Consider the following 54,688-nt stretch of genomic DNA (forward strand, 5'->3'; position numbering starts at 1 on the left):
CTATTGAAATATAGTAAAGAATACGAAGTTCCAATCACAACTGCACAAGCTGATAAAATCGTTTTACTTATGAAAGGGAAAAACATTAACATTTACGATAATACCGAGCGACTAGATTTGTTAAAACAAATCGCTAAAGTAACTACTCCTGCCACTGCCCAACAAGTAAATATTTTATTTCAGCAGCTATTAAAATAAGGAGGGGAAAATCCCCTCCTTATTGTGCTTTAATTTTTTCAAGAATTCCTTCATCAAAAGTACCATTTTTCAGCATTTCGATTTCTAATTTATATGGTGGCTTCTTATCTTTTTTATCTTCACCTACATACGGCGTTTCAAGAATTTTTGGTACGTGCGTAAGTTGTGGGTGATGCACAATGTGATGCAATGCCTTATAGCCAATATGACCAAAACCAATATTTTCATGACGGTCTTTTCCAGCTCCGCGTACATTTTTGCTATCGTTAATATGAAGTACTTGTAAACGATTTATCCCAACAATTTTATCAAATTCGTTTAACACACCGTCAAAATCATTTACAAGGTCATAACCTGCATCATGCGTATGACACGTATCAAAACATACAGATAGTTTTTCATTATATTTCACACCATCAATAATTTTCGCAATTTCTTCAAAGCTACGACCGCATTCCGTTCCCTTTCCTGCCATCGTTTCTAACGCAATGTTAACCGTCTGCTCTGGCGTTAATACTTCATTAAGCCCTTTAATAATTTGTTGAATACCAGCATCCGCTCCTGCACCAACGTGCGCACCTGGGTGAAGAACGATTTGTTTCGCTACACCTAATGCCGATGTTCTTTCAATTTCCATGCGAAGGAAGTCTACACCTAATTGGAATGTTTCTGGCTTCGTCGTATTCCCAAGATTAATAATGTATGGCGCATGTACGATAATTTCTTCAATACCGTTTAGTTCCATATGTTTTCTTCCTGCTTCTATGTTCAATTCTTCAATTGGTTTTCTTCGTGTATTTTGCGGTGCACCTGTATAAATCATAAACGTCGTTGCACCGTATGAAACAGCCTCTTCACTTGCTGCTAATAACATTTTCTTACCACTCATAGAAACATGAGATCCAATCTTTAACATACAATCACCTCTTCAATATACAATAGATATAATGATAGCATAATTTGTAGAAATATGTAGCGAATTGTTTGTTCACACAAAAGGCACTACATAAATTAAACAGACTATTCAAACAATCTGAACTCTATACTTAAATTAACCCAATAAAGCGAAACTTTAGTCAACGTTTTTTCTACCCCTCACTAATTATTAGTCTACATTAATCGACTTTCTCTCAAGCAATGAGATAAAAAAAAAATAAGGGAAATCCCTTATCTTTTTTTATTGCTATATTTTTTCTTCACTTTGTCACGTTCTGTTGCAAGTTTTCGTTTATAGTTTGGTTTTACTTTTTTCGGCTTCTTAACAACTTTTGTTGCCATAACATCTAGTCCATCACTTGGTTTTTTACGGCTCTTACGACGACGACGGTCACCTAAATCCGCCCATTCATCTCCGCGTAAATCTACATGTTTAAACTCGATATGACGTTGTTTTTCCAAACTATCTAACGCTTCTTCATTTGCTGGATCATAAATCGTCACTGCAATACCTGAATGACCCGCACGTGCAGTTCTTCCAACACGGTGAACGAAGAAATCTAAATCTGGTGGAAGTTCATAGTTAATAACATGGCTAATTCCTTCAATATCAATACCGCGTGCCGCCAAATCTGTTGCGACAATGTATTGGAACTCTAAATCACGAACTTGTTTCATCATTTTTCTACGATCACGTGGTGATAAATCACCGTGTATACGCCCTACTTTTAATCCACGTTCTGCTAATCCATCGGCTACTTCGTCAGCCTTCTTCTTTGTGTTTGTAAAGACAATTGCTAAATATGGTTTAAATTGAAGTAGCATATTTTTCACTAATTCAGTTTTATTACGGTGTCTTGAAGGCACAAGGTAATGATCAATATTTCCTGCTGCAACTTGCTTCGGATTAATATGAATATGTTCTGGATTCTCCATATATTTCTTCAAAAATGGTTTTAATTTTTGAGGAATTGTTGCAGAGAAAACTAACATTTGCAGATTTTTAGGCATACGTGCCGCAATTTTATCTACATCTTGAATGAATCCCATATCAAGCATTAAGTCCGCTTCATCGACAATAATAGTATCCGCTTTATAGACAAATAGCGCCTTTTCTTCTACTAAATCTTTAATACGTCCTGGCGTTCCAACTACAATATGAGGTTGTTTTTTCAACTTTTCAATTGATCGTTGTTTATCAGTTCCACCAATTAAACAGCGTGCTGTAATCATTTGATCTTCTGCACAGAACTTTGTTAGTTTCACAATTTCTTCGTAAATTTGTTGTGCTAACTCACGAGTAGGCGCTGTAATAACAAGTTGTACCTCTTCACGACTTGCATCAATTCTGTTTAATGTAGGAAGTAAGTATGCATGTGTTTTCCCAGAACCAGTTTGGGATTGTCCAATTATACTCACACCTTTTTTCACGACCGGGAAAATTTTCTTTTGAATTCCTGTTGGCTCTGTAAAGCGTAGTTCACGAACTGCATCTATTAAAAATGGTTTAAAATCATACTGTGTAAAAGTTTGTAGTGTCATAAGTTACACCTTCTTTCTAAAATTTCTACTGCGCACAAATCAGTCAAGTCTACATTATATCGAAATCTACAAGTAAAATCCATCTTTAGTTTAGGTTTTTATCTCAAAAACTAACCTTCTTTCCTTCCATTGCATATTGTATGTGTATATACCTAACTGAAGAAAGGAGGATTTCCCACATGTTTCCGAAATCCCCTATAAGACAAATGTATCCGAATCGAGGACAACAATCTTACACACCATATCCGATTCCACAACTACCACCGATGGCTCAAAAAAAGAAAGGTTTCCTTGCTAAACTCTTTAAAAAACACGATCCAACCGAACCTTTCATGCAAATGGTCCCTCCTTATCGACAAATGGAAGGGCCACCGATGATGCACCAACAACCGCCGCCCCAATATCAACAGCAACAGCCATACCAACAACAATATACACAACAATATCAGCCATACATGCAGCAATATCCTCAACAGATGATACCACCTCAAATGTATGAATCAAATGATACACGTGGTGCTGCGTCAGCTACAACTGCAGCGGCATCTAGCAGCGGCATCGGTAGTTTTTTTTCAAATTTAATTTCGAACCCAACTAATATGATAAATAATATCGAAAAAGTATCTCAAGTCGTGCAATCTGTCGGTCCTGTTGTCGAACAGTACGGTCCCATTATGCGTAGTCTACCAAGCATTGTTAAAATCCTCACCTCTGGAAAAAGTACGGAAGAAAATCAAACTGAAGATGCAACAGAACAGGTTGAGGTAGCAACTCCACCTCCTCCACCTCCAAAAAGGAAACGAAAAAAAATAGTGCTTGAACCGGTAATAGAAAAAGAGGTTCCGAAAGAACCCGTTCAACAATCAGCAACAAAACCAAAACTATATGTGTAACAATCCTTTGTTTTCTATCCACTCCTCCTTTATAATGTAATGGACTATGCACAAAAGTATCCCTTGTTTAGAAGGAGAGGATTACTCACATGAAGATTGTTAAAATTTCCCCTCGTGGTTATTGCTACGGTGTTGTTGACGCAATGGTTATTGCACGTAACGCCGCATTAGATAAATCATTACCGAGACCCATTTATATTTTAGGTATGATTGTTCACAATAAGCATGTCACAGATGCTTTCGAAGAGGATGGCATCATTACATTAGACGGTCCAAGTCGATTAGAAATTTTAGATAAAATCGATTCTGGTACTGTTATTTTCACTGCACACGGTGTTTCTCCAGAAGTTAAACAACGTGCAAAAGAAAAAGGTTTAACGACAATTGATGCAACTTGTCCAGATGTTACAAAAACACATGACCTTATCGAAGCAAAGAAAGCTGAAGGATACCATGTCATTTATATCGGCAAAAAAAATCATCCAGAACCAGAAGGCGCAGTTGGTATCGCACCTGATATCGTTCATCTTATCGAAAAAGCTGATGATTTAAAAACACTAGAAATTCCAACGGATAAAATTTTAGTTACGAATCAAACAACAATGAGTCAATGGGATGTTCAACATTTAATGGAGGACATTCAGAAAAAATTCCCAACAGCAGAATTCCACAAGGAAATTTGTTTAGCAACTCAAGTTCGCCAAGAAGCTGTCGCTAAACAAGCTGATGTTGCAGATTTAACAATTGTTGTCGGTGATCCGAAAAGTAACAACTCAAACCGTTTAGCACAAGTATCACAAGAAATCGCTGGTACGACAGCATACCGCGTTGCAGACGTAAGTGAAATCCAATTAGAATGGCTACAAGGTGTAGAAAACGTAGCTGTTACAGCAGGTGCTTCTACTCCAACGCCAATTACAAAAGAAGTTATTGCTTTCTTAGATCAATATGACCCAATGAATCCAGCTACATGGGACAGAATTCGAAAAGTACCACTTCAAAAGATACTACCTCGTGTAAAAGTAAAAAAAGAACAATAATAAAAACCGTTGCCTACATGAGCAACGGTTTTTATTTTTCTTATACAAATGTGAATGGATCTGTATGTAACTGCGAAGCGTGAATGTGTACATTGAATTTCTTCACATCTACTTTTTCTTGCAATTGTTTTTGTACACCTTGCTTCATTACTTTTTCAACGTTATGTCCTGGATCGACTATATTTAAACCATTCATCATCGCATCGTGAGCAACATGATAATACATATCACCTGTTACATATACATCTGCTCCTTTAAATTTCGCTTGGTTTATATATTTATTACCGTCACCACCAAGTACAGCTACTTTACGCACCTTATCATCTAACTTTCCAACAACTCTTGCACCCTTTACATGTAATGATTGTTTCACATGTAAAGCAAACTGCTCAAGCGTCATTTCTTCTTGTAAATACCCTATTTTACCAAGTCCTAATGTTTCACCTTTATTATCAAGCGGATATACATCATATGCCACTTCTTCATATGGATGGGCTGCCAACATCGCTTTAATAACTTTTCTTTGTAATGAAGCTGGAATAATCGTTTCGACACGTATCTCTTCCACACGTTCTAACTGCCCAGTTTCTCCGATATAAGGATTTGTACCTTCTTGAGGGATAAACGTACCTACCCCTTCGCTACCGAACGTACAGTGGCTGTAATTACCGATATGACCTGCATCCGCATCTCCAAGAGCTTTGCGCACTTCTTCTGCATGGGTTACTGGAACAAATACAACAATTTTTTTCATTTCTTCTGCATATGTAGGAGCTAATACTTCTGTATTTTGTAACCCTAACGCATCAGCAAGTAAATCATTTACCCCGCCCTTAGCAATATCTACATTTGTATGTGCGGCATAAACCGCAATATCATTTTTAATACACGTTTCAATAATTCTTCCGTACGCCTTATCTGTATGAATCGCTTTTAATGGATTAAAGATTAAAGGATGGTGCGCTATAATGATATTCGCTCCTAATTGGATCGCCTCGTCCACAACTTCCTCAGTTACATCTAACGCGATTAATACGTGCTGGACAGGTTTATTAAGCGCTCCAATCTGTAAGCCAATCTTATCCCCTTCCATCGCTAAATGCTTCGGATACATACCTTCAAACAAAGAAATAATTTCATGACCATTCGGAATTTTACTCATGATAAAACCTCTCCTATCATTTTCATTTTCGCTTCTACTTCTGCACGCTTCGCTTTTGTCTCTTCAGACTCTGCTGCACGTTCTAACTGTTTTAAAATATTTTGGAAGTTTTTCAATTCCCCTTCCCACTTTTCAATAAAAGCTTCACTTTTTTCTTTTATTAAAAATGGACCCATAAACAATTCAGCTTGTTTATTTTCAGAGTAAGGTACTGCTGTATCTCCTCGCTCTCCGACTAAAATCTCGTAAATCTTTCCGTCTTCTATTACAATTTTCTCACGGATAAGCTCCCATCCATTTTCAATAAACCATTCACGGATATGGTGTGCTGCAATATTCGGCTGTAAGATTAAACGTGTTACACCTTCTAATTTTTCTTTACCACTTTCTAAAATGTCACGAATTAACGCTCCACCCATACCAGCAATCGTAATAACATCTACTTCTCCTGGCACTATAACAGCTAATCCATTCCCTTTACGAACGTCTACTTTATCTTGTAAGCCACTTTCAGCTACAGTTGCTTGTGCAGAGCGAAACGGTCCATCTACAACCTCTCCTGCAACTGCTTTTGTAGCAATATTATTTATAATTGTATAACACGGTAAATACGCATGATCCGATCCAATATCAGCTACTGTAGAGCCTACCGGAATCTCCCTCACAACTTCTTCTAATCGTTTCGAAAGCTTTACTTCATTCATGTATTTCCATTACTCCTTCTCTTCTCAGTCTGTCTCCATGATAATGAATTTATAGTAGTTGTTGCAAGTCCATAACAATACTTCAATTCTCTATTACTAATCGTATTTTAGATAGTATAGAAAAACAAGCCTTTTGCAAAAAGCAAAAGACTTGTTTTTCTATACTTTATTTTTTCTTCGATAACCAATCAGCTACTTTTGCCGCTTGATCAGCTGGAACTATATTTGGCGGCATATTTCCTTTTCCTTTTGAAATAACTTCTTTAATTTCATCTTTTGAAAGTTTCCCACCAATTTTTTGTAAATTAGGGCCTACCGCTCCTTGTAACTGATCACCATGACAGCTCGTACAGCTTTGCTTTACAATATCCTCTGGCTTTGATGCTGTTTGTGCTGGTTTCCCACCATTTTTTGCATCAGCTAACTCTTTAGATTTATTTAGCCCCTGAAATGAAAATACAAACATAACGATAATACCTAATGCTGCAATAAGAGCGAACGGAATCAACGGATTACGTTTCATATCTCTTCTCCCCCCTCTATACCGCTAAATAGTTAGATGATTCAGTCATTTATATTGTACTTGAAAACGCCCTATCAGAAAAGAGCAAACTACTACTTGTTAAAAATATTCCGTAAATTCATTTTATTGATTTTCACTATTATATCGCATATTATTTCGATAATTACTAACGTTTCTCATCATATTTTTTACTTTTCTACATATTATTTTGTATATAATAAACAAAATAAATCGAAAAATCGAAAAATGAGCATTTGCAAATCAAAAGACAATTCTGTAAAATAAATTACAAGAAATTGTAATCGTTGCCGATAGCTAAATTTTAACAAAAATTAACAAAATAAAAAAGTTTACTTCACAAAAGTGAAGTAAACTTAAAGGTAGCCTATTCTAAGAAATCCTTAAGACGCTTACTACGGCTTGGATGTCTTAATTTGCGAAGTGCTTTCGCTTCAATTTGACGAATACGTTCTCTCGTTACGCCGAATACTTTCCCAACTTCTTCAAGCGTACGAGTTCGTCCATCATCTAAACCAAAACGAAGACGCAGAACATTTTCTTCACGATCTGTTAGTGTATCTAACACATCTTCTAATTGTTCTTTTAGCAATTCATACGCTGCATGGTCCGCAGGCGATGTTGCTTCTTGGTCTTCGATAAAGTCACCTAAATGGGAGTCGTCTTCTTCACCAATTGGTGTTTCAAGAGAAACTGGCTCCTGTGCAATCTTTAAGATTTCGCGTACTTTTTCTGGAGCAAGATCCATTTCTTCACCAATCTCTTCAGGAGATGGTTCGCGTCCCAAATCTTGTAATAATTGACGTTGTACACGGATTAACTTATTAATTGTTTCAACCATATGAACTGGAATACGAATTGTTCGCGCTTGGTCTGCAATCGCACGTGTAATAGCTTGGCGAATCCACCAAGTTGCATACGTACTAAATTTAAAACCTTTACGGTAGTCGAACTTTTCAACTGCCTTAATTAGACCCATATTTCCTTCTTGGATTAAGTCTAAGAAAAGCATACCACGGCCCACGTAGCGCTTTGCAATACTTACTACAAGACGTAAGTTTGCTTCCGCAAGACGGCGTTTTGCTTCTTCATCGCCTTCTTCAATACGTGTCGCAAGTCGAATTTCTTCTTCAGCAGATAGTAAGTCTACACGACCAATTTCTTTTAAGTACATACGAACAGGGTCATTGATTTTCACACCTGGCGGCACACTTAAATCATTAAGGTCAAATTCTTCTTCCGTTTTTGTAATTTGACGATTATTAGGACCTTCGTCGTTGTCATTGTCACCAACTAAGTCAATCCCTTGTTCACCTAAATATTCATAGTATTCATCCATTTGATCGGATTCAATTTCAAATCCATTCATGCGTTCTGCAATCTCTTCATATGTAAGAACACCACGTTTTTTTCCGAGCTCAGTGAGTTGTTCTTTCACTTGCTCAAGGGTCATTTCAGTTTCAATTTGTTTAGAACGAGCTGGTTTATCAGCCATCTGTTCCCCTCCTTACGCGAGATACAAACATTCATTATACTAAAACTTTATCGAAAAAGCTATTTTCTTGCTTTTTGACTTTGTAAATATGCCACATAATATTTAGCAGCCTCTACAGGATCTGTTTTTTCCATTTGTTTTACTTTAAAGATAATTTCCATCTTTTCAAGTTTTTCTTTATGGCGTCTTAGCGCCTCCAAATGACCTTGTAACGCTTCTTCTGTGTACTCTGGATTAATAAATTCATCCGTCGAAATATCAGTAATAATATTTTTCAACTTTTCATCAGAGAGCCAACTTAAAAATGTTCCGACTGAAGGTTCATTTCCCTTTTCATAATATGCGTATAGTTCATATAAAATCCCTTTATGTTCTTCTGTATAAAAATCTTCTATATGAGGTTCCATACGTACTGTCACTTCTGCACTTTGCAACATATGGTAAATAATTTCTCTTTCTGCCCTTTCAAAACCTGTTAATTTCGGTTTCGTTTGAACAATTTGAGATGGCTTAGAAACCTGCTTTATTTGTTTTTGCTGTACCTTTTGTTCTTTGCGATATTGGTGCAATTGATTCAAAAGTGTTTCCATTGAATACGAAAATTCTTGCGATAATGATTTTAAATATGATTCCGCCTGCATCGCATCCTGTAGCAATGATAACTCTTTTAAAACACTTTTTACATATTCTTCTTTGCCAGACTCATCTTGCAAATTTTTCCCTAAACGCAAATAATTTATTTTGAAACCAACAAAACTTATACTTGATTTCACAAGATTTTCAAAAGCGGTTGTCCCATATTGTTGCACATATTCATCAGGGTCAAGCTTATCTGGCAAGGATGTAACTTTCACTTGGCAACCAACTTGCAATAGTAATTGCCCTGCTTTCATCGTCGCTTCTCGCCCTGCTTTATCACCATCATAGCAAAGAACAACAGTTTCAACGTTACGTCGCAGAAGTTTCGCTTGTTCTTCAGTTAAAGCTGTTCCCATTGTCGCAACAGCTTCTTCCACACCACTTTTCACCGCGGCTAGTACATCGGCATAACCTTCAAAAAGGACAACCTGCCCACGTTTTCTAATAAACGGCCTTGCTTGGTGGAAATTATACAACAGCTTACTTTTGTAAAAAATCGGTGTTTCAGGACTATTCAAATATTTCGGAGTGTCATCTCCTAATGCCCTTCCACTAAACGCTATCACCTTACCTTGTAAAGTATAAATCGGAAACATAACTCTTCCGCGGAAGCGGTCATAATGACTGCCATCCTTCTCACTTCTTACAAGAAGGCCAGCCTGTTCCATACTAGATAGCGACAAACCTCTTTTTTGTAAAATTTTCGTTGCTGCATCCCAAGCTTGTGATGCATAACCAATTTCAAATTTCTCAATCATCTCTTTTGTAATACCACGTTTTAATAAATATGAAAGTGCTTCATTTCCTTCTTCTGTATTTACTAATAAATGATGATAATACTTTTTCAAAAGTTCATGAGCCTGTTGCATGATGACAGTGTCATCAGATATGTCTTCTTGTTGTTGTTGTCCTTGCCCTGATGTATATTCTGCAACTGCAATTCCATTTCTTTCGCCAAGCTTTTGAACAGCCTCTGTGAAAGCAAGTCCTTCCATTTTCATAAGAAAAGAAAATACATTTCCACCTTCTCCACATCCGAAACAATGAAAAATTTGCTTATCAGATGAAACAGAGAATGAAGGAGAATTCTCACCATGAAATGGACAAAGGCCGAAATAGTTACGCCCCTGCTTTCTAAGTTGAACATACTCACCAATCACTTCTACAATATCGGATGATGTCCGAATCTGTTCAACAACTTCTTCAGGAATTCTGTTCCCCATAACTCCATCTCCGTGTCGTATTTTGTATTCGATATAAATTAAAAGATTCCTTTATAATTCGACAATATTTTTCTAAATTTGTTAGAAAGTACTGTCGATCACATTGTGTAAACGATTTTGGACCTTTCGTATAAGTCCCCAGTCTGCGTAAATTCGCAGATACATACTACTATATAAAATTGTATACATTTGCTCATCTGTTACAAATGTATCTCTTGGAGACAATACATATACTCCTTTTTCACAAGAAGACTAGCAAGAAGCACTATAGCCTGTATGATCATGAGATCTGTAGCTTTTGCATGTTAATAAATATAACAGTCAACTTCATCTTGCTCAGAATCTACATAGACCCAATTACCTTGCTGTTTTCTTGAACGATGAGCATAGGATACGACAAACAAAATTCCGACATAAAATTTTGTTCCAACTTGCACAATTGCATTCTTCACGGGATACGCATCTGCATCAAATAATATCTTATCTGATGTTTTGCATATTTCTGTATTCTACATCCCTTCTGTGAATCCTTCCATAATGTGCGTTTTCTTGTCTAGATTTTGTCGATTTAACGTAAATACATGTCTTTTTCGAAAATCCTATCCCTAGTTTATTCTGAAAAATTAAAGTCTAAACGTAAAATATAGGTTTTTATCACAATTTTTTATTATAATATATTTTCTTCAACTACGCTACATATCCCTTTAATTTTCATCTTACACTTAAAGATAACGAAATCGTTCCTTTAGCATAATTAAAAAACAGAAGAATATAAGTATAACCATTCCGCTATATTCTATTACTAAGCCGAAAGTTCATGCTCTACTTCGCATCTTCCTCTAACGCCTTCTCACGAGCGAAAAAAGCACATTCACCTTTGGTAAATGTGCTAAAACATTTTTTGGTTTTGCACTGCATTCACAATAATATTTGCTGTTTCTTCAATTGCCTTATTTGATACATCAATCACTTGACAATTTATTTTACTAATTACTTCCTCAAAATGATCAATTTCTTCTTGAATACGATTAATATTTGCATATGTTGCTCCATCACTTAATCCAAGTGATTTCAATCGTTCTTTTCGAATATGATTTAACTTATCTGGTATAATTTTCAAACCGAAACATTTCTCTTTTGCCACTTGATATAATTCCTCAGGCGGATCCACTTCCGGTACAAGTGGTACATTAGCAACTTTCAAACGTTTGTTATGCGCTAAATATTGTGAAAGTGGTGTTTTTGATGTACGTGAAATTCCAATCAACACGATATCAGCTTTTAAAATACCACGTGCATCTCTACCATCATCATACTTAACTGCAAATTCAATCGCTTCAATTTTTTTAAAGTACTCTTCATCTAATCTTCGAACGACACCTGGCTCATACCTTGGTACTTGCCCTGTAATTTCTTCAATTTGATCGATAAGAGGTCCGATAATATCGTATGCCTCTACTCCTTCTTTTGCCGCTTCTGTCAATAAATATTGACGCATATCAGGCTTTACTAACGTAAAACAAATAAGCGCTTGATTGCTCTTGGCAATCGAGATTACTTCTTTTAATGTCCCTGTATCTTCTACATACGGTACACGCCTAATATCAGGAGCGAATGGGAACTGTCCCATTGCCGCTCTAACAACCAAATCAGCCGTTTCTCCTACAGAGTCAGATACGACATATACGATTTTATTATCCATTACATTACCTCACTTTAAACAAATTACACTTATTCGTTATTTACTAAATTTACAAACGCACGTGTAATATTTGTTTTTGTAATTCGTCCAATCACTTCTAAACCTTGTTTCGTATCCTTCACAACCGGCATCGCATCAATCTGTCTTTCTATTAATTCCATCGCAATATCATATAAAGAATCCTCCCTGCGACACATCGCAATGTTTGGCATCCTTGTCATGATAATATTAACCGGAAGAGAGGTTAAATCCTGCTTTCCTAAGCTAGCTCGTAATAAATCTTTACGAGATACAACGCCAACTAATAAAGTAGCTTGATCTACAACAAATAATGTACCAACGTCCTCTAGAAACATAGTACAGATTGCATCGTATACTGATACATTTTTATCAATTACAGCCGGTCTAGATTGATAATCTTGCACTTTAATTTTCTTAACAGCTTCAGATAATAGCTGTCCCCCGGTTTTACCCGTATAAAAATAACCTACACGTGGACGCGCTTCTAAATAACCAGCCATCGTTAAAATTGCTAAGTCTGGTCTTAGCGTTGCACGTGTTAAACCCAATTGCCCAGCAATTGACTCCCCTGTAATAGGACCGTGATCTTTTACAATCTGAATGATATGCTCTTGCCGTTTATTCAGCTCTATGATAATCACCACCTTTAATGCACAACGAAAAAAGTTATACTATCTCTTAAATATTATATACTAAATATGCTATCCGAAAAAGAAAGTATGTAAAAAGGACCGTATACGGCCCTTTTTATATTTGAAACTTATCAAGTTGTTCCAAGAAACGCCTTGTTTTCAAATAAATCCCACAATATTCGTCATAATATGTATTCAATACTGTGCGCATTTGTTTTTTTGTACTATCCTTCACCGATACATTACCGAGCCGGTGTAAATCAAAGTGAAAAAAGAGACGTAATAATTTATGAACAGCCTCTCCCACCGGAATACGATACGGATCTTGCTCCGCATGACGCGAGCACAGAAAACCGCCTTCCCGGACAGAGAAGGCGACAAAATCTGTTTCTTGATGACAAATAGCACATGTATCAAAGTACGGGCGCATCCCTAATACCGGAAGCATTTTCGTTTGATAAATTAATGATAATACTTCTGGATCAACACCCTCACACATATAATGCAACGTTTGATATAACATTTCAAATAAATACGGATTATGCTTCTTATCTTCTGTTGCTTTATCGGTTAATTCAATAATAAATGATGCATAAGCAGTTAAAAATATATCCTCGCGAATTTCTTTCATAGATGAAATAATCTCGCCTTGTTGCAAAGTTCCAAGTCCAGATCCCATTTGAATAAGAAAATGACCATGTGTCATAAGTTGCGAAATAGCTGCTAACCGACTCTTCGGCTTTTTCGCCCCTCTTGCCATTGCACTTACCTTACCAAATTCCCGTGAGTATATTGTAACAATTTTATTTGTTTCTCCGTAATCTGTCGTACGGATAACAATGCCCTCAACTTTTTGAAACATGTTCGTCACCATCCAAGGTTTGAACAAAACGGGTCAAGAAATTGGAGAGTCTAGATGCGCTAACTCCTCTTCATGTTGATCCATCTCATCGTTTACGTCTTTTTCCATTTCTTTCAAAAGCAAATACGTTTCAATGCTTCCTGTTTTGGAGAAAAACTTCCAGGTAAAATCTAGCATAAGAATCCACCTTTCTCAATAAGCGTAGCCTATAAACCAATTTCTTTTGTTGTTATTAAGTTGACCCATTTTGTTCATTTTCATGTGAGAAAAATTTTTCCTAATTTATCAAGGTTCATAAAAACCAATAATCAGCGGATGAACAAACCATCCACTGATCACAACTTTACTTCATATTAATACTCGTCTTCACGGAAACCAAGGTCACGAAGCTGTGACATCTTATTACGCCAATCTTTTTGCACTTTCACCCATACTTCTAAAAATACTTTAGAACCAAGAAGTGCTTCAATGTCAAAACGAGCTCTCTTACCGACTTCTTTTAACATCTTCCCTTGCTTACCTATAATAATTCCTTTTTGTGATGCACGTTCAACAACAATCGTTGCGTTTATATAAACCGCTCCGCCCTCACGCTTTTGAATTGCATCAATAACAACCGCTACAGAATGCGGTACTTCTTCACGTGTTAAATGTAATACTTTTTCACGAATAAGCTCTGAAATAATAAATCGCTCTGGATGATCCGTTACTTGATTATCCGGGTAATATTGCGGTCCTTCTGGTAAATACTTTTTAATTGCTCCGATTAACGCTTCAACGTTATTACCGTCCAATGCAGAAATTGGCACAATCTCCGCGAACTCATATAATTTACGATATTGATCAATCAACTCCAGCAATTGCTCTGGATGAAGTTGGTCAATTTTATTAATTACCAAAAATACCGGTTGTTTCGTTTCTTGTAATTTCTCAATAATAAATTCCTCACCACGACCATATCCTTCAGTTGCATTGACCATAAACAAAACAATATCAACTTCTTTTAATGTCGTTTGAGCCATCTTCACCATGAAATCGCCTAGTTTATGTTTAGGTTTATGTATTCCTGGTGTATCAATGAAAACTACTTGTGAATCATTTTCTGTATATACACCTTGAATTTTATTACGAGTTGTTTGTGGCTTATCGCTCATAATGGCAATTTTTTGGCCAATAATACGATTTAAAAATGTAGATTTCCCAACATTCGGTCTGCCAATAATAGAGACAAAACCTGATTTATAACCTTTTCTATTCATGTAAATCCTCCGCTAAAAATGCTCCTGGTAACAATTCTCCGACTGTTGTCTCTTGAACATCACCATGTAAGTTTGATAGGTATACTTTCGTATCCTGTTTACATAATTCTATCATAACTTGTCGACATGCTCCACAAGGAGGTACTGAACGCTTTGTATCCGCTACGACTGCAATAGCTACAAACTCGTTATCCCCTTCAGAAATTGCCTTAAATAAAGCTGTTCGTTCTGCACAGTTACATAAACCATATGATGCATTTTCAACATTACATCCACGATATATTTTTCCATCCTGAGTTAGTAAAGCTGCACCTACTTGAAATTTAGAATATGGTACGTACGCTCGTTTACGCGCTTCGGTTGCTTCTTGAATTAATTGTTTGCTATTCATATTCCCGCATCCTTTCCATTCATAGATGTGAATAGATACACTCTTTCATTAAAGGCCTTCACGGCGCTCCCAAAGCTTAATAAAAGCTTCGGAATGCAACTATACCATATACGGTAAAAAGATAATAGCACCAATTACAGCAGCTATAATTGCAAATAATAAAACTGCCCCTGCTGCAACATCCTTTGCAATTTTTGCAACCGGATGAATATCGACGGTTGCTAAGTCTACTGTTTTTTCAATAGCCGTATTCACCATCTCTAAACTCATTACAATCCCTATCACAATAAGTACGACAATCCATTCCATTGTTGTAATATGGAAATAAAAGCCGCAGCATATAACGATGACTGCGGCTAAATAATGAATTTTCATATTTCGTTCATGACGAAGACAAAAGTATATACCAGCTATAGCATATCCAAAACTATCTAAAAGTTTTCCTGTTTTCATCGTCCTAATCCAAAGGCCTCTAAAATTTCTTTTTGTCTTCCAAACATTTCTTTCTCATCTTCTTCTGTCATATGATCATAACCAAGCAAATGCAAAAAGCCATGTAGTGCTAAAAACCCAAGTTCTCGATCAAAAGAATGTCCATATTCTTCAGCTTGTTCTTTTGCTCTTGGAATAGAAATAATAAGATCTCCTAACATACGCGGCATCTCTGCACCGACAATTTCCATTTCGCCTTCTCCCATTTCTTCCATAGCAAAAGAAATAACGTCCGTAGGCTGATCCTTATCTCGGTAATCACGGTTTATTTCACGAATACGTTCATTATCTACAAATGTAACCGATAATTCTGCGCCTTCTTCTATGTTCTCCATTTGGGCTGCTTTCTCTACTAAACCTCGAATCAAACTTATATATTCGTCTTTCACTTCTTCTGTTTCATCAATAAAATCAATTAATAAACTCATTCTTTCTCCTTTTCTTCCGGCGGTTCCGGATATGTAATACGGGAATGGAAAATACCATTTAACGTTTCACATAACGTTTTTCCAACGATTTGTAGTTCCTTAAATGTCAAATCACATTCACTAAATTGACCATCTTGCAGGCGATCTTTAATAATACTTTGCACTAAATTATTAATCTGATCTGGTGTTGGATGGTTCATCGAACGTACCGCCGCTTCCACACTATCAGCAATACCAACGATCGCCGACTCTTTAGAAGTTGCTTTTGATCCTGGATAGCGGAACATTCCCTCCGTATATTTCTCTTTATCTTCTTTAATCGCATTATAATAAAAATATTTAAGTAACGTTGTACCATGATGCTGTCCAGCAATATCGATAATTTCTTGAGGTATATGGTGTTCTTCTAACATTCTCACCCCATCGGTTACATGAGCAATTATAATATCTTTGCTCGTTACAGGATCTAATCTATCATGCGGGTTTTCAATACCCATTTGGTTTTCAATAAAAAACTGTGGTTGTACAGTTTTCCCTACATCATGATAATACGCCCCTACACGCGCTAATACTCCATTTGCTCCAACTGCTTCACAAGCAGCTTCTGAGAGATTAGCTACCATTACACTATGATGATATGTACCTGGTGCTTCTAATAAAATTTTACGCAAAAGCGGGTGATTCGGACTTGAAAGTTCCATCAATTTCATACTCGATACAATCCCAAGACCACTTTCTAAATACGGTAAAATCCCCATAGCTAGAACAGAAGAGATAATACCCGAAACAGCAGCCATTAATAATTGCACCCCAATTTCAAGAGGCGAAAAGTTCCCGTTACGTAATAATAGCAAAGCCGCTAATACGACTACATTTAATACAGAAACGAGTATACCAGCTTGTAAAATCATCGTACGACGATTTTTTTCTCTCAAGAAAATACTAACTGATAATGAACTTAATAAAACATAAATCCCCACACTATAATTCAGTGTACTCGTTACACCTTCATTAAACATAATACTTCCGCATACAGAAAAGATCATACTCGTTAAAAATACAAATCGATCACCAATCATTAATTTTACAAGTATTGTTCCCATGGCAACTGGAACAACATACGCGATTCCTGCATACTCAAGTTTTTGAAACAAACTAATGATTTTCATTAAAACAATCGTGATAGACAAAATTGTAATATACGCTAAGACATACGGCCTATCTTCTCTTTTCCGCTGTAAAAACACTTCAAACTGCTTATGCATAAAGTACAATAGCACACCAATGAGTACCGCTAACCCAACATAGGGTTGAAAACTGTTCCCTTTTTCTAACAGGCCAACTAATTTCAACTGATTGTACATATCACTTGAAATCGTTTCACCTTCTCTAACAAGGACTTGCCCTTGAAGAATATAAACAGGTGGAACTAAATCTTCTTCCGCTTTTCTCTTCTCTTTTGTTAAGGTCGGATCATAAAAATAGTTTGCAGAAATCGCATATTTCCCTAACGCCTTAATAGATTCCTTTAAACCATTATCAACATTAACACTATTCATCTCACTTACATATCGTTCCTTCGCATCCTTCAATTCGTCCATTTTAACATGCTCAGTCATGATACTATTAATAGCTGTAACTGTTGCATCTTTCGCTAATACTAATTGGTTCGAATCTGCATTAATTAAGTTTAGTAAGTTTGAATCAGATAATTCTTTCGTTAAATCAGTAGGCAATTTTTTTTTCAACTTGTCCACTTTTTCAGCATCAGTAATCTTTTTTTGCTCATCCGGTCCAACCGCTTTAATCTCTTGTATCACTTCATCTACTTTAGCAAAGACGTCATTCACAATATCCACTTTATTTTGTTTATACTCACTTTTATATGTATATTGATCTTCAACTTTTGTAGCGGCTTCTTTTTTCTTTTTGTCCGTTGTAACTTTATCTTCAATTTTAATAGGAGAATGGATTGTTTTTTTCGCAATAGAATATGTTGTAACATCTAATTGCTCTGGTTTTACATTATTCATAAGTGCAAAAAACAGTACTGCTCCTAATAAAACGTAAGAAATCCAACTTAGTTTTTTCGAATGTTGTAAATTACGAAACCACTTAGAAATTTCTTGAGATCTTGACATGATTTCAATACCTTCTCCTCTCCAGAAATAAAGTAAAACTATTTATAGCTTTCATTTCTTCCAGCCAACGATGCTTTTTAGGACCATATTTTTATAGACCATCACCTATAGTTTATTTCCCTCGTCTTTAATGATAGTAAAAAATATGTCATTCGCCAACCTTATCATACAAAAAGAAATGATCCTGACAAATAGGATCATTCCATTTTATCATATGCCTCAATAATACGTTGCACTAACGGGTGTCTCACAACGTCCGTTTGTTCCAATGTAATGAACGAAAGACCTGATACACCAGATAAAATATTAGCAGCAATAGAAAGACCTGACTTTACCCCTTTTGGCAAGTCTACCTGTGAGGGATCCCCCGTAATAACCATTTTAGAACTAAAACCTAATCGTGTTAAAAACATTTTTATTTGAACACCAGTTGTATTTTGCGCCTCATCTAATATAACAAATGAATCATCAAGAGTACGCCCTCTCATATAAGCAAGAGGTGCAATTTCAATTACACCACGTTCCATCATACGTTGTGTATATTCTTGTCCAAGAATATCATGTAACGCATCATATAGTGGACGTAAATACGGATCTACTTTTTCTTTCAAATCACCTGGTAAAAACCCTAAGCTCTCTCCAGCTTCTACAGCAGGTCTTGTTAAAATAATTTTCTTTACATACCCTTGCTTTAAAGCTCTCACAGCCATTACTACGGCTAAGTATGTTTTTCCTGTCCCAGCAGGTCCTATCCCAAATACAATATCATTCTTTTTCATTGCATGAATATATCGTCTTTGCCCCATCGTTTTCACACGAATGGATTTACCTTTTGCCGTTTTAAAAATTTCCTCTTCATATAATTCTTCGAATTGAGCAATTTTCCCTTGTTGCCCAAGCTGAATCGCATACGCAACATCTCTTTCCGAAATTGATACACCTTTACGGATAACAACAAGTAACTGTTGTAAGATTTTTTCTACGAGCACCACAGTTTCATCTGCCCCAGATACACGAACAGATTCTCCTCTAGTCACAATCGATACACTAAGTTCTCGTTCAATTACTTTTAAATGAGCATCATTTACCCCAAAAAGAGCGATTGCTTCGTTGGGATTTTCCAATTGTTGGTTCATTTCTACTAATTGTTCTGCCATTACTCAGTCTCCTTGAATATCGGATTCAGATATTGGTTGTGGCTCTGCAATATTTTCAATCACTGTATAATGTAATGTGACCTTTAGGTGATCCGCCTCAACCTCTTTACTCAAAATGTTATCACTTACAATCATAGCATGTTCATCCAATTTTTTCTTCAGTTCTTTTTCTGCCATCTCTTTCGCTACTTTCATTGCTTGTTTTTCGGTATATTCTCGGTTCGCTTCTTCCTCTTCTCGTACAATATCTTTCTCGTATGCAATTGGTAATGTAAATCCAAATAATTTCACATCATGTTTTACACTTTCAGTACGAGAGCGCTTATACTTATCCTGTAGAAATCCCCATATTTTTATTTTAGTACTCCCAAATTTAAGGAAATATTCATTGTATGAATTACCAGTATACACTTGAAATTGTGTCTTTAACGGAACATCCACCTCAGATTTATACCACGTTTCTCCATATACAATCCCTTTAGCCGAAACAACTGTCGGATTCTCCTCATTACCATACATCCCGGATACGAGAAGTTGCCCCTTTTCTACATGGTCATTTTTCATGACAACCGGCTTCCCAACTTCCACAAATGTTTTTGTAATAATCCCTTCTTTTTTTGCTACTAAGTTTTGTGGCTGTTGTTCACTTTCTTTTTTCGGCTCATTTTTTTCAACAATCTTAAAATGATATGTTGTCCCTCTTATTTCTAATCCCGCCCAAGTAATCGCATTAATATTGTCTGTCAAATGACGTTGAACATCTTCTACACTCGGCATTTGGAATTGTAATTTACCTTTTTTTATACCCATTTTGTCCAATTCTTTCATCAATATATATTCTGTTTCAGGTTTTGCTCCTGTAATTTCAATTTTCCACACCATATTTGACAATGCGATCATTCCGAAAAAAAATATTAAAAACCCAATTAAAAATCCACTATTTTTAATTATACGCTTATTCCAAAAAGGAAAACCGTAACGTCCAATAAAATATAATTTACATTCATTTTTTCTATAAATTGGTTTTATCTTTTTCACATCTCGTAATAACATACAAAAAACTAACGTTTCATCAGCTATCTTCTTTACATCCCAAACGAGTAATTTCTTCCGCACACACTCGTTAACAAAGCGTTCCGCTCCTCTACCTTCAATTCGCACCTTTACATACCCAAGCCATTTTATAAACCATTTATTTTTCATCGACTATCTCCACTACCTTTCTAAAAGTAGATACACTACTTTTCAATTCGATTATCAAACTAGCTCGTACTAAAATTTTAATTAGCAGATTCCTTGATCCTCACTAATTATTAACCTTCACGAGCCAGTTTTTTACGTGGAACTCAATTCCCACCTATCCTCTTTGTACGAACCGAATATTGAGGCCAGAACGTTACCGCCTGTTAATACAAGGTAACGAAGAAAAACTTCACAAACGGAAGTTTCTCCTCACTCCTCTTTCTTTTCATTTTCTAAAAACGTCACTTGTTCAATAATCCCTTCAAGCAACAGTTCTTCTGGAAGGATTGTTTTAATAACAAAGGATTGACCTTTAATTAATAATTGACCATGTTTCAATAGCAATCTTACCTCTTTATCTGAAAACACTAATAATCCTCGATGATTTTCTATATAGATATGTACTTGCCCAACAAGCGTGATCCGAGGTAGATCCATTAACACATCCACTGGCAGGTCTATTTGCTTCGTTAACCAATTCTTCATTTGTTCTATTTTTTTCATCTCAAAAGACCCCCTCTCATCCCATATGTATGAAAAAAGAGCTTGTAATATCACGTCCAAACTGAAAAAAGCATAAAAAAACGTCTCATACGAAATGAGACGCTTTTTTATGCTAATAGCTGGATAACCAGCTTATTCACAAGTGATCCGTCTGTTTTACCTTTTACTTTCGGCATAACAGCAGTCATCACTTTACCCATATCTGCTTTAGATGTAGCACCAACTTCAGAAATAACTTGCTTAATTATATCCGCTAGTTCTTCTTCTGTTAATTGCTCCGGCAAATATGCGCTTAAAATCTGAATTTCACTTTGCAGTTTATCAACAAGGTCTTCACGACCAGCTTTTTTAAATTCAAGGAGGGAGTCCTTATACTGTTTTACTTCACGAGCTAAAACTGTTAATTCCTCTTCTTCAGTAAGAGTATGTTGCAGTTTAATACCTTCATTTTGTAAAGCAGCCTTAACCATACGAATAACGGTTAATTTTTCTTTTTGTTTATTCTTCATCGCTTGTTTCATATCATCGTTTAAACGACCGAGAAGACTCATAACTTACACCCTCTCTTAGAACTTACGCTTTCTTGCCGCTTCAGATTTCTTCTTACGTTTTACACTTGGCTTTTCATAAAACTCGCGCTTTCTTGCTTCAGCAAGTGTACCAGTTTTAGAAACCGATCTTTTAAAACGGCGAAGTGCATCCTCCAAAGACTCGTTTTTACGAACGACTGTTTTTGACATTCTCTTTCCCTCCCTCCGAAACATCACACTTACATACTAATTTCAGCATGCAAAAAGAAACCCTTCTTCAGCATGTCTTTTACGATTATAATACATTTTATCACTTCAGGTCAACTATTTGGCAGAATAAAAGAAGAATAGATGCCCTTACCTGTTCAAAAGCTATGTAGATAGCTATTATCCTTTTCTCCTGAAGACAACTATATTTTTTATCATTACACCTTTTTTAATACAAGAAAGCATTAAATAACTACTCATTCAACGTACCTGCCTTTTCAGTACTTAACTTCTCCACAAAAAAAAAGAAAGCATGCAAATCGTTTCCGTTTGCATGCTTTTTTATCCCGCTATTTGCCAGGACAGTAAGACCCCCACCTCAAAATTCAGCGAAAGCAAAGAACTTAGGCGGGGGTCAGGCTGATGATCAGCGGGGATGAACAAACCCCCCCACTGATTAAAGTTTCATTTTATGCACTTGCTGATTCTTTTTTTACATCATCTTCAAGAACACGAACAAACTGCGCTTCGTTATATGGATAACCAGCTTTTGTAATTTTCACTTTTACTAGCTTACCAATCAATTCTTCAGATCCTTCAATCACAATTTTTAAGTAGTTATCTGTATAACCTACATATAAACCTTCACGGTCACCATCTTTAAATGTCTCTTCCGGAATGATTTCAAGTACTTCACCTTCAAATCTAGAAGCATACTCTTTCGCTAATTGATTTGATAGCTCAATTAGACGGTGAACACGATCGTTCTTCACGTCTTCAGGAACTTGATCTTCCATACGTGCTGCTGGAGTACCTGTACGTTTCGAATAAGGGAAAACGTGTAATTCAGAGAAACGATTCTCTTTAATGAAATTGTACGTTTCCATGAATTCCTCTTCTGTTTCGCCTGGGAATCCAACAATTACGTCTGATGTAATCGCAAGACCTGGTAACGCTTCTTTCAAACGATCTAAACGCTCTTGGAAAAATTCCATCGTATACTTACGGCGCATACGTTTCAATACAGTATTAGATCCTGACTGTAATGGAATATGCAAGTGACGTACAACTACTTCTGATTTATCTAACACTTCAATTACTTCATCAGAAATTTGACTCGCCTCAATAGAAGAAATACGAAGGCGTTTCAATCCGCCTACTTCCGCTTCCATATCGCGCAGTAATCCAGCTAAGTTATACTCTTTTATATCTTCGCCGTACCCACCTGTATGAATACCTGTTAATACGATTTCTTTATAGCCAGCATCTACTAATTGCTGCGCTTGTTTAATAACTTCTTTTCCATCACGAGAACGCATTAAACCACGCGCCCAAGGAATGATGCAAAATGTACAGAAGTTATTACAACCTTCTTGTATTTTTAAAGATGCACGTGTACGGTCCGTGAAATATGGTACATCGAGCTCTTCATATACACGTGTTTTCATAATATTACGGACAGCATTAATTGGTTGACGCTCTTTACGGAATTCTTCGATGTATCCTAACATCTTCTCACGATCTTGCGTACCAACAACAATATCTACACCTGGAATTGCCATAATTTCCGCTGGAGATGTTTGTGCATAACATCCAGTTACACAAATTACCGCATCTGGATTTTGGCGTACAGCACGTCTAATTACTTGACGGCTTTTTTTATCTCCAGTATTCGTTACTGTACATGTGTTAATAACGTATACATCAGATTTTTTTTCATATTCAGTTCTTTCATAACCACCTTGTTTAAACAATTGCCAAATCGCTTCTGTTTCATAGTGGTTTACTTTACAACCTAACGTGTGGAACGCAACAGTTGCCATTGATTATCACCCCATCAATTCAAAATGATAAGAAGCGGCACTTAACGCATAAAGCGGAGCCGTTTCTGTTCTTAAAATTCTTGGTCCTAAACTACATGGTACAAATTTATGTTCACGAAGTGCGGTTATCTCTTCCTCCGCTAAACCGCCTTCTGGTCCAAATACAATCAGCAGTTTTTGGCCTGGTTTAATCGTCGCTAAAGCTTTCGCAAAATTAGATTTCTCACCTTGTTTCGCTTCTTCTTCATACGCAACAAGGCAAACATCATACTCGCTACTCATCGACAGCAGTTGTTTAAATGATGAGGGAACGTGTACTTCTGGAATTTCACTTCTATGCGATTGTTCCGCAGCTTCTTTTACAATTTTTTTCAAACGCTCAACTTTTTTATCTGCTTTTTTCGCATCCCACTTTACAATAGATCGAGATGCTTGAAATGGTAAAAATGCAGCTGCCCCAAGCTCAGTTCCTTTTTGAAAAATTAACTCTAGCTTGTCTCCTTTCGGCAGTCCACTTGCAATCGTCACGAACACAGGAAGTTCGCTTGACGCCTCTACCCATTCTACAATAGTGGTATCCACAAATTCACTGGTAATTTCAGCAATTGAACACTCTGCTGTTTTACCATTTACACAGCAATAAATGTGGTCACCAGCTGACATACGCATCACTCTTGCGATGTGATGGACATCATCACCCATTATGCGAATACTTGTCTCATTTACATATTTCTCTTCTACAAAATAACGTTGCATATAATCACCTTAGTAGAGTTTCGTTCCTTTCGTAAGTCAACACTTACGAAAAGAACGAAACGTTATCATTTTCATATAACAAACGGCAAGTCCCTCACCTTATACGGTGAGAGACTCCCCTGTTCTTTATAGACTAAAATCTATATTACGCATTTCGTGCAATAATTGCTACCCAATCTTCCATTCGAAGTACTTCTTCAATTGAAAATCCAGCTGTTTCTAACGCTTCAGAAATTACTTTTTCTTTCGCCCCAATAATACCAGATGTAATAAATAATCCACCTGACTTCACAACTCTCGCTGCATCTTCAGGGAATAGAAGAATAATTTCCGCTAGTAAATTTGCTACGATTAAATCAACTGGACCTTCAATACCTTCTAATAGACTATTCTGTCCAACATTGACAATGTCATCTGTTTTATTTAAGCGCACATTCATTTCTGCACTTTCAACTGCAACTGGGTCTAAATCATACGCTTGAACAGAAGCCGCACCTAATTTTGCCGCAGCAATACTAAGTACCCCCGAACCTGTCCCCACATCAATCACAGTATCACCTGGCTGAACCGTTTTTTCTAACGCACGAATACACATCGTCGTTGTTGGATGTGTCCCTGTACCAAACGCCATACCTGGATCTAATTCAATAATTTTTTCATCTGGAGAAGACGGTGTATACTCTTCCCACGTCGGCACAATTGTGAATGTATCAGAAATTTGAACTGGATGATAATACTTCTTCCAAGCAGTAGCCCAATCTTCCTCATCGACTTCATTAATTGTAATAGTTCCTTTACCAATCTCGATGTCGAAAGATGGTAGTGCATCAATAGATGATTTTACACCTGCAACCGTTTCGTGTAAAGAATCCGTTTGTGGGAAATATGCTTTTACCAAAACACCCTCACTTGGATATTCATCTGGGTTAAGTGCATAAATCTCACCGTATTGTTGCTTGCGCTCTTTCGTCAACTCCGCTGGGTCCTCAATCGCAACCCCGCTAGCGCCTGCTTCATGCAAAATATGAGAGACAGCTTCTACTGCTTCTTCTGTTGTATGAATACTAATTTCTGACCATTTCACAATTTACCAACTCCATTTTTTATTTCCATTATTCCCCTTTGAAAGCACGTTTAAGCTTTCTGAATAAGCTATCATCCTGCTCTTCTTGCCCTGCAAATTCACGCAATAAATCTTTTTGATGTGAAGTTAATTTCGTCGGCACAACAACACGAACGACTACATATTGATCTCCTTGACCATATCCACGTACGTTCGGAGCACCTTTTCCTTTTAAGCGGAATTCTGTTCCTGTTTGTGTTCCTGCTGGAATTTTCAGCTTCACTTTGCCATGAACGGTAGGAACTTCTACTTCCGCACCAAGTGCCATTTGCGCAAATGTTATTGGCATTTCGCAAATAATGTGATCCCCTTCGCGTTCAAAGAATTCATGATTTCTCACATGAACAACAACATATAAGTCACCTGCCGGTCCGCCATTTACGCCTGCTTCACCTTTTCCAGATACACGAATTTGTTGACCATTATCGATACCCGCTGGAATTTTAACATTGATTTTTTTACGTTTACGAACTTTACCAGAACCATGGCATGTCGTACATTTCTCTTTAATCATTTGACCTGTTCCTGAACAATGTCCACAAGCTTGACGGTTTACAATACGTCCAAATGGTGTATTTTGTTCTACACTTACTTGCCCTGATCCTGAACAGTGTTTACATGTTTCTTTTGAAGTCCCTGGTTTTGCTCCACTACCCTTACAAGTATCACATGGATCCTCCACTGGAATCTCAACGTTTAATTCTTTACCAAAAATAGCTTCTTCAAACTCTAAAGTAACTTGATATTGTAAATCAGCACCTTGACGTGGAGCATTTGGATCACGACGTCTGCCGCCACCGCCAAAGAATGAACTAAAGATATCTTCGAAACCGAAGCCACCGCCGAAGTCTCCTCCGCCACCGAAACCTTGATTCGGACCAGCGTGACCAAATTGATCATACTGCGCACGCTTTTGATCATCGCTCAATACTTCGTATGCCTCTTGTACTTCTTTAAACTTTTCAATTGCATTTTCTTCTTTACTTACGTCTGGATGATATTTTTTAGCCAAACGACGATACGCTTTTTTAATTTCATCTTTTGAAGCGCCCTGGCTAAGTCCAAGGACCTCATAATAGTCTCGTTTATTCATAAATTTGCAACCCCCGAATCTTTCACATAAACGTAATTTTAACACCGAAAGAAAGTGCTTTGCAACAAAGTTTCCTCACTTACAGTATGCAAAATAAAAAACTTAAGATCCTCACACATTTCTTCTTATTCGTGAAAAAAGCCAAAGCCAAGGCACGCTTGACTTTGACTTTTTGTCATCTTACTTATTTTATTTCACTGTATTACTTGTCTTCTTTTACTTCTTCAAACTCAGCGTCTACTACATTATCTTTTTTCGCGCCAGCGTCTTGTGCTCCTTGTGCACCTTCTGCTTGCCCTGCAGCCGCTTGAGCTTGCTCGTATAATTTAACAGTTAATTGTTGTACGATTTCTTGAAGAGCATCTTTTTTCACACGGATTTCTTCAAGTTCGTTTTTCTCGATTGCCGCTTGTAATGCTTCTTTCGCTTCCGTTGCTTTCGCTACTTCAGCTGCATCTACTTTACCTTCTAAATCTTTTACAACTTTGTCTGTTTGGAATACAAGTTGGTCAGCTTCGTTACGAAGTTCAACTTCTTCCTTACGTTTTTGGTCAGCATCAGCATTTGATTCAGCTTCTTGTACCATACGATCTACTTCTTCATCAGAAAGACCTGAAGAAGATTGGATTGTAATAGTTTGCTCTTTGCTTGTTCCTAAGTCTTTTGCACGTACGTTAACGATACCGTTCGCATCAATATCGAATGTTACTTCGATTTGTGGAATTCCACGTGGTGCTGGCGGAAGGTCTGTTAATTGGAAACGACCTAACGTTTTGTTGTCAGCTGACATTGGACGCTCACCTTGTAGTACGTGAATGTCTACCGCTGGTTGGTTATCAGCAGCTGTTGAGAATACTTGTGACTTACTTGTCGGAATTGTAGTGTTACGCTCGATTAGTTTCGTGAACACACCGCCCATAGTTTCGATACCTAAAGAAAGTGGAGTTACGTCTAATAATAGAACGCCCTCTACATCACCAGTAAGTACGCCACCTTGAACTGCAGCACCTAATGCTACAACTTCATCTGGGTTTACACCTTTGTATGGCTCTTTACCAGTTTCACGTTTAATTGCTTCTTGTACAGCTGGGATACGAGTAGATCCACCAACAAGGATAACTTTATCTAATTCGCTTGGAGCAAAACCAGCGTCTTTTAATGCACGACGAGTTGGCTCTAATGTTCTTTCAACAAGACCAGCTGAAATTTCTTCGAATTTAGCTCTTGTTAACGTTAATTCTAAGTGTAATGGGCCAGCAGCTCCAGCACTAATGAATGGTAATGAAATTTGTGTTTGTGTTACACCAGAAAGATCTTTCTTCGCTTTTTCAGCTGCATCTTTCAGACGTTGAAGTGCCATTTTATCTTGGCTTAAATCAATGCTATTTTCTTTTTTGAATTCAGCTACTAAATGATCGATGATAACTTGGTCAAAGTCATCTCCACCAAGACGGTTGTCACCAGCAGTTGAAATAACTTCGAATGTGCCGTCTGCTAACTCAAGGATAGATACATCAAATGTACCGCCACCTAAGTCATATACTAAGATTTTTTGCTCTTCATCTTGTTTTTCTAAACCGTAAGCAAGTGCTGCGGCTGTTGGTTCGTTAATGATACGCTCAACTTCTAAACCAGCGATACGACCAGCATCTTTCGTTGCTTGACGCTCTGCATCGTTGAAGTATGCAGGTACTGTAATAACAGCTTTCGTTACTGTTTCACCTAAGTATGCTTCAGCAGAAGCTTTTAAGTTTTGTAAAATGATTGCAGAAATTTCTTGAGGTGTAAAATCTTTACCTTCAACTTCTACTTTGTAGTCTGTACCCATATGACGTTTAACAGACATGATTGTATTTGGGTTTGTAATTGCTTGACGCTTCGCAACTTCCCCAACTTGACGCTCTTCATTTTTGAAAGCTACAACAGAAGGTGTTGTACGGTTTCCTTCTGGATTTGGGATAACCTTTGGTTCTCCACCTTCCATAACAGCTACACAAGAGTTTGTTGTACCTAAGTCAATACCGATAATTTTACTCATGGCGAATCCTCCTACTTTTATGTAAATTATTGATTTACTTTTACCATTGATGGGCGAATCACACGGTCTTTTAGTTTATAACCTTTTTGGAATTCTTCAACTACCGCGTTTGATTCAAATTCACTGTCTTCCACTTGCATAATAGCTTGGTGTTCATTCGGATCAAACTGTTTACCAACAGCTTCAATCGCTTCAACACCTTCCTTAGTCAACGCTTCTAGCAATTGACGATGCACCATTTCCATACCTTGTAACAAGGATTTCGTTTGCTCGTCAGTCGCTTCCACTTGCATCGCTCTTTCAAAATTATCAAGAGCTGGCAAAATATCTGAAACTAGACTTTGTGCTCTATATTTATCAGCAGCCTGTTTATCCATTTGGACACGGCGCTTATAATTTTCAAAATCAGCTTGTAGACGTAATGTGCGACCTTCCGTTTCCGTTAGTTTCGCTTGTAACTCATCTACTTTTTCTTGTAAAAGAGCAGCCTCACTTTTTTCTTCTACAGTTTTTTCACTGTTTTCTGGCGTGACAGCTTCTTCAACTTGCGCTTCTTTCACTTCTTCTACCACTTGTTCGTTACGCTCTTCCACAATTTTCACCTCCTTAAAAGGTATTAGGTATCATGCTTAGCATGATTACCTAAGCATTATATATTACACACAGCAATGAAAATTTCATCACTTGAGCGAATGTATTACTCTCATTTACTTTTTAAGTCCGTCTGTAAATTGTCTTGTAAATAACTGCAGTAAACTAATTACACGAGAGTATTGCATTCTCGTCGGACCTAAAATTGCAATTGTTCCAAGTTGCTCTTCTCCAATCGAATACGTTGCAGAAATCAAACTGCAATCCTCCATTGCCGTAGAAGAATTTTCTCTACCAATTTTCACTTGAATTCCGACTTGTTTATGACGCAAAATGTCATAAAACGCAGCCTCATTATCAATCATCGTCAGCAAAGATCTTACTTTGTGAATGTCATGGAACTCTGGTTGCGAAAGCATATTTGCTTTTCCTCCAAAGTATATCTTTTCCGATAAAGGGACTTGAAATGTACCATCTAACATTTTTATTGCACTATCGTAATTATGAACATACCCACGCAAGACTGTAACAATCTCTTTAAAGATTTTATTATGAAGTTCTGCCATAGGTATACCAGATAGCTTTTCATTTAAAATATTAACCATTTTTTCTAAATCTGATAAATCAACAGATTCCGGAACGGTAATCGTTTTACTTTGCACATGCCCTGTATCTGTTACAATAATAGCGACTGCTGTTTGACGATCAAGCGGTACAATTTGTACATTTTTAAGTTTATTTGTGCTCAATTTGGGACCAAGAACAATGGCCGTATAATTCGTAAGCTCTGATAAAATTTGAGCTGATTGTTGTGCAATTTTTTCTGCTTCAAAAATTCTTTCAGCAAATAAATCTTTAATTTGTACAATTTCATCGGTCGGTAAGTTTTGCGGCGCTAAAAGATGGTCTACATAAAATCGGTATCCTTTTTCAGAAGGAACACGCCCAGAAGAACTATGCGTTTTTTCAATAAATCCTAGTTCTTCTAAATCAGCCATTTCATTTCGAATAGTAGCTGAACTAAACGTAATTTCATCTTTCTTAGCCAACGTCCTCGAACCAACTGGTTGCGCTGATCCAATAAAGTCATCAACAATTGTTTGTAAAATTAAGAGCTGACGTTCCGTAAGCATCTCATCATCACCTCTGTTAGCACTCTTTGTCTTCGAGTGCTAAATCTATTAATAACTTACCAAAATTGACATTCAATTGTCAACGGAAACGTCACGAAATAACAAAATTTTTTCACGCTTATGGCACATTTAATTAATCAATCAAAAATGACTGGAATACTTCATTCCCTAATAGTTTCCCTTTCCTCGTTAAACAAACATGTCCATCTCTGTTTTCAAGTAATCCTTGTTCTTGATTACTTTGTAACTGCTTTGCAAAAACATGGTCCATCTCCACATTAAATTTCTTTTGGAATTCTAACTTAGAAACACCTTTTGTTTTTCTAAGTCCTAAGAACAACTCTTCTTCCATTTTTTCTTTCTCTGTCACTGTGTGAACATCTAGATATGGAAATCCTGTCTCATCAATTTTAGTGAAATATTGCTTGAGCGGACCTACATTTTGAATTCGTTCCCCGTTCACATAGCTATGCGCTCCAGCTCCAAATCCATAATACTCTTCATTATTCCAGTATGTGAGATTATGTCTACTTTCATTATCACCTTTTGAGAAGTTACTAATCTCATACTGGTTATAACCATGTTTCTCCATTTCATCCATTACCATTTCGTACATTTTCGCTTCATGATCTTCACCTGGTAGTCTTAATTTCCCTTTATTCATTAAGTTATAAAATACAGTTTTCGGTTCCACAATTAATGAATATGCCGAGAAATGTTGTACACCAAGCGTAAAGGCAATGTCTAATGTTTCCTTTACATCTTCTATCGTTTGTCCTGGCAGAGCATAAATTAAATCTACATTAATATTTGTAAAACCGACTTCCTGCGCTTCTCGAATTGCTACGAATGCATCTTCTCTCGTATGCCTGCGTCCAATCTTCTCAAGTAGCTCATCACGAAACGTTTGCACACCAAAACTAATTCGGTTTACTCCACCTTCTAGCAATACGTTCAACTTCTCTTTCGGTAAATCACCTGGATTCGCTTCAAATGTTAATTCACAATTCGGCGCAAATGGGCGCAAACGACGGTTAATGATGTCGAGTAGTTTTTTTGTTTGCTCCATATTTAAAGCTGTCGGAGTTCCTCCGCCAACAAAAATCGTTTTCATACTTTCAAACGGTACTTTTTGAACCGTATTTATTATTTCTTTCTCTAAATATTGTAAGTATTGATCAACCGGTTGGCGTTCAATAAATACTTTATTAAAATCACAATAGTGACAAATATGCTGACAAAATGGAATATGAATATATGCAGCTTGTACCAAATATAACTCCTACCTTTCTAAAAAGAAAACCTCCGCACTCCGGAGGATTCTTTACTTCTCTACTGTATTACGGATTTGTTCCATTCGCATTTTTCCCCAATCATACATCATTTCAACGATCGGTAAAAGCGACATACCTAATTCCGTCATATAGTACTCAACACGCGGAGGAATTTCCGGGTATACCGTTCGATCAACAATCCCGTCCTCCATTAACTCTTTCAATTGATTTGACAACACTTTATGAGAAATGCTCGGGAACAGACGTTGCAATTCACTAAAACGATGCGGACCTTCCACACCTAAGTGCCACAATATCACAACTTTCCACTTCCCACTAATTATAGAAAGCGTCAGTTCCTTTTCGCAATTAAAATTACCTTTTTGTATTTTCTCTCGAATATCTTTTCGAATATTTTCGGACATTAATAGTCTCCTAACTCTATATCAATCACTAAAAAGCTCTCTCACTATTGTAAATGAGAGATGATAAGATGTCTAAAAAGTAGCATATAAAAAAGAAGCCGAACGAACGGCTTCTACTTTTATCACGATTGGTGCGGGCTAATAATTAGCGAAGAATAGAAAAATCTCCACTAATTATAGTTCACTCCATTAGTTATCATCCATTTTCAGTACAGCCATGAATGCTTCTTGCGGCACTTCTACAGAACCAACAGACTTCATACGTTTTTTACCTTCTTTTTGCTTATCAAGAAGTTTACGCTTACGAGAAATGTCACCACCGTAACATTTTGCAAGTACGTTTTTACGCATCGCCTTAATTGTAGAACGAGATACAACTTTATTTCCGATAGTCGCCTGAATTGGCACTTCAAACTGTTGTCTTGGAATTAATTTCTTTAATTTCTCTACAATTACTTTACCACGGTCATACGCTGAATCACGATGTACAATAAATGATAAAGCATCCACTTGTTCATTATTTAAAAGAATATCCATTTTCACAAGTTTAGATGGTTTATAACCAATTAACTCGTAGTCAAATGATGCATATCCTTTCGTATTTGATTTCAATTGATCGAAGAAATCATATACGATTTCTGATAACGGGATTTCATATGTCAATGTAACACGTGTTTCATCTAAATATTGCATATCAATAAACGTTCCACGTTTCCCTTGGCAAATTTCCATTACAGCTCCAACATAGTCATTCGGAACCATAATTGCAGCCTTCACAAACGGCTCTTCTACACGATCGATAGTCTGTGGATCTGGCATATTAGATGGATTATCAACAATAAAATCTTCACCGTTTGTTAAATACACTTTATAAATAACACTTGGCGCTGTTGTAATTAAGTCAATCTTGAATTCACGTTCAATACGTTCTTGAATAATCTCCATGTGAAGAAGCCCTAAGAAACCACAACGGAAACCAAAACCTAAAGCTTGAGATGTTTCAGGCTCAAATTCAAGAGCAGAATCATTCAATTCTAGTTTTTCTAACGCATCACGTAAGTCGTTATAACGTGCAGAATCGATTGGATATAAACCACAGAATACCATTGGGTTTAATTTTCGATACCCTTTTAACGGCTCTGCAGCCGGACGTTTCGCATGTGTGATCGTATCACCTACGCGTGTATCACCTACGTTTTTAATAGATGCCGCTAAGAAACCTACATCACCTACTGTTAACTCGTCACGTTGCGTCGTTTTCGGTGTAAACACACCTACTTCTGTTACTTCAAATTCTTTTCCAGTTGCCATCATACGTACTTTATCGCCAACTTTTACCGTTCCATTTACAACACGGATATATGCAATTACACCACGGTACGGATCATATAAAGAATCGAAAATCATACATTGTAACGGCTCTTCTGAATCACCTGTTGGAGCTGGTACCTTTTCAACGATTTGTTCTAAAATATCTTCAATACCAATGCCAGCTTTCGCTGAAGCAAGTACAGCTTCCGATGCATCTAAACCAATTACATCTTCTACCTCTTGACGTACGCGTTCTGGGTCTGCACTTGGTAAGTCGATTTTATTAATAACTGGTAAGATTTCTAAATTATTATCAAGCGCTAAATATACGTTCGCTAATGTTTGCGCCTCAATTCCTTGCGCTGCATCCACTACAAGAATTGCACCTTCACAAGCCGCTAAACTACGAGATACTTCGTACGTAAAATCGACGTGTCCTGGAGTATCGATTAAGTGAAGAATATACTCTTCACCGTCTTTCGCTTTATACGTTAGTTGTACTGCATTTAATTTAATTGTAATACCACGCTCACGCTCCAACTCCATAGAGTCAAGCAATTGCGCCTTCATTTCGCGCTGTGCCAACGCGTTTGTTTTCTCCAAAATACGGTCTGCCAACGTTGATTTCCCGTGGTCAATGTGAGCAATGATGGAGAAGTTACGAATTTTGGACTGTCTTTTTGCTCTTTCTTCTTTATTCATCTATGTTCTCAACTCCTAATAGTCTCGCCAATATACACTAGCACTGATTATATCAATAGAGCAGCAAAGATTCAATGAAAACTCGTGCTGCTTACAATACAAATCACTCTATCTATATCTTATGCGAACAAACCATAAGAGACAAACCTTTTTCAAATTAAAAGACAGCTCTCTTACAAACATAAGACAACCATCCTTCCCGCTACCCTTAACTAAAAATTCCTTTTATTGCCCCAACAACTATATCCGTTCCAAACTTTGTCATATCACGAGCAACACTTGCTATCGCCATACCGATACCTTCTACAACATTAAAACTTCTTAAGCTTTCTAACTGTTTTTGTTTTTCAATAGCCGAAAACGTCTCTCCCGAAATTTCCGATTCAGCCCCAGCGCCTTCTGTTCCTGTCATATGAGCAATTTGTTCATATGACAGCTGACGATATCCCTTCATACTTTTTAGACCATGATTAGCGAGTCCCACTCCAGCTATCATCATAAGCAAACATAAGACTGTACCGCATATACATAACAGCGTAAATTGACTCAAGCTATTTCTGCCTCTTTCCATCAATGTGTATATGCCCCTGTATTATCCTGATCAATCTGATGATGCAGCGCTGCATTTAAACCGCTGGCTATTACATTTGCCATATCCTCAATAAACGCATCTACTTCTTTTGGAGTTACCATTAAATTATGACCAAGAGGAGATAACACTTCATAAATTAACTTTCTCTTTTCTTCTTCTTCTAACGTACCAATAGCTCCTAAAAACATATTTCGACTCTTTTCGTCTGGCATATCTTCTTCTGTTAATTTTTTCTTTTCTCCAAATGTAAAACCTGCTGGCAATAAAGAGCGTGACGGTTTGTTTCCTTCTTTCAGTTCCCGGCCAAAATGTTTCAAAATAAAATCAATTGTATCACTCGTAATCGAAACAGCATCTACCACAGTTGGCACACCAATTGCGATAACAGGAATACCTAATGTTTCTTTACTTAGTTCCTTACGCTTATTCCCAACACCAGATCCTGGATGAATTCCTGTATCAGAAATTTGTATCGTACTATTTACTCGTTCAATAGAACGCGCAGCTAATGCATCAATTGCGATGACAAAGTCTGGTTTTGTCTTCTCAATAATTCCGTAAATGACATCGCTCGTTTCAATCCCTGTAATTCCCATTACCCCTGGACGAATGGCACTAACAGGTCTAAACCCCTCTTCCACACTTTCAGGCTGCAATTTAAACAAATGTCTCGTCACCAATACGTTCTCTACAACTATCGGTCCGAGTGCATCCGGCGTTACATTCCAATTCCCAAGACCTACGATTAAACAACTCGCTTCTTTTGAAACTCCAACCTCTTCTAAGAAATAAGAAAATTCTTTTGCAAAAATACGCTCTACCTTTTGCTGAAGTTCCGTATCTTGTTGTCGTATGCCTTGCACCTCAAGAGTTAAATAACTTCCAGGTTTTTTCCCCATCGACTCAGATGCAATTTCATCAATAGTTACTTTTGTAATTGTAACTCCCTCTTCTTCCCTCTCTTTTACAATAACTCCCTGTATCCCTTTTTGTTCTTCTTGGCGCTCTTGTAGCATTTGGTGCGCCTCTACAGCAAGGTCAGTTCTAACACTATATTTATTTAAATCTAATGGTTCTTTCATCGTATCTCCTCCGTAATTCATAGTAAATATCGTTAGATTTCCCCAAGTTATATTAGGTCATTCTTTCCTTTACGTGAAATTTCATTGATATACTATTGCAATTCTCTTCACCGTTTGATAAAATATCACTTGTTCTATGTAAGAATCGAGTCATTCGATTGCACCAGGGAGGTGAAAAGTATGGCAAACATCAAATCTGCTATCAAACGCGCTAAACTTAGCGAAGAGCGTCGTTCACATAACGCTTCTATCAAGTCTGACATGCGTACTGCTGTTAAAACTGTAGAAACTTTAGTTACTAATAACGATCTTGAAAATGCTAAAGAAGCTTTCAAAACTGCTTCTAAAAAACTTGACAAAGCAGCTCGTAAAGGTCTTATCCACCAAAACGCTGCAGCTCGTCAAAAATCTCGCTTAGCGAAACAAGTAAACGCGTAAGGCGTTTAAAAAACGATCCATTCGGATCGTTTTTTATATACACAAAAAAGTTCACGTACTAAGTACGTGAACTTTTTTGTGTCACTACATATGATTTAACCGCATTAAGAAAAACTCAAGCACAAGTTTCTTATCCATCTTTCCAGTCTTCATACTATAATCAGCTTCCGCCAATTCTATAATAACTTTTTTTAATTCTTCAAAAGAGAAAAACTTCGTTTGATTCATCGCCAACTTTACCCGGTACGGATGTACACCAATATGGGACGCGATTTGATTTTGTCCGTAACCACGCTGTTGCAACTCTTTCACTTGATGTAGCAAGCGGAACTGACTTACTAATAAAGCGAGCAGTTTAATCGGTTCTTCCTGCTGTGTAAATAATCCGTCTAAAATTTGCATCGCACCAGCGATATCTTTTTTCACCACTTTTTCTGTTAAAGCAAACACGTTTTGCTCAACAGATTTCGGCACAAGTTCCGTGACAAGTTTTGGCGTAATTTCTCCGCCCATACCGACGTATAACGTTAACTTGTCCATTTCCTTCGCCAACATTGTTACATTACTTCCCACAAGCTCTAACAATAAACTAACAGCTGCATTATCAATATGCACATGCACCTCATCCGCACGAGAAACAATCCACTTCTGAACATCCTGCACTTGCATCGCATTTGCTTCTATTACATCCGCTGTTTTCTTTAATAGTTTTGTAATTTTTTTTCGTTCGTCTAATTTTTCATAAGGCGCAACAAAAACAAGAATAGAAAAAGGAGATGGCTCCCCAATATATTCTTCTAAAATTTTTATATTTTGTTCTAATTTTTCTTTTTGTGCCGTTAAAAATAGTGGTGATTTTATTAATATAACTTTACGCTCTCCAAAAAAAGGAAGCGTATGCGCATCCTCAACTACATCTTCTAAATACGCTTCTTCCAAATCGTATGTCACAACATTAAACTCTCGATCTTCCTCTTCAAGCGCTTCCGTTGTAATAAGCTTTATCGTTTCATTTATAAAATAGGCTTCCGTTCCATACAGTACATACAACGGAGCGAACTGTTTCTTTTTAATCTTCTTATGTATATCACTCATATTTTTTTCCTACTCCCTAACTTGGCAATATATATTTATACTAATGCCCTAGCTTTTGTTTTACAAGTACAAAGGGACGGTCTTTATAACCCGCCCCTTTATTTATATAAAACGCCACGCAATAAGCCCCGGATTTCTTATTGGTGTGCGGTAATCACCTTCCCTTTATTATTTACAATAATAATCTTAGTATAAGTGCCAACTGTTAACATGATTGGAAAAGAAAAATTCACGCTACTTAACTAACTAGAAAAAGTATACAAATACTCTATTTCACTTCATATGGAAATTGTAGATTTTTTTCTGACAATATTTTATACTAAAATGGAATGTTGGGGAGGGATTCTAAATGAATGATTTTGAACAAAACGTTCAAAGTAAACGCAATGACGCTATTGATTCAGGGGTAGGATTTATCGTCTCATTTGGTTTTTTCGCAACACTTTTCATTATTGCAACTGTTATTAAATTCATCGGTTCTTAAAGGCTGCTGCTTAACGGCAGTCTTCTTTTTTTCATCTTCTATGTGTTTCATCATATGTGATTTTACTTTGAAAGGTTCCTTTTTCTCCATTAAAAACATAGGAAATAGCACCTTGCTTATCCGTACGCCATATATCAATACCCATCTTCTTAAAACGCTCTATAACTTCCTTATGCGGGTGCCCATACCATTACGCTCCCCCACAGAAATAATCGCTACAGCAGGCTGTACAAGGCTTAAAAATGGATCTGTAGACGATGTTTTACTCCCATGGTGGGCAACTTTTAAAATATTAGCCCACAAATCAGGATATGTTGATACTATAAACTTTTCTCCTTCTTCTTCTTCTAGATCACCCGTAAATAGCCATGTTAGTCCCCCTAGTCTGGCCCATAGTACAATCGAAGAGTCATTTTCTCCCTTTTCTTTCCCCTTTGGAGCTAATACGAAAAATTCCGCTTCATTTACCCTCCAACCTTCCCCTTCTCCTACTACACTTATCTTCATGCTCTTTTCTAACGCCTTTTTCTTCACCACTTTTTCCAATACAGCATCCTGTTCCTTTCTCCCAAATACAACTTCTTTTACAATAATAGATGACAGCAAATCCAGCGCAGCACCTATATGATCCGCATCTCCGTGCGTTACAATTAATTTATCAATCGTTTTTATACCTTCTTTTTGTAAAAAAGGAACAAGAATATCATGCCCAACAGAAAATTCATGCTTTTTCTGTTGCCACGCTTCCTTCTTGACAGAAAGGGCTCCTCCTGTATCAATAAGATAAACCTCTTTATCGTACGGAAGACGAATTAATATCGCATCTCCCTGTCCAACATCAAGAAATGTAACACTCCCACTTTCGCGAAAATATGGATATACATAATGACAAGTACTAATAAAAAGAAACACACCCACAACTATGCACAAAATTTTTTTCGTTATTACCCTTTCCCAAATCACAAATATACTAACGATACTAAAACAATATATAGCCACAAGAAATAAAGGAGTTTGACCAAAAGTAAGTCGGATGAAAGGGAAACTTTCACAGTAACTTAGAAAATCATTAGAAATGGTTAAACATAGTGAAAGTACATATGCAATTCCTTTTGCGAAAAATGGAATAATCGGCATACATATAAGAATAATGATGCTACACGGCAATACAATAATGGATAGAAAAGGAACATATATAAGATTGAGGAAAATGCTATAAGGAGAAAAATAACCAAAATGATATAACAAGATGGGGGTACTAGCGAGCTGTGAAATTATAGAAATGTAAATAGAATTTCGAACTATCCCATTACTACGCCCTAATAATATCGGCGCAGATAGTAGTAAAGAAAAACTACCTACAAATGAGAATTGAAATCCAATGTTGAAAATAAGATACGGATCATATATAAGCATACATATAGCCGTTATACTTAAGGCGTCTAGACTAGATAAGCGAACAGAGCACATGAAAGCTACCAATAATAAAACTCCTGTTATAGAAGCCCTCACAACAGATGGCGACGCCCCAGCTATGATCATATACAGAGGAATGCAAACTATAAGGCATACTGTTGCTGCCTCTTTCGTCACACCACTTCTTAGCAAAACAAAATACATTATAACCATTAATAATACGATATGCGATCCTGAAATTGCTAACAAATGTATAAGACCAAATTGTTGATATTGCTCTTCTACTTCAAACGTCATTTGTTGTCGATCTCCAAATAATAATGCGTTCATAAATGCACCTGATTGTTCCGGGAACATTTCTGTAACTTTCGAGATTGTTTGTTGCCTGAGAAGGAAAATCCATTGCACGAGTGACAACGATGTTTTGTGACATTCAGAAATGTATGTCACATCAAATATAAAATGTATTTTTTGCTGATATAAATAATTACGATAATCAAAAACATGAAAATTCCGGGCAGTTTGTGGTTCTTTCACCTCCCCTTTAAATGTACACGATATACCTGCATGTAATTGTTGCAACTGCTTCTTTTCCGAAGCAGATTGTATTTTATAATTTAACTGCACTAAGTTTTTATTCTGATCTTCAATTTGAAAAGAGAGACGATCCCCATTAATTAGAGGTGTATTTTGCACGACCCCTCGTGTAACTTCATAGGAATCCCCTAGCGGCTTATTTAGACTCTGAACATACGTGGTGTACATAACGCCACTAAAACACGCTATTATACAAAATATGAAGGTTTTACGCGAAGTACGATATAAACAAAATAAAACATAACAAACGAAACAACAAGCAGCCAACAAATGCGATGCGGAAAAGGTAATTGCAATCCCAATTATAAACGAGATTGCAACATAGCCCCATTGCCCATTCAACTCATACTCACTCCTTATAGCATCATTTTCGCTTTAGTGAATACACGCTGTAATTCTTCCATTGATAAATTATCTTTTTCTAAAGCTGCGAATAATTCCTTTAGCTGTAAATGACGCTCTTGTTCCTCTAGCGATGTAATATCGTATTCTAGCGGAACGTGCTTTACTGTTACACTCGCTTGTTCAAATAACTCTACGGCATACGGATGATTTTTATAGTCCTGTGCATAATAAACCGCTGTAACACCACTTTGAATAATCGCCTTACAGCACTGCAAACAAGGAAAATGTGTGACATAAATTTCCGCTTCCTCTGTTTTCGCACCAAATTTCGCACATTGCAATAAAGCATTCATTTCAGCATGAATTGTACGAACGCAATGATTATCAATGACATAGCAACCATCGTCTATACAATGCACACCACCTTTAATCGAACCGTTATATCCACCAGCAATAATTCGTTTATCACGAACGATTGTCGCTCCTACCGCAAGCCTTGTACATGTACTACGTAAAGATAGTAGATGGCTTTGCGTCATAAAATATTGATCCCATGAAATTCGTTCCATATTTTTCACCTTCTTTTTTGTCTACTTGTAGTGTAGCGAAAAAAGAAAAACTTCGTCAATCTTTTATGGAATAATAATTTGATCTTTTATTTTCTCTAAAGACTTCGCACCAATCCCATCAATTTCTAATAAATCTTCTATTTTCTGAAACGGACCACGTTCTTCTCGGTATTTCAAAATACTTTCCGAGAACCAATGCCTGTTATTTTTTCAAGTTGCTCTTTAGAAGCTGTATTTATTTGCACTTTACCCTCGCTTTTTGAAAAAGTAGCCCCTTCTTGCACTGGCTCATTCTTGTTAGGAACATAAAGAAGCATTTGGTCTTGGACCATTTGCGCCAAATTCACTTTCTTCACATCTGCATCCGGCAACAAACCACCAGCTTTTTCAACCGCCTCCTTCACCCGGTCCCCTTCCTTCATTTCATACACACCCTCTTTAAAAACCGCCCCTTTCACATCAATTATAATTATTTTTTCTGCTCCTTTGTATCCAATACTTTCGGTTTACTTTTTTTCTCCACATCTTTCACTTGAACTCCCGTTGTAATGAGCGATCGCTCTGTTTGCTGATTCGTTTTCCAGAAAAAAAGAAAAATCAAAGTGCCAATAATAACCACTAATCCCAACCATTTTTTCGGAAAATCCCACATCATTTTACACCTCTAATCATAAATTTATAACATCATTCATATTGTTTAGGAGAAAGCTGTTACGAAGGAGGGATGAAACATTGAACATAGGAATTATAGGGACAGGGAACATGGGGAATATACTAATCGATGCATTTTTAGAAACCCGTGCTGTCAAACCTTCGTGCCTTACTATTATTAATCGGACGCCTGCCAAAGCATATCATATAAAAGAAAAATACCCTTCTGTTCATATAGCCAAAACAATCCAAGAGGTAATCGAACAATCCCAGCTTATTTTCATTTGCGTAAAACCGATAGACATATACCCTATTCTACAAAAATACGCTGACCATTTTTCAGACGAAGATTGCTTAGTTTCTATCACAAGCCCCATATCTCCATCACAATTAGCAACACTTATACCTTGCCACGTCGCTCGTATCATTCCAAGCATCACAAACCGCGCCTTATCCGGCGCATCACTATTTACATTTGGAAATAACTGCTCTGAAGAATGGCAACAAAAACTACTTCGTCTATTCAAAAACATTTCTACTCCCCTTGTTATAGAAGAAGATATAACGCGCGTTTCATCTGATATAGCAAGCTGCGGCCCTGCTTTTTTTAGTTATTTATTACAATGTTTCATTAACGCTGCTGTAGATAAAACAAATATTACACATGAAGAAGCCACTACTTTAGTAAGTGAAATGGTCATTGGAATGGGGAAATTACTCGAAAAAGAAATTTTCACATTACCTACTTTACAAGAAAAGGTATGCGTTAAAGGCGGTGTTACAGGAGAAGGTATTCGTATTTTAGAAGAGCACGTTGGGGATATGTTTCATAAATTAATCAAACGGACACATGAGAAATTTGATGAAGATTTAAAATGCGTTGAGCAGCAATTCAATAAACACACATAATAAATACGCCATCGTAATCCCAAACCCTTTTTATTAATACTTATCTTTTTCATGCTACATTTTCACTAAAACTAGCATTTTTACACTTTACACATATCATCTTTTTATTTTTCTAGAACTAAAACTACATCTTTTCTATAAAACAAAAGCAACCTTATCGGTTGCTTTTCTTTTATCCATTCTTCTTCGCCATAAAAAAGATGCGCTCTGTTTGTTCTGTCACTTCAATTCGTTCAAAGTCACCTGTGACGCGAAGCACTGTAAACCCAGCTTCTTCAAGCCATTTTGTTAACACTTCAACCGAATACGCACGTTGCACGTGACATTCGTCAAAACGATGATACACATCTTCTTCTGAATCTTGTACAAAGAATGTCAAATCATGTTCCACACTATCTGATTCTTCTCCAGGGAAGCAGTTCCAAATAAGTGATATTTCTTCGCCGTTCACTGTATATGTTTCATTTTGAAATACGTGATGTATTTTATATAAAGAGTGTACATCGAATAAAAACAAGCCATCCTGACGTAAATGGTGGAAAACTCTTCTAAATGTTTCTTGCACTCCATCTTCTTGCAATACGTAATTTAATGAGTCACAAAAGATTGTCACACAATCAAATTCACCAGGAACATCGAGCTCTCTCATGTCTTGTTGGTAAAAAGGAATAAAATAGCCTTCTCCCCCCAATTTTTGCTGCGCGACAGTTAACATTTCTTCCGAAAGATCTACACCAATTAAGTCATAACCTTTTCGCACAAGCGGAAGTGTTACGTTACCAGTTCCACATGCTACGTCAAGGATTCTTGCCTCTTTCATAGATGCCTGTTGTAAACTTTCCTCTGTGAATTCCACCCATTTATCATAAGGGACATCATTCATCAGTTCGTCATACAGCAAAGCAAATTGTTCGTATTTCATTGATCTAGCTCATCTGCAATATCTTCACGCGGCACATCGCCCCATAGACGCTCTAAATTATAGTGATTACGCTCATCTTTATGGAATACATGAGCAACCACATCACCAAGGTCTACTAAAACCCAACGTGCTTCATCAAAGCCTTCCATACGTTGTACGTTAATTTCGAACTCATGTGCCTTCGCTTTAATTTCACGTGCAATTGCTTGTACTTGCTTGTCTGAATTTCCGTGACAAATAATAAAATAGTCTGCAATCGGTGAAATACCTTGCATATTTAGTACAACCATATCTTCTGCTCTCTTATCATCAGCTGCTTTTGCCGCTAATACTAATAACTCTTTATCTTTCATTTATTAATTTCCTCCTTGATAACTTCATTGTATGTTTGGAATGTTAATGGATAAATCGTTTGATCTTTTTCCATTAAAAATTGAATTGTTTGCTTTAAAGCAAACAGTAAAGCTTGATTTATATCTTTATATGCGAGTTTCCTCGCTTCTTCCACACCAGGAAACTTACGTCCTGGTTCAATGTAATCTGCTACATAAATAACTTTATCTAACATTGTCATTTTTTCATGACCACTTGTATGATATGTAATAGCTTGTAGAATTTCAGGATCAGTAATGCCTACTTCTTTTTCTACTAAGTATGCCCCAACAGGTGCATGCCATAACTCTTTGTTATAGCGCAGTAGATCCTTTGGCAAAGCTTCTCTCTTAATAATCTCTTCCATTTCTGGAATCGCTCTACATTTTGCATAATCGTGAAATATAGCAGCCGTCTCTGCCTTTTTCTCATCTACACCATATAATCGGGCAAGTTCAATCGCTGTTTCCATTACACCAACCGTGTGTATATAACGTTTTTCATGCATTTGTTGTTTGACAATACTAAGTGCTTCCTCACGATTCATACAACCCATTCCTCTCGATATATACCTGTACTTTTTCGGGGAGTAAATATTTGCACGTTTTCTTCGTCATATATCTCTCACGTAACAGAGAAGAAGAAACTGCAAACTCCGGAATTTCCACTTTTACGATATCATAAGGCGTATGTAATGTATAACCTGGTCTTGCAACTCCAACGAAAGTCACAAGCTTAAGTAACTTTTCAATGTTATACCACTTCGGCAAATACTCAACCATGTCTCCGCCAATAATAAAGTGAAACTGCACATCCGGATACTTCTCCGTTAATTGTACCATAGTATCGTACGTATAAGATGGGCCTTCTCTGTCTAGCTCTTCTAAACAAATTGAAAAGTATGCTTCTTCCTCAATCGCTATTTTCAGCATGTTTAATCGACTTTTCACACTCGTAATGTTACGTCCTTGCTTGTGCGGTGGAATTTGATTCGGCAAAAACCATACCTCTTCCAACCCTAAAGCATGATACACTTCATTTGCAATTAACAAATGTCCATTATGAGGTGGATCAAACGTGCCACCAATAATGCCAATTTTTCTCAAAAGAAACGCCCCTTCCTTTTACATACAGCAACTCTCCCCATACATATTCGAAGAGAGCCCACTGTTAATAAAAGTTCAATTGGTTTCGCTTTCTACATATCAAGCGTCCATTACGAAATAACTCACGTATATCTTTTATCGAGGAAGCTTAATCTGCTTATTTTCTCTTGATTCTTTGTATAAAACAATTGTGCTTCCGATTACTTGAACGATTTCAGCTCGTGCACCTTGTGCAAGCTCTTCTGCAACTTCACTACGATCAAATTCACAGTTTTGTAATACGCTCACTTTAAATAGTTCACGAACTTCTAATGCTTCTCCAATTTGTTTCACCATATTTTCATTCACGCCACCTTTTCCAACTTGAAAAATCGGTGTTAAATGATGTGCCTTTGCACGTAAAAATCTTTTTTGTTTTCCTGTTAACATATAATTAGCCTCCAAGCTCTCTCATTACTAATTGTTTCATTCTATCAATATTCGGCACACACCCTGTCCACATTTCAAATGCAAGTGCACCTTGATAAACGAACATATCGATTCCATTTTGAATTATTGCACCTTGTTCTTTCGCATCGCCTAAAATTTTCGTCTCAAATGGATTATAAATAATATCAGAAACAATCGTTCCTTGTTTCAATGAACGAATTTCCAGCGGCGTATACTCAACATGTGGATGCATACCTATCGTTGTTGTTTGGATGATAATATCATATTCCCCTTGATTTTCTGCTGCACATTCTAACGATAGAGCATGCGAATTAACATTTGCCATGCACCCAGAGATAAGGTTTTTCGCCTTATCTCTCGTACGATTAGCAATATCAATTTCTTTCACACCTACATCGGCAAGCGAGAAGTAAATAGCTCGGCTAGCACCACCTGCACCGATTAATAAAATACGTTTCTCTTGAAGTGGATCTTCACTAATTGACTGCAGGGCACGAACAAAACCAATTCCATCTGTATTATACCCAATCAATTTTCCATCTCGATGAACTACTGTATTTACCGCACAGATTTGCCTTGCTAACGGGGCAATCTCATCCAAGTACTCCATAATTGCAACTTTGTGCGGAGTCGTTACATTAAATCCTGAAATACCTAATGCTTTCAAACCTTTTACTGCTTCCCCTAGCGCTTCTTCTTCTACAAGAAACGCATGATAATGGGCATCCATATTCAAGTGTTCAAATGCATCGTTATGCATAACGGGTGATAATGAATGTCCAATTGGATTTCCGATTACACCATATAATTGTTTCATAAATCCCTCTCCATATTAAATTAAAGATTTACGTAATGAAACACTTACTCCTTTTGGTACATGAGCAACAATTTTCGCTCCTGATTCATTTACAGTAACCCAGCCCAATCCAGAGAATACAACATCCGTTTTCGGCTCACGAATATTAAATTCATATTTCACAAACTTAGGCATATTTTCTAATTCTTCTGGTGTCGGTGGATTCAATAATTCTCCAGCGTGTTTTTCGTATAATTCATCAGCCTTTTCAAGCTTTGTACGATGGATTGTTAAACGGTTTGAGAAATGACAAGTGAATGCACGACGGCCCCCACTTACATAATCAAATCGTGCTAATCCACCAAAGAATAATGTTTGTTCTTCATTTAATTGGAATACCATTGGCTTAACTTCTGTAGTCGGTGTAATAAGCTTTAAGCTTTGTTTCCCAACATAATGCGCCATTTGATGATGATTAATAATACCTGGTGTATCGTATAAAGATGACGTTTCGTCTAATGGGATATCAATTAAATCAAGCGTTGTTCCTGGGAAATGTGATGTTGTAATTACATTCTCAGTCTCATCACTAAACTCTTTAATCATACGATTAATAAATGTTGATTTACCAACATTCGTACATCCAACAACATAAACATCTTTACCTTCGCGGTAATGCTCAATTGCATCAGCAAGTTCAGCGATTCCTTGTCCTTTAGCTGCACTAATTAAAAAGACATCTTCTGGTTTTAAACCAAGTTGCTTTGCACTATAGCGCATCCAATGTTTTACTTTATCATGCTTAACTGACTTTGGAATTAAGTCAGCCTTATTCCCTACAAGTAATACTTTATTGTTCCCTACAAAACGATGTAAGCCCGGTAACCAGCTACCATTGAAATCGAAAATATCTACGATTTTAACCACTAGTGCGTCTGATTGTCCAATTCCGTTCAAAATACGAAGGAAATCATCATCTGTTAAAGATACATCTTGAATTTCGTTATAATGTTTCAAACGAAAACAACGTTGGCAAATTACTTGTTCTTTTTCTAAAGATGATACAGGAGCGTATCCTACTTCATTTTTATTTTCTGTTTGAATTTCTACACCGCAACCAATACATTTAATTGTTTCAGTCAAACTTTATTCCTCCCAGTTAATTAAGCCTTTTTTCTTCATGTTTCTCATAATTCTTCGTTCAATTTTCCGATTAAATCGTGTCACCAATCCGTCCGTTTGCGCTACCGGTACAACTAAAATTGTATGAAGTCCCACACGATTCCCGCCGAGCACATCCGTTAGTAACTGATCTCCAATTACTACAACTTCATCTGGCTGCAGGTGCATCTCATGTATCGCACGCTTAAATGCGCGAACAAACGGTTTGCGCGCACTATGAATAAACGGAATACCTAATGGGTCAGCGAAGTCTTTAACGCGTTGCTCGTTGTTATTTGAAACGACCGTTACTTGAATATCATTTTCTTTCATTTTCAAAAACCACTCTTCAAGCTGTGGCGTTGCGTTTGGACGATCCCATTCAATTAAAGTGTTATCTAAATCAGTAATAACTCCTTTAATTCCACGTTTTTTCAAATCTTCTGGTTGAATATGATATATATTTTTCACATATTCATTTGGTAAAAATAACTTCAATTTCTTTCACCTCTTTGAGGATTTTTCATAAAATTTTTCGACAACATTTTTCGATAGATAACCTGTGGATAAACTTGTACACACTTTCCACGTTAATTTTTCAGTCAATTCGGAATTTACTAACAATCTATTCACATTTTATCCACTGAGTTATGTGGATAACCTCTTGTTTGTGACTGTCATATTTTTTTGGTACATTAAATGCAACAACGAATCAATCCTTATATTATTAGGAGGTGACTCACCTTGAAAACAAAACACATGGAACAGTTATCTACTGATTTACTCACTGAGTCTTATTATAAAGCAAAAGAACTAAAATTAAATCCCGACTTCATTTTACTTATAAAACAAGAAATTATTAGACGCTCGTTAGAGGACAAGCTCGTCAAATCTTCTTGAGTACATATAGATTGCTGATTGACCTGTAAAAAGAGCCATCCTGCGATGGCTCTCGAATAAACAAGTACTCCCATCTAGGGGATTTCTTCATTAAGCATCTTTGTCCACATTTCTTAATTAGAGCTTCATAAGTATATTATAAAACCTTTTCTTTACTTATGAGATACTCGGGTTGCAATTTTTTCACCAAGACGCAGCTCTTGCCCACTTGTCAATTCCTGCACTGCTTTAATCATATCTTTTTCAAATAATAAAACAACTGTTGAGCCAAATGTAAAGTATGCCATCTCTTCACCTTTTTGAACAGTACTTCTTTCATGAAGGAGCTCGATACTATTAACAAACATAGCACCTACTTTTACAAGTGCCATATGTTCGCCGTCACTATTTACTTCTGTAACAGAGCGATAATTTTTTGACAATGGTTCTTTCCCATACTCCATACCCGCTGCATTTACCGGATATGATTTTCTACCGAGTACAAATCTTTCAGTCACAGAGCCAGAAAGCGGGCTATGAATACGATGATAATGACTTGGACTCAAATAAATCACCATATATGTACCGCCTGCATATCGCTTTGCACGCTCTTCATTACCTAGCATATCCACAATTGAATAACGCTTTCCTTTTATATCGAATGTTTTTGTATCCTCAATAGGACCTTGATCAGCAAAAACACCATCAACAGGACTAACGATACTCGATGCATCAGTATCAATACTACGCTTTCCTTCTTTTAGCCTACGTGTAAATAAATCATGCAATGTTCCATATTCCTTCAAACCCTTTTCCATCTCATCTTGATTAATTTGAAAAACTTTCACATACGATGGAATAATGATAGAGCTCAAACGAGATTGTGCAAATTTACGTAATATATAAGAAGTAAAACGACCATTTGTAAGTTCGATCATAAGTCGATATAATGTCCGTCGCAAATTACGAAACCTCCTAATCAGCCTATAACTTTAGTTTCCCCTTCTTTTCTCTCTATATCATATGTAAAATTGGTTCTTATTCCCACATATAGAATGGAGCCGTCTCGTTATACACGAAGAAAAACTAAGTATAATTTTTATTCTTAAATTGTTTAGCACCTTCTAATATTACAGATAGAACCCGCCATTTTCAACAGTGAACATGTATTTCTTCTTAGAACAGCTCGTTTTCTTTCCGTTTTCCCGAAAGAAAAGCAGCCACTTTTAAAGTGTAGCTGCTTACAATACACATTATTCTTTTGCTTTTTTCTCTTTCTCAGCCCGCACAAATTCATGGAACATTTTCATTAAAGCACGCTTTTCAATTCGCGATACGTAGCTTCTTGAAATACCGAGTGCCTTCGCAATCTCCCTCTGTGTTTTCTCTTTATCAAGCCCAAGTCCAAAACGCTTCACAATTACTTCTTTCTCTCGTTCGTCCAAAATATCGATATACTCTTTAATTTTTTCTAACTCCATACTAAGCTGAATCATATCAATTACATCTTCAGATTCTGATTTTAATATATCAATAAGCGATATTTCATTACCCTCTTTATCTTGCCCAATCGGATCATGAAGTGAAACGTCTTTTTTCGTTTTCTTCAGCACACGTAAATGCATCAAAATTTCATTTTCGATACAGCGTGCTGCATATGTTGCAAGCTTAGTTCCTTTCCCTGCTGAATAGCTTTCAATCGCTTTAATAAGCCCAATGGTACCAATTGAAATTAAATCTTCTGCATCTTCACCGGTGTTTTCGAATTTCTTAACAATATGAGCTACAAGCCGTAAATTATGTTCAATTAAAAGATTTCTCGCTTGAGCATCACCTTGCTCCATTAACTCTAAGTACTTTCTCTCATCATCTGATGATAACGGCTGCGGGAACGCATTGTTCTTCACATAAGAAACAAATACAAACACTTCTCGAACCATATATCCAATTGCGGCGAATAGACTCAAACCTTTCACCTCCGCCAAAATAGTGGTCTTTACTATGTGTATGTGGGCATGAGGTTGTTTGTGTCTGTACGATGTAAATATGGAACTCTTAACTTAATGGCATTCTTAAACCACTCAACGCTAATCATTAAATTTTTCTATAAACATAGTAAAAGCCAATCGAAACGTATCGATTGGCTTTTACTAATATTCACTCCAAATTTCCTCTCCAGTATGCGCATCTATGTAACGAATTTTCCGACTACAATCGACGGATTCTTTATGATTTTCACTCCTCGTTTGTTTATACAGCAGTTTATATTTCATTTCCTCTGCATCATGATCTATACACCATTCTAATTTTACTCGAATGACCTCTTTATATATTTCTAACGCTTTTTCTTTTGTTACTTTTGGTGCTGTTTCATGTGCAAGTAACTCTTCTATTATATTGCTAGGTTTTCCCGAGTAGTGCATCACAGCACCATTTTCTGTATTAATGTTGACCATGAATTCCCTATACTCTACCGGAATTTCATTCACATATACTGAAAAGACAAATCTTTCAATCCCTTCATCTTCGTCACGTTCATCCCAAAGGCGAAGATATTGTGTAACATCTGGAATAACATGTTCTAAAAATTGAAGTGCTTTTTGTAAACATTCCTCTCTAGACAGTATTTGTTTTACTTCTTTATCGTCTGCCAGTTTTATAAAACCAATTAATTCATTGGTTGATTTATCAATCGTAATGCCAACTAAATTATTATATTTTAACATCGGTAAATGCTTTTTTAAAAATTCATTCATTAAATATGGATTCTTTTCTTCTTTCTGTTTTTGTAATTCCTCTTTCGAAACAAATTTCATCCTTATTCCATCTTCATTTTCTGTCTCAGCCACTTTTGTAAAACTTTCTTTATCCCAGTCAAATAAATCGAATATATCATCTTGTTGACTAACTTTTTTCGGTTTTTCAACAGCTACAGTTGGAGGCAATTTATAATGATCTGGGTCAAATAAATCTTTACCTGTACTTGCATCAATAAACGCATGACTAGGTTCTGGTTCATATACAAGATGATAGCCTTTTACTTCCTCACCATTTTCATATTTACATGAAGAATGTGTTAAATCCACAAATACAAGTCTCATATCTTGTCTAGCTCTCAAAGTTTCTAAAACGACGTTCTCCTCAATAATTTCAATTGGCCATAACGGTTTTTTCTCTATAGCTTTTTGTCCATTGTAATGAAAATGCACAACATTACCTGAAGGATGAATTCGCACAACACATCCTGTATTCGGCAATGGATATCCATTCACTTCCTGCATATAATTTATTTCTTTCCAACCACGCCAGTCATCCTTAACTGACACATATGTATAAAATTCTAATTCTTCTTCCACATATTTTTTTATAAATACATTTGCAATCTCTCTTGCCTTATTCTCCTCTATCACTTCTTTATCACTCGAAAAATAATTTTCATCATCTATCCTGAATTCAAATAAATTACCAATATGCCTATTTAATGTAATTTGTATCTTTTTCTCCTCATCCTCTTTATGCCCCCACCATAATAGATGATACGGATCATCCACTCCTTCTTGATCATCTACAACAAGCCTATATTCATCTGGAATTTCAATAATATGGGCCACTTGTTCTTTTCTTTTTTTATCTTTGGGATTCATCATACCCTCTCCTTTATTACAATTTAAGGTAATTATAACAAACAAAACCAAAAGCCATTAGCAAAAAGACAAAAAGCTGAAACAATTAGTTCATACGAATTTCACATGAATCTATTACTATAAGAATTGTACATAGTGAAATTACTAACAATGACGTTTATTCATATATAATTTCATTTGAAAGGGGTTGAAAAGATGAAAACTAAATATCGCTTTATGATCTCATCATTTGCTGCTTGCGCCTACATGATTTGGTGTTTAGTATAATAACAACTTCACTTGTAAATAAGAAAAGGTGTGTATAGAAATGGAATATAACCAATCAACAGTTAACTACTGGAAAGCTTTTGTATTACCTTATACATTCGCTTTAGAAGAGTTAAAAACTAAATTTGAAATTATGAACCGGGAAGCTCAATTTTTAGAAGACTACAACCCGTTTGAACATATAAAAACAAGACTTAAACAACCCGAAAGTATCATTAGGAAGCTTGAGCGTAAAAACTTATCACCAACAGTTGAAAATGCTCAAACACAATTACAAGATATTATTGGCATCCGTATTACATGTTGCTTTGTAGAAGATATTTATCATTTAAAAGAAGTTATTGAAAATCGTGGAGACATGGAAATTGTAGAAGTAAAAGATTATATTGCTAATCCAAAAGGAAATGGCTATAAAAGTTTGCATATGATTATTAAATATCCATTGTCACTAAATTCTGGTACGAAAGATGTCTTTGCAGAAATTCAATTACGTACACTTGCCATGGACTTTTGGGCAAGTTTAGAACATAAACTTTACTACAAATATGAAGGAAATATACCTGACTATTTGAAAGATGAACTACATGACGCTGCTATGAAAGCTGAAGACCTCGATAATAAGATGGCAACAATCCGTCAAGATATTGATGACATTGAAGCATGTTCAAATCAAATTTTATTACCACTATAAAAAGGTTCTCTCCTATGAGAACCTTTTTATTTCTTCTCTATCGTACGAACCTCTTCAATCTTCCACCCTTCGTCTTCTTTTCCAAGTGCATACTGCATTTTCTTTTGAAGAGTAACCCCTCCATCTACTTCTTTTTCCTCCGTTTCAACAATAACAAGCCCACCTTTAAGAGCTTTCATATTCATATGTTCCAATTCTATTTTCTTATTTCCCTTTTGAAATGCCGCTTCCTTTTGTGTTTTTAAGTCTTCAGCACTAGGCATCTTCTTTGAAAATAACTCCATATGCTCAGCAAGATTTTTTTCATTCGTCGTCCGTACAAATGCCTCAATAACATCTTGAATGGATTTCTCTTCTTCTTTCGTTATATGTACCTTTTCCTCAGTTTTCCCAGCAGATTTTTGTTCTATATTATTCTCTTGAGATTGACATCCAACTAGCAATAATACGAATACTAGAAGAAATCTTAATTTCCCTAAAAAAACTCTCATCTTTCCATCTCCTAAAAAGAAAAGTGAGGCATTTCGCCTCACTTTCATTTATAATTAGCGTCTTCCTTTATTCGGATCGCCGCCGCCAACGATGTCAAAGACACGTTTAGCTATATTTGTATTCTCTTGAACGCCAGAGAATAAGTATTTACCTGGTCCGAATGCATATACGTTCACATCTTCACCTGTATGTCCACCCGTTGTCCAACCTGTAACCGAACGCTTATTGAAGATATCTTCAATTGCATTATCAATCTTTGTTACATCTTTTGATGGAGCTATATCATTTACAGCTTTAATTTCTTCTGGTGTTAATTGTAGATCAATATACTTTTTCAATGTTTCTTCTACATTTGCACCTTTTACAATCTCATTTGCCATAAAGTCTGGCGTACGTTTCGCAGCTTTAATCGGATCTACTTTAAAGTTATACTCACCATTCGCACCTAAAGATAATCCGCCAGTAGAATGATCTGCAGTTGCAACAACTAATGTGTTCTTATCTTTTTTCGCAAACTCAATTGCTGCTTTAAACGCTTTCTCGAAGTCTTCCATTTCACTCATTGCACCGACAATATCATTATCATGTCCAGCCCAATCAATTTGACTACCTTCGACCATTAAGAAGAAACCGTCTTTATTTTTGTTCAAGCGCTCAATCGCGGTATTTGTCATCTCTTCTAATGAAGATGTTTTGTCAGTACGGTCAATCATTTTGTCTAAACCACCTGGTGCAAATAAGCCAAGAACTTGATCGCTTTTATCATTTAATAATTGATTACGATCTGTTACATAACTATAACCAGACTTCTTAAATTCTTCTGTAAGATTGCGATCTTTTCTAACAAAGTTATTTACGCCCCCGCCAAGCATAACATCTATTTTATGCTTACCTTTAATTTTCTCATCAAAGTAATCATTTGCAATTGCGTCCATATTTTTACGACTAATATCATGTGCACCGAATGCAGCTGGTGTTGCATGCGTAATTTCAGAAGTTGCAACGAGTCCCGTTGACTTCCCTTTTTCTTTCGCTTGCTCCAATACTGTTTTCACTTCAGCTTTATCATTATCTACTGCAATAGCTGCGTTATATGTTTTTATACCTGCTGACATCGCAGTAGCTGCCGATGCAGAGTCTGTAATATTTTCATGTTCATCTTCTGGATATGTTTTTTGTGTTCCTACAAGATGCTTATCAAATTCTGTAGATTCCATCTCAAATGTTTTTGGATTATCTTTCATATAACGATGAGCTGTCATATATGAAGGCCCCATACCGTCCCCAATTAATACAATGACATTTTTAATTTTTGCATTGCTTCCGTTCTCATCTGCATTAACCTCACTAGAACGCGTAAAATTCCATGTTGCTACCGAAGTAACTGCTAACGACGCCACAACTGCAAATGGCCATGCTTTTTTTACAAACTTTTTCACTGTCTTGTCCCCCTAATTAGGTTATTCATTTCCCACTATCAAATTTAATAGAAGACTGTTAAGAGAAAATGAGTTATATGT

Annotated in this window: 58 protein-coding genes and 2 pseudogenes; 8 read left to right on the forward strand and 52 right to left on the reverse strand. The window is 36.6% G+C overall.

What is annotated here, in order from left to right; all coding sequences use genetic code 11:
• Window positions 1-198: DUF2624 family protein (locus AB3X49_RS00920; RefSeq protein WP_367960161.1), on the forward strand; the 198-nt coding region annotated here is incomplete at its 5' end.
• A 19-nt stretch (window positions 199-217) separates the two neighbouring features.
• Here AB3X49_RS00920 and AB3X49_RS00925 read toward each other — a convergent pair.
• Window positions 218-1,114, reverse strand: a complete 897-nt coding sequence (locus AB3X49_RS00925; protein ID WP_002088660.1) for a deoxyribonuclease IV — start codon at window positions 1,112-1,114, stop codon at window positions 218-220.
• A gap of 251 nt (window positions 1,115-1,365) precedes the next feature.
• On the reverse strand, window positions 1,366-2,676 hold the full coding sequence (locus tag AB3X49_RS00930) for a DEAD/DEAH box helicase (RefSeq protein WP_002015172.1): 1,311 nt from the start codon (window positions 2,674-2,676) through the stop codon (window positions 1,366-1,368).
• 179 nt (window positions 2,677-2,855) lie between these two features.
• On the opposite strand from AB3X49_RS00930, the gene vrrA reads away from it, so the two are divergent.
• Window positions 2,856-3,569 (forward strand): VrrA/YqfQ family protein, encoded by a 714-nt coding sequence (gene vrrA, locus AB3X49_RS00935; RefSeq protein ID WP_367960163.1) that lies wholly within the window; start codon window positions 2,856-2,858, stop codon window positions 3,567-3,569.
• An 89-nt stretch (window positions 3,570-3,658) separates the two neighbouring features.
• Window positions 3,659-4,609 (forward strand): 4-hydroxy-3-methylbut-2-enyl diphosphate reductase, encoded by a 951-nt coding sequence (locus AB3X49_RS00940; protein WP_002015175.1) that lies wholly within the window; start codon window positions 3,659-3,661, stop codon window positions 4,607-4,609.
• A gap of 40 nt (window positions 4,610-4,649) precedes the next feature.
• Here the strand turns inward: AB3X49_RS00940 and AB3X49_RS00945 are convergent, their stop codons facing one another.
• The 33 genes from AB3X49_RS00945 to gpr form a co-directional block, all read right to left on the reverse strand.
• On the reverse strand, window positions 4,650-5,771 hold the full coding sequence (locus AB3X49_RS00945; RefSeq protein WP_367960164.1) for a Nif3-like dinuclear metal center hexameric protein: 1,122 nt from the start codon (window positions 5,769-5,771) through the stop codon (window positions 4,650-4,652).
• Window positions 5,768-6,475, reverse strand: coding sequence for a tRNA (adenine(22)-N(1))-methyltransferase (locus tag AB3X49_RS00950; protein ID WP_002190695.1), 708 nt, complete (start codon window positions 6,473-6,475; stop codon window positions 5,768-5,770). The genes AB3X49_RS00945 and AB3X49_RS00950 overlap by 4 nt, the downstream gene beginning before the upstream one ends.
• A 166-nt stretch (window positions 6,476-6,641) precedes the next feature.
• On the reverse strand, window positions 6,642-6,998 hold the full coding sequence (gene cccA, locus AB3X49_RS00955; RefSeq protein ID WP_002129130.1) for a cytochrome c550: 357 nt from the start codon (window positions 6,996-6,998) through the stop codon (window positions 6,642-6,644).
• A 385-nt stretch (window positions 6,999-7,383) separates the two neighbouring features.
• Window positions 7,384-8,511: an RNA polymerase sigma factor RpoD gene (gene rpoD, locus AB3X49_RS00960; RefSeq protein WP_000764062.1), complete on the reverse strand. Its 1,128-nt coding sequence runs from the start codon at window positions 8,509-8,511 to the stop codon at window positions 7,384-7,386.
• A gap of 59 nt (window positions 8,512-8,570) precedes the next feature.
• Complete coding sequence (gene dnaG, locus AB3X49_RS00965; protein WP_002015179.1) at window positions 8,571-10,373, reverse strand: DNA primase; 1,803 nt, start codon at window positions 10,371-10,373, stop codon at window positions 8,571-8,573.
• An 81-nt stretch (window positions 10,374-10,454) separates the two neighbouring features.
• A complete protein-coding gene (locus tag AB3X49_RS00970; protein WP_201052966.1) occupies window positions 10,455-10,598 on the reverse strand; it encodes a hypothetical protein in 144 nt (47 codons plus the stop codon).
• Window positions 10,599-10,678: 80 nt separating this feature from the next.
• The gene (locus AB3X49_RS00975; RefSeq protein ID WP_367960166.1) at window positions 10,679-10,825 is read right to left on the reverse strand and encodes a PIN domain-containing protein; all 147 of its coding nucleotides are present in this window, start codon (window positions 10,823-10,825) and stop codon (window positions 10,679-10,681) included.
• Between the two features lie 437 nt (window positions 10,826-11,262).
• The gene (locus AB3X49_RS00980; protein WP_002015180.1) at window positions 11,263-12,075 is read right to left on the reverse strand and encodes a pyruvate, water dikinase regulatory protein; all 813 of its coding nucleotides are present in this window, start codon (window positions 12,073-12,075) and stop codon (window positions 11,263-11,265) included.
• A gap of 29 nt (window positions 12,076-12,104) precedes the next feature.
• The gene (gene ccpN / locus AB3X49_RS00985; protein ID WP_002015181.1) at window positions 12,105-12,737 is read right to left on the reverse strand and encodes a transcriptional regulator CcpN; all 633 of its coding nucleotides are present in this window, start codon (window positions 12,735-12,737) and stop codon (window positions 12,105-12,107) included.
• Window positions 12,738-12,843: 106 nt separating this feature from the next.
• On the reverse strand, window positions 12,844-13,590 hold the full coding sequence (recO, locus tag AB3X49_RS00990) for a DNA repair protein RecO (protein ID WP_002129136.1): 747 nt from the start codon (window positions 13,588-13,590) through the stop codon (window positions 12,844-12,846).
• Window positions 13,591-13,623: 33 nt separating this feature from the next.
• Window positions 13,624-13,767, reverse strand: coding sequence for a YqzL family protein (locus AB3X49_RS00995; protein WP_000883924.1), 144 nt, complete (start codon window positions 13,765-13,767; stop codon window positions 13,624-13,626).
• A gap of 176 nt (window positions 13,768-13,943) precedes the next feature.
• Window positions 13,944-14,849, reverse strand: a complete 906-nt coding sequence (gene era, locus AB3X49_RS01000) for a GTPase Era (RefSeq protein ID WP_002088672.1) — start codon at window positions 14,847-14,849, stop codon at window positions 13,944-13,946.
• A complete protein-coding gene (locus AB3X49_RS01005) occupies window positions 14,842-15,240 on the reverse strand; it encodes a cytidine deaminase (RefSeq protein ID WP_367960167.1) in 399 nt (132 codons plus the stop codon). Before AB3X49_RS01005 ends, era begins: the two co-directional genes overlap by 8 nt.
• Before the next feature lie 99 nt (window positions 15,241-15,339).
• Window positions 15,340-15,693, reverse strand: a complete 354-nt coding sequence (locus AB3X49_RS01010) for a diacylglycerol kinase family protein (protein WP_002143170.1) — start codon at window positions 15,691-15,693, stop codon at window positions 15,340-15,342.
• Window positions 15,690-16,160: an rRNA maturation RNase YbeY gene (ybeY, locus tag AB3X49_RS01015; RefSeq protein WP_002088675.1), complete on the reverse strand. Its 471-nt coding sequence runs from the start codon at window positions 16,158-16,160 to the stop codon at window positions 15,690-15,692. The genes AB3X49_RS01010 and ybeY overlap by 4 nt, the downstream gene beginning before the upstream one ends.
• Window positions 16,157-18,301: an HD family phosphohydrolase gene (locus AB3X49_RS01020; protein ID WP_367960168.1), complete on the reverse strand. Its 2,145-nt coding sequence runs from the start codon at window positions 18,299-18,301 to the stop codon at window positions 16,157-16,159. The genes ybeY and AB3X49_RS01020 overlap by 4 nt, the downstream gene beginning before the upstream one ends.
• 197 nt (window positions 18,302-18,498) lie before the next feature.
• The gene (locus AB3X49_RS01025; protein WP_002015189.1) at window positions 18,499-19,458 is read right to left on the reverse strand and encodes a PhoH family protein; all 960 of its coding nucleotides are present in this window, start codon (window positions 19,456-19,458) and stop codon (window positions 18,499-18,501) included.
• Window positions 19,459-19,461: 3 nt separating this feature from the next.
• On the reverse strand, window positions 19,462-20,661 hold the full coding sequence (gene yqfD, locus AB3X49_RS01030) for a sporulation protein YqfD (RefSeq protein ID WP_060751620.1): 1,200 nt from the start codon (window positions 20,659-20,661) through the stop codon (window positions 19,462-19,464).
• 249 nt (window positions 20,662-20,910) lie between these two features.
• Window positions 20,911-21,204, reverse strand: coding sequence for a sporulation protein YqfC (gene yqfC / locus AB3X49_RS01035; protein ID WP_002067170.1), 294 nt, complete (start codon window positions 21,202-21,204; stop codon window positions 20,911-20,913).
• Between the two features lie 107 nt (window positions 21,205-21,311).
• On the reverse strand, window positions 21,312-21,755 hold the full coding sequence (locus tag AB3X49_RS01040; RefSeq protein ID WP_000054578.1) for a GatB/YqeY domain-containing protein: 444 nt from the start codon (window positions 21,753-21,755) through the stop codon (window positions 21,312-21,314).
• 15 nt (window positions 21,756-21,770) lie between these two features.
• Complete coding sequence (gene rpsU, locus AB3X49_RS01045; RefSeq protein WP_000048061.1) at window positions 21,771-21,944, reverse strand: 30S ribosomal protein S21; 174 nt, start codon at window positions 21,942-21,944, stop codon at window positions 21,771-21,773.
• A 467-nt stretch (window positions 21,945-22,411) separates the two neighbouring features.
• Window positions 22,412-23,764: a tRNA (N(6)-L-threonylcarbamoyladenosine(37)-C(2))-methylthiotransferase MtaB gene (gene mtaB, locus AB3X49_RS01050; RefSeq protein WP_367960171.1), complete on the reverse strand. Its 1,353-nt coding sequence runs from the start codon at window positions 23,762-23,764 to the stop codon at window positions 22,412-22,414.
• A gap of 6 nt (window positions 23,765-23,770) precedes the next feature.
• Window positions 23,771-24,520 carry a 16S rRNA (uracil(1498)-N(3))-methyltransferase gene (locus AB3X49_RS01055; protein WP_002015195.1) on the reverse strand — a complete coding sequence of 250 codons (750 nt, stop codon included), beginning with the start codon at window positions 24,518-24,520 and terminating at the stop codon, window positions 23,771-23,773.
• Window positions 24,521-24,665: 145 nt separating this feature from the next.
• Window positions 24,666-25,604: a 50S ribosomal protein L11 methyltransferase gene (prmA, locus tag AB3X49_RS01060; protein WP_149190919.1), complete on the reverse strand. Its 939-nt coding sequence runs from the start codon at window positions 25,602-25,604 to the stop codon at window positions 24,666-24,668.
• 28 nt (window positions 25,605-25,632) lie between these two features.
• Entirely contained in the window at window positions 25,633-26,736 is a 1,104-nt protein-coding gene (dnaJ, locus tag AB3X49_RS01065; protein WP_002129144.1) for a molecular chaperone DnaJ, read from the reverse strand.
• Between the two features lie 202 nt (window positions 26,737-26,938).
• Window positions 26,939-28,774, reverse strand: coding sequence for a chaperone protein DnaK (gene dnaK, locus AB3X49_RS01070; RefSeq protein WP_002015198.1), 1,836 nt, complete (start codon window positions 28,772-28,774; stop codon window positions 26,939-26,941).
• A gap of 26 nt (window positions 28,775-28,800) precedes the next feature.
• Complete coding sequence (grpE, locus tag AB3X49_RS01075; RefSeq protein WP_000392715.1) at window positions 28,801-29,367, reverse strand: nucleotide exchange factor GrpE; 567 nt, start codon at window positions 29,365-29,367, stop codon at window positions 28,801-28,803.
• A 114-nt stretch (window positions 29,368-29,481) separates the two neighbouring features.
• Window positions 29,482-30,498: a heat-inducible transcriptional repressor HrcA gene (gene hrcA, locus AB3X49_RS01080; protein WP_002015201.1), complete on the reverse strand. Its 1,017-nt coding sequence runs from the start codon at window positions 30,496-30,498 to the stop codon at window positions 29,482-29,484.
• Window positions 30,499-30,631: 133 nt separating this feature from the next.
• Window positions 30,632-31,771, reverse strand: a complete 1,140-nt coding sequence (gene hemW, locus AB3X49_RS01085) for a radical SAM family heme chaperone HemW (protein WP_113734203.1) — start codon at window positions 31,769-31,771, stop codon at window positions 30,632-30,634.
• 51 nt (window positions 31,772-31,822) lie between these two features.
• A complete protein-coding gene (locus AB3X49_RS01090) occupies window positions 31,823-32,197 on the reverse strand; it encodes a winged helix-turn-helix transcriptional regulator (protein ID WP_002015203.1) in 375 nt (124 codons plus the stop codon).
• Window positions 32,198-32,386: 189 nt separating this feature from the next.
• Window positions 32,387-34,210, reverse strand: a complete 1,824-nt coding sequence (lepA, locus tag AB3X49_RS01095; protein WP_002034072.1) for an elongation factor 4 — start codon at window positions 34,208-34,210, stop codon at window positions 32,387-32,389.
• Between the two features lie 208 nt (window positions 34,211-34,418).
• On the reverse strand, window positions 34,419-34,781 hold the full coding sequence (locus AB3X49_RS01100; protein ID WP_063607626.1) for a DUF3679 domain-containing protein: 363 nt from the start codon (window positions 34,779-34,781) through the stop codon (window positions 34,419-34,421).
• Window positions 34,781-35,884 carry a GPR endopeptidase gene (gene gpr, locus AB3X49_RS01105; protein ID WP_367960172.1) on the reverse strand — a complete coding sequence of 368 codons (1,104 nt, stop codon included), beginning with the start codon at window positions 35,882-35,884 and terminating at the stop codon, window positions 34,781-34,783. Before gpr ends, AB3X49_RS01100 begins: the two co-directional genes overlap by 1 nt.
• Window positions 35,885-36,064: 180 nt before the next feature.
• Between gpr and rpsT the strand changes: the two genes are divergently transcribed.
• The gene (gene rpsT, locus AB3X49_RS01110; protein WP_002088694.1) at window positions 36,065-36,322 is read left to right on the forward strand and encodes a 30S ribosomal protein S20; all 258 of its coding nucleotides are present in this window, start codon (window positions 36,065-36,067) and stop codon (window positions 36,320-36,322) included.
• An 84-nt stretch (window positions 36,323-36,406) separates the two neighbouring features.
• On the opposite strand, the gene holA is transcribed toward rpsT, so the two are convergent.
• Entirely contained in the window at window positions 36,407-37,417 is a 1,011-nt protein-coding gene (gene holA, locus AB3X49_RS01115; RefSeq protein ID WP_002034073.1) for a DNA polymerase III subunit delta, read from the reverse strand.
• A gap of 349 nt (window positions 37,418-37,766) precedes the next feature.
• Here holA and AB3X49_RS01120 point away from each other — a divergent pair, with 349 nt between their 5' ends.
• Window positions 37,767-37,901 carry a YqzM family protein gene (locus tag AB3X49_RS01120; protein ID WP_000997609.1) on the forward strand — a complete coding sequence of 45 codons (135 nt, stop codon included), beginning with the start codon at window positions 37,767-37,769 and terminating at the stop codon, window positions 37,899-37,901.
• Between the two features lie 31 nt (window positions 37,902-37,932).
• On the opposite strand, the pseudogene AB3X49_RS01125 reads toward AB3X49_RS01120, so the two are convergent.
• From AB3X49_RS01125 to AB3X49_RS01135, 3 genes and pseudogenes are all read right to left on the reverse strand, one after another.
• A pseudogene (locus AB3X49_RS01125) lies at window positions 37,933-40,256 on the reverse strand (DNA internalization-related competence protein ComEC/Rec2).
• A 14-nt stretch (window positions 40,257-40,270) separates the two neighbouring features.
• A complete protein-coding gene (locus AB3X49_RS01130; RefSeq protein WP_002088698.1) occupies window positions 40,271-40,828 on the reverse strand; it encodes a ComE operon protein 2 in 558 nt (185 codons plus the stop codon).
• Between the two features lie 63 nt (window positions 40,829-40,891).
• Window positions 40,892-41,483, reverse strand: a pseudogene (locus AB3X49_RS01135) (helix-hairpin-helix domain-containing protein).
• Between the two features lie 77 nt (window positions 41,484-41,560).
• Between AB3X49_RS01135 and comER the strand changes: the two are divergent.
• A complete protein-coding gene (gene comER / locus AB3X49_RS01140) occupies window positions 41,561-42,388 on the forward strand; it encodes a late competence protein ComER (RefSeq protein WP_367960173.1) in 828 nt (275 codons plus the stop codon).
• 172 nt (window positions 42,389-42,560) lie between these two features.
• On the opposite strand, the gene AB3X49_RS01145 is transcribed toward comER, so the two are convergent.
• The 8 genes from AB3X49_RS01145 to AB3X49_RS01180 form a co-directional block, all read right to left on the reverse strand.
• Window positions 42,561-43,310 (reverse strand): class I SAM-dependent DNA methyltransferase, encoded by a 750-nt coding sequence (locus tag AB3X49_RS01145; protein WP_002088700.1) that lies wholly within the window; start codon window positions 43,308-43,310, stop codon window positions 42,561-42,563.
• On the reverse strand, window positions 43,307-43,663 hold the full coding sequence (rsfS, locus tag AB3X49_RS01150) for a ribosome silencing factor (protein ID WP_000653209.1): 357 nt from the start codon (window positions 43,661-43,663) through the stop codon (window positions 43,307-43,309). Before rsfS ends, AB3X49_RS01145 begins: the two co-directional genes overlap by 4 nt.
• Window positions 43,660-44,229: a bis(5'-nucleosyl)-tetraphosphatase (symmetrical) YqeK gene (gene yqeK / locus AB3X49_RS01155; protein WP_367960175.1), complete on the reverse strand. Its 570-nt coding sequence runs from the start codon at window positions 44,227-44,229 to the stop codon at window positions 43,660-43,662. Before yqeK ends, rsfS begins: the two co-directional genes overlap by 4 nt.
• Complete coding sequence (locus AB3X49_RS01160; protein WP_367960176.1) at window positions 44,219-44,788, reverse strand: nicotinate-nucleotide adenylyltransferase; 570 nt, start codon at window positions 44,786-44,788, stop codon at window positions 44,219-44,221. Before AB3X49_RS01160 ends, yqeK begins: the two co-directional genes overlap by 11 nt.
• A gap of 135 nt (window positions 44,789-44,923) precedes the next feature.
• Window positions 44,924-45,217: a ribosome assembly RNA-binding protein YhbY gene (gene yhbY / locus AB3X49_RS01165; RefSeq protein WP_002015220.1), complete on the reverse strand. Its 294-nt coding sequence runs from the start codon at window positions 45,215-45,217 to the stop codon at window positions 44,924-44,926.
• A gap of 4 nt (window positions 45,218-45,221) precedes the next feature.
• On the reverse strand, window positions 45,222-46,055 hold the full coding sequence (gene aroE, locus AB3X49_RS01170) for a shikimate dehydrogenase (RefSeq protein ID WP_367960178.1): 834 nt from the start codon (window positions 46,053-46,055) through the stop codon (window positions 45,222-45,224).
• A gap of 15 nt (window positions 46,056-46,070) precedes the next feature.
• Complete coding sequence (gene yqeH, locus AB3X49_RS01175) at window positions 46,071-47,177, reverse strand: ribosome biogenesis GTPase YqeH (protein ID WP_002015224.1); 1,107 nt, start codon at window positions 47,175-47,177, stop codon at window positions 46,071-46,073.
• A 3-nt stretch (window positions 47,178-47,180) separates the two neighbouring features.
• Entirely contained in the window at window positions 47,181-47,693 is a 513-nt protein-coding gene (locus AB3X49_RS01180) for a YqeG family HAD IIIA-type phosphatase (RefSeq protein ID WP_002015225.1), read from the reverse strand.
• Window positions 47,694-47,939: 246 nt separating this feature from the next.
• On the opposite strand from AB3X49_RS01180, the gene AB3X49_RS01185 reads away from it, so the two are divergent.
• A complete protein-coding gene (locus AB3X49_RS01185) occupies window positions 47,940-48,095 on the forward strand; it encodes a sporulation histidine kinase inhibitor Sda (RefSeq protein WP_002015226.1) in 156 nt (51 codons plus the stop codon).
• 152 nt (window positions 48,096-48,247) lie between these two features.
• On the opposite strand, the gene AB3X49_RS01190 is transcribed toward AB3X49_RS01185, so the two are convergent.
• The 3 genes from AB3X49_RS01190 to AB3X49_RS01200 form a co-directional block, all read right to left on the reverse strand.
• Window positions 48,248-49,036, reverse strand: coding sequence for a phosphatidylserine decarboxylase (locus AB3X49_RS01190; RefSeq protein WP_002129166.1), 789 nt, complete (start codon window positions 49,034-49,036; stop codon window positions 48,248-48,250).
• A gap of 291 nt (window positions 49,037-49,327) precedes the next feature.
• Window positions 49,328-50,041, reverse strand: a complete 714-nt coding sequence (gene sigK, locus AB3X49_RS01195) for an RNA polymerase sporulation sigma factor SigK (protein ID WP_000051382.1) — start codon at window positions 50,039-50,041, stop codon at window positions 49,328-49,330.
• A gap of 183 nt (window positions 50,042-50,224) precedes the next feature.
• Window positions 50,225-51,721: a YcdB/YcdC domain-containing protein gene (locus tag AB3X49_RS01200; RefSeq protein WP_367960180.1), complete on the reverse strand. Its 1,497-nt coding sequence runs from the start codon at window positions 51,719-51,721 to the stop codon at window positions 50,225-50,227.
• A 304-nt stretch (window positions 51,722-52,025) separates the two neighbouring features.
• On the opposite strand from AB3X49_RS01200, the gene AB3X49_RS01205 reads away from it, so the two are divergent.
• On the forward strand, window positions 52,026-52,676 hold the full coding sequence (locus tag AB3X49_RS01205) for a GTP pyrophosphokinase (protein WP_002015229.1): 651 nt from the start codon (window positions 52,026-52,028) through the stop codon (window positions 52,674-52,676).
• A gap of 26 nt (window positions 52,677-52,702) precedes the next feature.
• Here AB3X49_RS01205 and AB3X49_RS01210 read toward each other — a convergent pair whose 3' ends face one another.
• Both AB3X49_RS01210 and AB3X49_RS01215 read right to left on the reverse strand, forming a co-directional pair.
• Window positions 52,703-53,167 carry a hypothetical protein gene (locus tag AB3X49_RS01210; protein ID WP_016106190.1) on the reverse strand — a complete coding sequence of 155 codons (465 nt, stop codon included), beginning with the start codon at window positions 53,165-53,167 and terminating at the stop codon, window positions 52,703-52,705.
• Window positions 53,168-53,221: 54 nt separating this feature from the next.
• On the reverse strand, window positions 53,222-54,607 hold the full coding sequence (locus AB3X49_RS01215) for an alkaline phosphatase (protein WP_367960181.1): 1,386 nt from the start codon (window positions 54,605-54,607) through the stop codon (window positions 53,222-53,224).
• Window positions 54,608-54,688 lie beyond the last annotated feature (81 nt).

This window comes from Bacillus sp. C30 (assembly GCF_040838255.1).
GTDB classification, from domain to species: Bacteria; Bacillota; Bacilli; order Bacillales; family Bacillaceae_G; genus Bacillus_A; species Bacillus_A mycoides.

Coding starts and splice junctions, on each gene's coding strand:
- holA (WP_002034073.1), bottom strand. CDS start 37,417: ATGAGTGATATACATAAGAAGATTAAAAAGAAACAGTTCGCTCCGTTG.
- ybeY (WP_002088675.1), bottom strand. CDS start 16,160: ATGAGTTTATTAATTGATTTTATTGATGAAACAGAAGAAGTGAAAGAC.
- AB3X49_RS01130 (WP_002088698.1), bottom strand. CDS start 40,828: ATGGAACGAATTTCATGGGATCAATATTTTATGACGCAAAGCCATCTA.
- AB3X49_RS01040 (WP_000054578.1), bottom strand. CDS start 21,755: ATGAGTCTTCTCGGTCGTTTAAACGATGATATGAAACAAGCGATGAAG.
- AB3X49_RS00930 (WP_002015172.1), bottom strand. CDS start 2,676: ATGACACTACAAACTTTTACACAGTATGATTTTAAACCATTTTTAATA.
- AB3X49_RS00945 (WP_367960164.1), bottom strand. CDS start 5,771: ATGAGTAAAATTCCGAATGGTCATGAAATTATTTCTTTGTTTGAAGGT.
- AB3X49_RS00995 (WP_000883924.1), bottom strand. CDS start 13,767: ATGCTAGATTTTACCTGGAAGTTTTTCTCCAAAACAGGAAGCATTGAA.
- era (WP_002088672.1), bottom strand. CDS start 14,849: ATGAATAGAAAAGGTTATAAATCAGGTTTTGTCTCTATTATTGGCAGA.
- AB3X49_RS01100 (WP_063607626.1), bottom strand. CDS start 34,781: ATGGAAAGAGGCAGAAATAGCTTGAGTCAATTTACGCTGTTATGTATA.
- dnaG (WP_002015179.1), bottom strand. CDS start 10,373: ATGGGGAACAGAATTCCTGAAGAAGTTGTTGAACAGATTCGGACATCA.
- AB3X49_RS01210 (WP_016106190.1), bottom strand. CDS start 53,167: ATGAGAGTTTTTTTAGGGAAATTAAGATTTCTTCTAGTATTCGTATTA.
- rpsT (WP_002088694.1), top strand. CDS start 36,065: ATGGCAAACATCAAATCTGCTATCAAACGCGCTAAACTTAGCGAAGAG.
- AB3X49_RS01120 (WP_000997609.1), top strand. CDS start 37,767: ATGAATGATTTTGAACAAAACGTTCAAAGTAAACGCAATGACGCTATT.
- vrrA (WP_367960163.1), top strand. CDS start 2,856: ATGTTTCCGAAATCCCCTATAAGACAAATGTATCCGAATCGAGGACAA.
- AB3X49_RS01025 (WP_002015189.1), bottom strand. CDS start 19,458: ATGGCAGAACAATTAGTAGAAATGAACCAACAATTGGAAAATCCCAAC.
- AB3X49_RS00950 (WP_002190695.1), bottom strand. CDS start 6,475: ATGAATGAAGTAAAGCTTTCGAAACGATTAGAAGAAGTTGTGAGGGAG.
- AB3X49_RS00940 (WP_002015175.1), top strand. CDS start 3,659: ATGAAGATTGTTAAAATTTCCCCTCGTGGTTATTGCTACGGTGTTGTT.
- AB3X49_RS01005 (WP_367960167.1), bottom strand. CDS start 15,240: ATGAATAGCAAACAATTAATTCAAGAAGCAACCGAAGCGCGTAAACGA.
- AB3X49_RS00980 (WP_002015180.1), bottom strand. CDS start 12,075: ATGGATAATAAAATCGTATATGTCGTATCTGACTCTGTAGGAGAAACG.
- AB3X49_RS01145 (WP_002088700.1), bottom strand. CDS start 43,310: ATGAAATACGAACAATTTGCTTTGCTGTATGACGAACTGATGAATGAT.
- recO (WP_002129136.1), bottom strand. CDS start 13,590: ATGTTTCAAAAAGTTGAGGGCATTGTTATCCGTACGACAGATTACGGA.
- yqfC (WP_002067170.1), bottom strand. CDS start 21,204: ATGAAAAAAATAGAACAAATGAAGAATTGGTTAACGAAGCAAATAGAC.
- aroE (WP_367960178.1), bottom strand. CDS start 46,055: ATGAAACAATTATATGGTGTAATCGGAAATCCAATTGGACATTCATTA.
- AB3X49_RS01090 (WP_002015203.1), bottom strand. CDS start 32,197: ATGTCCGAAAATATTCGAAAAGATATTCGAGAGAAAATACAAAAAGGT.
- rsfS (WP_000653209.1), bottom strand. CDS start 43,663: ATGAAAGATAAAGAGTTATTAGTATTAGCGGCAAAAGCAGCTGATGAT.
- AB3X49_RS01055 (WP_002015195.1), bottom strand. CDS start 24,520: ATGCAACGTTATTTTGTAGAAGAGAAATATGTAAATGAGACAAGTATT.
- cccA (WP_002129130.1), bottom strand. CDS start 6,998: ATGAAACGTAATCCGTTGATTCCGTTCGCTCTTATTGCAGCATTAGGT.
- hrcA (WP_002015201.1), bottom strand. CDS start 30,498: ATGCTTACGGAACGTCAGCTCTTAATTTTACAAACAATTGTTGATGAC.
- AB3X49_RS01020 (WP_367960168.1), bottom strand. CDS start 18,301: ATGTCAAGATCTCAAGAAATTTCTAAGTGGTTTCGTAATTTACAACAT.
- dnaJ (WP_002129144.1), bottom strand. CDS start 26,736: ATGAATAAACGAGACTATTATGAGGTCCTTGGACTTAGCCAGGGCGCT.
- yqfD (WP_060751620.1), bottom strand. CDS start 20,661: ATGAAAAATAAATGGTTTATAAAATGGCTTGGGTATGTAAAGGTGCGA.
- mtaB (WP_367960171.1), bottom strand. CDS start 23,764: ATGGCAACTGTTGCGTTCCACACGTTAGGTTGTAAAGTAAACCACTAT.
- AB3X49_RS01010 (WP_002143170.1), bottom strand. CDS start 15,693: ATGAAAACAGGAAAACTTTTAGATAGTTTTGGATATGCTATAGCTGGT.
- rpoD (WP_000764062.1), bottom strand. CDS start 8,511: ATGGCTGATAAACCAGCTCGTTCTAAACAAATTGAAACTGAAATGACC.
- rpsU (WP_000048061.1), bottom strand. CDS start 21,944: ATGTCAAAAACAGTCGTTCGTAAAAACGAGTCTTTGGAGGATGCACTT.
- lepA (WP_002034072.1), bottom strand. CDS start 34,210: ATGAATAAAGAAGAAAGAGCAAAAAGACAGTCCAAAATTCGTAACTTC.
- AB3X49_RS01200 (WP_367960180.1), bottom strand. CDS start 51,721: ATGATGAATCCCAAAGATAAAAAAAGAAAAGAACAAGTGGCCCATATT.
- dnaK (WP_002015198.1), bottom strand. CDS start 28,774: ATGAGTAAAATTATCGGTATTGACTTAGGTACAACAAACTCTTGTGTA.
- yqeK (WP_367960175.1), bottom strand. CDS start 44,229: ATGAATCGTGAGGAAGCACTTAGTATTGTCAAACAACAAATGCATGAA.
- gpr (WP_367960172.1), bottom strand. CDS start 35,884: ATGAAAGAACCATTAGATTTAAATAAATATAGTGTTAGAACTGACCTT.
- AB3X49_RS01205 (WP_002015229.1), top strand. CDS start 52,026: ATGGAATATAACCAATCAACAGTTAACTACTGGAAAGCTTTTGTATTA.
- yhbY (WP_002015220.1), bottom strand. CDS start 45,217: ATGTTAACAGGAAAACAAAAAAGATTTTTACGTGCAAAGGCACATCAT.
- AB3X49_RS00925 (WP_002088660.1), bottom strand. CDS start 1,114: ATGTTAAAGATTGGATCTCATGTTTCTATGAGTGGTAAGAAAATGTTA.